This is a genomic window from Rhodococcus olei, assembly GCF_039540555.1.
GTDB lineage: Bacteria > Actinomycetota > Actinomycetes > Mycobacteriales > Mycobacteriaceae > Rhodococcus_G > Rhodococcus_G olei.
Genome location: NZ_BAABFB010000050.1, coordinates 227248 through 284536 on the forward strand (window position 1 = coordinate 227248; position 57289 = coordinate 284536).

General features: G+C 70.0%; 52 protein-coding genes and 1 pseudogene (2 of these 53 running past the window's edge). 29 read left to right on the forward strand and 24 right to left on the reverse strand.

Features of this window, described 5'->3' with window-relative positions; translation table 11 throughout:
• Positions 1 to 88, forward strand: partial view of an HNH endonuclease signature motif containing protein gene (locus ABD951_RS16635; protein ID WP_345347103.1) — the 3' end only. It extends 1445 nt beyond the left edge of the window; 88 of the gene's 1533 nt are visible here — the last part of the coding sequence; its start codon lies off the left edge, out of view; the stop codon is at positions 86 to 88.
• A gap of 116 nt (positions 89 to 204) precedes the next feature.
• Here ABD951_RS16635 and ABD951_RS16640 read toward each other — a convergent pair whose 3' ends face one another.
• Positions 205 to 861 carry a M50 family metallopeptidase gene (locus ABD951_RS16640; protein WP_345347106.1) on the reverse strand — a complete coding sequence of 219 codons (657 nt, stop codon included), beginning with the start codon at positions 859 to 861 and terminating at the stop codon, positions 205 to 207.
• Between the two features lie 239 nt (positions 862 to 1100).
• Between ABD951_RS16640 and ABD951_RS16645 the strand changes: the two genes are divergently transcribed.
• The gene (locus tag ABD951_RS16645) at positions 1101 to 2465 is read left to right on the forward strand and encodes an MFS transporter (protein ID WP_345347109.1); all 1365 of its coding nucleotides are present in this window, start codon (positions 1101 to 1103) and stop codon (positions 2463 to 2465) included.
• A 129-nt stretch (positions 2466 to 2594) separates the two neighbouring features.
• Here the strand turns inward: ABD951_RS16645 and ABD951_RS16650 are convergent, their stop codons facing one another.
• Together ABD951_RS16650 and ABD951_RS16655 are read right to left on the reverse strand one after the other, a co-directional pair.
• Positions 2595 to 3983, reverse strand: coding sequence for an L-serine ammonia-lyase (locus ABD951_RS16650; RefSeq protein WP_345347112.1), 1389 nt, complete (start codon positions 3981 to 3983; stop codon positions 2595 to 2597).
• 52 nt (positions 3984 to 4035) lie between these two features.
• Entirely contained in the window at positions 4036 to 4500 is a 465-nt protein-coding gene (locus tag ABD951_RS16655) for a hypothetical protein (protein ID WP_345347115.1), read from the reverse strand.
• A 188-nt stretch (positions 4501 to 4688) separates the two neighbouring features.
• Here ABD951_RS16655 and ABD951_RS16660 point away from each other — a divergent pair, with 188 nt between their 5' ends.
• The 8 genes from ABD951_RS16660 to ABD951_RS16695 all read left to right on the forward strand — a co-directional run bounded on the left by ABD951_RS16660 (position 4689) and on the right by ABD951_RS16695 (position 11537).
• Positions 4689 to 5228 carry a flavin reductase family protein gene (locus ABD951_RS16660; RefSeq protein WP_345347118.1) on the forward strand — a complete coding sequence of 180 codons (540 nt, stop codon included), beginning with the start codon at positions 4689 to 4691 and terminating at the stop codon, positions 5226 to 5228.
• Between the two features lie 48 nt (positions 5229 to 5276).
• Entirely contained in the window at positions 5277 to 5564 is a 288-nt protein-coding gene (locus ABD951_RS16665; protein ID WP_345347121.1) for a DUF3263 domain-containing protein, read from the forward strand.
• 369 nt (positions 5565 to 5933) lie between these two features.
• Positions 5934 to 7028 carry an LLM class flavin-dependent oxidoreductase gene (locus ABD951_RS16670; protein ID WP_345347124.1) on the forward strand — a complete coding sequence of 365 codons (1095 nt, stop codon included), beginning with the start codon at positions 5934 to 5936 and terminating at the stop codon, positions 7026 to 7028.
• Positions 7028 to 8428, forward strand: coding sequence for an amidase (locus tag ABD951_RS16675; RefSeq protein ID WP_345347127.1), 1401 nt, complete (start codon positions 7028 to 7030; stop codon positions 8426 to 8428). Before ABD951_RS16670 ends, ABD951_RS16675 begins: the two co-directional genes overlap by 1 nt.
• A 43-nt stretch (positions 8429 to 8471) precedes the next feature.
• A complete protein-coding gene (locus tag ABD951_RS16680) occupies positions 8472 to 9320 on the forward strand; it encodes an NAD(P)-dependent oxidoreductase (RefSeq protein WP_345347130.1) in 849 nt (282 codons plus the stop codon).
• Positions 9317 to 10192, forward strand: a complete 876-nt coding sequence (locus ABD951_RS16685; protein ID WP_345347133.1) for a dihydrodipicolinate synthase family protein — start codon at positions 9317 to 9319, stop codon at positions 10190 to 10192. Before ABD951_RS16680 ends, ABD951_RS16685 begins: the two co-directional genes overlap by 4 nt.
• Before the next feature lie 18 nt (positions 10193 to 10210).
• Positions 10211 to 11116, forward strand: a complete 906-nt coding sequence (locus ABD951_RS16690) for an IclR family transcriptional regulator (protein WP_345347136.1) — start codon at positions 10211 to 10213, stop codon at positions 11114 to 11116.
• 97 nt (positions 11117 to 11213) lie between these two features.
• Positions 11214 to 11537 carry a hypothetical protein gene (locus tag ABD951_RS16695; protein WP_345347139.1) on the forward strand — a complete coding sequence of 108 codons (324 nt, stop codon included), beginning with the start codon at positions 11214 to 11216 and terminating at the stop codon, positions 11535 to 11537.
• A 37-nt stretch (positions 11538 to 11574) separates the two neighbouring features.
• On the opposite strand, the gene ABD951_RS16700 is transcribed toward ABD951_RS16695, so the two are convergent.
• The 3 genes from ABD951_RS16700 to ABD951_RS16710 all read right to left on the reverse strand — a co-directional run bounded on the left by ABD951_RS16700 (position 11575) and on the right by ABD951_RS16710 (position 15317).
• Positions 11575 to 12987, reverse strand: a complete 1413-nt coding sequence (locus ABD951_RS16700) for an amidase (RefSeq protein ID WP_345347142.1) — start codon at positions 12985 to 12987, stop codon at positions 11575 to 11577.
• Between the two features lie 11 nt (positions 12988 to 12998).
• Entirely contained in the window at positions 12999 to 14579 is a 1581-nt protein-coding gene (locus ABD951_RS16705; RefSeq protein WP_345347145.1) for an ABC-F family ATP-binding cassette domain-containing protein, read from the reverse strand.
• 186 nt (positions 14580 to 14765) lie between these two features.
• Complete coding sequence (locus tag ABD951_RS16710) at positions 14766 to 15317, reverse strand: hypothetical protein (RefSeq protein WP_345347148.1); 552 nt, start codon at positions 15315 to 15317, stop codon at positions 14766 to 14768.
• Between the two features lie 149 nt (positions 15318 to 15466).
• Between ABD951_RS16710 and ABD951_RS16715 the strand changes: the two genes are divergently transcribed.
• Complete coding sequence (locus ABD951_RS16715) at positions 15467 to 17320, forward strand: penicillin-binding transpeptidase domain-containing protein (protein WP_345347151.1); 1854 nt, start codon at positions 15467 to 15469, stop codon at positions 17318 to 17320.
• A 220-nt stretch (positions 17321 to 17540) separates the two neighbouring features.
• On the opposite strand, the gene ABD951_RS16720 is transcribed toward ABD951_RS16715, so the two are convergent.
• The 3 genes from ABD951_RS16720 to ABD951_RS16730 form a co-directional block, all read right to left on the reverse strand.
• Positions 17541 to 17726, reverse strand: coding sequence for a hypothetical protein (locus tag ABD951_RS16720; protein ID WP_345347418.1), 186 nt, complete (start codon positions 17724 to 17726; stop codon positions 17541 to 17543).
• Between the two features lie 87 nt (positions 17727 to 17813).
• Positions 17814 to 19283 carry a peptide MFS transporter gene (locus tag ABD951_RS16725; RefSeq protein ID WP_345347154.1) on the reverse strand — a complete coding sequence of 490 codons (1470 nt, stop codon included), beginning with the start codon at positions 19281 to 19283 and terminating at the stop codon, positions 17814 to 17816.
• A 53-nt stretch (positions 19284 to 19336) separates the two neighbouring features.
• On the reverse strand, positions 19337 to 19714 hold the full coding sequence (locus tag ABD951_RS16730) for a DUF3054 domain-containing protein (protein ID WP_345347157.1): 378 nt from the start codon (positions 19712 to 19714) through the stop codon (positions 19337 to 19339).
• A gap of 125 nt (positions 19715 to 19839) precedes the next feature.
• Between ABD951_RS16730 and ABD951_RS16735 the strand changes: the two genes are divergently transcribed.
• On the forward strand, positions 19840 to 21384 hold the full coding sequence (locus tag ABD951_RS16735) for an FAD-binding protein (protein WP_345347160.1): 1545 nt from the start codon (positions 19840 to 19842) through the stop codon (positions 21382 to 21384).
• Between the two features lie 75 nt (positions 21385 to 21459).
• On the opposite strand, the gene ABD951_RS16740 is transcribed toward ABD951_RS16735, so the two are convergent.
• Both ABD951_RS16740 and ABD951_RS16745 read right to left on the reverse strand, forming a co-directional pair.
• On the reverse strand, positions 21460 to 22011 hold the full coding sequence (locus ABD951_RS16740) for a YceI family protein (protein ID WP_345347163.1): 552 nt from the start codon (positions 22009 to 22011) through the stop codon (positions 21460 to 21462).
• Between the two features lie 165 nt (positions 22012 to 22176).
• Positions 22177 to 23883: a 2-isopropylmalate synthase gene (locus ABD951_RS16745; RefSeq protein ID WP_345347166.1), complete on the reverse strand. Its 1707-nt coding sequence runs from the start codon at positions 23881 to 23883 to the stop codon at positions 22177 to 22179.
• Positions 23884 to 24046: 163 nt separating this feature from the next.
• Here ABD951_RS16745 and ABD951_RS16750 point away from each other — a divergent pair, with 163 nt between their 5' ends.
• A complete protein-coding gene (locus ABD951_RS16750) occupies positions 24047 to 24736 on the forward strand; it encodes a FadR/GntR family transcriptional regulator (protein ID WP_345347169.1) in 690 nt (229 codons plus the stop codon).
• A 57-nt stretch (positions 24737 to 24793) separates the two neighbouring features.
• Here the strand turns inward: ABD951_RS16750 and ABD951_RS16755 are convergent, their stop codons facing one another.
• Together ABD951_RS16755 and ABD951_RS16760 are read right to left on the reverse strand one after the other, a co-directional pair.
• On the reverse strand, positions 24794 to 25942 hold the full coding sequence (locus ABD951_RS16755; protein WP_345347171.1) for a lysylphosphatidylglycerol synthase transmembrane domain-containing protein: 1149 nt from the start codon (positions 25940 to 25942) through the stop codon (positions 24794 to 24796).
• Between the two features lie 53 nt (positions 25943 to 25995).
• Positions 25996 to 27450 (reverse strand): adenylate/guanylate cyclase domain-containing protein, encoded by a 1455-nt coding sequence (locus tag ABD951_RS16760; RefSeq protein WP_345347394.1) that lies wholly within the window; start codon positions 27448 to 27450, stop codon positions 25996 to 25998.
• 330 nt (positions 27451 to 27780) lie between these two features.
• On the opposite strand from ABD951_RS16760, the gene ABD951_RS16765 reads away from it, so the two are divergent.
• Entirely contained in the window at positions 27781 to 28887 is a 1107-nt protein-coding gene (locus ABD951_RS16765; RefSeq protein ID WP_345347397.1) for an AI-2E family transporter, read from the forward strand.
• 14 nt (positions 28888 to 28901) lie between these two features.
• Positions 28902 to 29501: a DUF1707 SHOCT-like domain-containing protein gene (locus ABD951_RS16770; protein ID WP_345347174.1), complete on the forward strand. Its 600-nt coding sequence runs from the start codon at positions 28902 to 28904 to the stop codon at positions 29499 to 29501.
• A 21-nt stretch (positions 29502 to 29522) separates the two neighbouring features.
• Here the strand turns inward: ABD951_RS16770 and ABD951_RS16775 are convergent, their stop codons facing one another.
• Genes ABD951_RS16775 through trmB form a run of 3 tightly spaced genes read right to left on the reverse strand, consistent with a single transcriptional unit; the run spans position 29523 to position 33924 of the window.
• Positions 29523 to 32450, reverse strand: coding sequence for an MMPL family transporter (locus tag ABD951_RS16775; RefSeq protein ID WP_345347177.1), 2928 nt, complete (start codon positions 32448 to 32450; stop codon positions 29523 to 29525).
• Positions 32450 to 33148, reverse strand: a complete 699-nt coding sequence (locus ABD951_RS16780; RefSeq protein ID WP_345347180.1) for an NYN domain-containing protein — start codon at positions 33146 to 33148, stop codon at positions 32450 to 32452. Before ABD951_RS16780 ends, ABD951_RS16775 begins: the two co-directional genes overlap by 1 nt.
• Positions 33145 to 33924, reverse strand: a complete 780-nt coding sequence (gene trmB / locus ABD951_RS16785) for a tRNA (guanosine(46)-N7)-methyltransferase TrmB (RefSeq protein WP_345347400.1) — start codon at positions 33922 to 33924, stop codon at positions 33145 to 33147. The genes ABD951_RS16780 and trmB overlap by 4 nt, the downstream gene beginning before the upstream one ends.
• A gap of 213 nt (positions 33925 to 34137) precedes the next feature.
• Between trmB and ABD951_RS16790 the strand changes: the two genes are divergently transcribed.
• The 7 genes from ABD951_RS16790 (at position 34138) to epsC (ending at position 41585) form a co-directional block, all read left to right on the forward strand.
• Complete coding sequence (locus ABD951_RS16790; RefSeq protein WP_345347183.1) at positions 34138 to 34890, forward strand: hypothetical protein; 753 nt, start codon at positions 34138 to 34140, stop codon at positions 34888 to 34890.
• Positions 34883 to 36337: a hypothetical protein gene (locus ABD951_RS16795; protein ID WP_345347186.1), complete on the forward strand. Its 1455-nt coding sequence runs from the start codon at positions 34883 to 34885 to the stop codon at positions 36335 to 36337. Before ABD951_RS16790 ends, ABD951_RS16795 begins: the two co-directional genes overlap by 8 nt.
• An 18-nt stretch (positions 36338 to 36355) precedes the next feature.
• Positions 36356 to 36664: a DUF6802 family protein gene (locus ABD951_RS16800; protein WP_345347403.1), complete on the forward strand. Its 309-nt coding sequence runs from the start codon at positions 36356 to 36358 to the stop codon at positions 36662 to 36664.
• A 94-nt stretch (positions 36665 to 36758) separates the two neighbouring features.
• Entirely contained in the window at positions 36759 to 37583 is an 825-nt protein-coding gene (locus ABD951_RS16805) for a hypothetical protein (protein ID WP_345347189.1), read from the forward strand.
• A gap of 486 nt (positions 37584 to 38069) precedes the next feature.
• Positions 38070 to 39896: a phosphoenolpyruvate carboxykinase (GTP) gene (locus tag ABD951_RS16810; protein ID WP_345347192.1), complete on the forward strand. Its 1827-nt coding sequence runs from the start codon at positions 38070 to 38072 to the stop codon at positions 39894 to 39896.
• Between the two features lie 163 nt (positions 39897 to 40059).
• Positions 40060 to 40995, forward strand: coding sequence for a cysteine synthase A (cysK, locus tag ABD951_RS16815; RefSeq protein ID WP_345347195.1), 936 nt, complete (start codon positions 40060 to 40062; stop codon positions 40993 to 40995).
• Positions 40996 to 41000: 5 nt separating this feature from the next.
• Entirely contained in the window at positions 41001 to 41585 is a 585-nt protein-coding gene (gene epsC / locus ABD951_RS16820; RefSeq protein ID WP_345347198.1) for a serine O-acetyltransferase EpsC, read from the forward strand.
• Between the two features lie 17 nt (positions 41586 to 41602).
• Here the strand turns inward: epsC and ABD951_RS16825 are convergent, their stop codons facing one another.
• From ABD951_RS16825 to ABD951_RS16835, 3 genes are all read right to left on the reverse strand, one after another.
• Positions 41603 to 42268, reverse strand: a complete 666-nt coding sequence (locus ABD951_RS16825; protein WP_345347201.1) for an ArsR/SmtB family transcription factor — start codon at positions 42266 to 42268, stop codon at positions 41603 to 41605.
• A gap of 15 nt (positions 42269 to 42283) precedes the next feature.
• Positions 42284 to 43564, reverse strand: coding sequence for an MFS transporter (locus ABD951_RS16830; RefSeq protein ID WP_425569865.1), 1281 nt, complete (start codon positions 43562 to 43564; stop codon positions 42284 to 42286).
• Between the two features lie 80 nt (positions 43565 to 43644).
• On the reverse strand, positions 43645 to 44619 hold the full coding sequence (locus ABD951_RS16835; RefSeq protein WP_345347207.1) for a cation diffusion facilitator family transporter: 975 nt from the start codon (positions 44617 to 44619) through the stop codon (positions 43645 to 43647).
• 159 nt (positions 44620 to 44778) lie between these two features.
• Between ABD951_RS16835 and ABD951_RS16840 the strand changes: the two genes are divergently transcribed.
• Positions 44779 to 45291: a hypothetical protein gene (locus tag ABD951_RS16840; protein ID WP_345347210.1), complete on the forward strand. Its 513-nt coding sequence runs from the start codon at positions 44779 to 44781 to the stop codon at positions 45289 to 45291.
• Positions 45292 to 45378: 87 nt separating this feature from the next.
• On the opposite strand, the gene ABD951_RS16845 is transcribed toward ABD951_RS16840, so the two are convergent.
• The 4 genes from ABD951_RS16845 to ABD951_RS16860 all read right to left on the reverse strand — a co-directional run bounded on the left by ABD951_RS16845 (position 45379) and on the right by ABD951_RS16860 (position 49031).
• On the reverse strand, positions 45379 to 45828 hold the full coding sequence (locus ABD951_RS16845) for a nuclear transport factor 2 family protein (RefSeq protein WP_345347213.1): 450 nt from the start codon (positions 45826 to 45828) through the stop codon (positions 45379 to 45381).
• 83 nt (positions 45829 to 45911) lie between these two features.
• The gene (locus ABD951_RS16850; protein WP_345347216.1) at positions 45912 to 47063 is read right to left on the reverse strand and encodes a sulfotransferase family protein; all 1152 of its coding nucleotides are present in this window, start codon (positions 47061 to 47063) and stop codon (positions 45912 to 45914) included.
• Between the two features lie 13 nt (positions 47064 to 47076).
• Positions 47077 to 47859 (reverse strand): SDR family oxidoreductase, encoded by a 783-nt coding sequence (locus ABD951_RS16855; RefSeq protein ID WP_345347219.1) that lies wholly within the window; start codon positions 47857 to 47859, stop codon positions 47077 to 47079.
• 5 nt (positions 47860 to 47864) lie between these two features.
• Positions 47865 to 49031, reverse strand: a complete 1167-nt coding sequence (locus tag ABD951_RS16860; protein WP_345347222.1) for a hypothetical protein — start codon at positions 49029 to 49031, stop codon at positions 47865 to 47867.
• Positions 49032 to 49401: 370 nt separating this feature from the next.
• On the opposite strand from ABD951_RS16860, the gene ABD951_RS16865 reads away from it, so the two are divergent.
• From ABD951_RS16865 to ABD951_RS16890, 6 genes and pseudogenes are all read left to right on the forward strand, one after another.
• A complete protein-coding gene (locus tag ABD951_RS16865) occupies positions 49402 to 50346 on the forward strand; it encodes an IclR family transcriptional regulator (protein WP_345347225.1) in 945 nt (314 codons plus the stop codon).
• A 108-nt stretch (positions 50347 to 50454) separates the two neighbouring features.
• Positions 50455 to 51378 (forward strand): sulfate adenylyltransferase subunit CysD, encoded by a 924-nt coding sequence (cysD, locus tag ABD951_RS16870; RefSeq protein ID WP_345347228.1) that lies wholly within the window; start codon positions 50455 to 50457, stop codon positions 51376 to 51378.
• Positions 51378 to 53222: an adenylyl-sulfate kinase gene (gene cysC, locus ABD951_RS16875; RefSeq protein WP_345347232.1), complete on the forward strand. Its 1845-nt coding sequence runs from the start codon at positions 51378 to 51380 to the stop codon at positions 53220 to 53222. The genes cysD and cysC overlap by 1 nt, the downstream gene beginning before the upstream one ends.
• Before the next feature lie 3 nt (positions 53223 to 53225).
• Positions 53226 to 54363 (forward strand): annotated as a pseudogene (locus ABD951_RS16880) (3'(2'),5'-bisphosphate nucleotidase CysQ).
• 160 nt (positions 54364 to 54523) lie between these two features.
• Positions 54524 to 55990 carry an MFS transporter gene (locus ABD951_RS16885; RefSeq protein WP_345347235.1) on the forward strand — a complete coding sequence of 489 codons (1467 nt, stop codon included), beginning with the start codon at positions 54524 to 54526 and terminating at the stop codon, positions 55988 to 55990.
• A gap of 68 nt (positions 55991 to 56058) precedes the next feature.
• A complete protein-coding gene (locus tag ABD951_RS16890) occupies positions 56059 to 56871 on the forward strand; it encodes a mycofactocin-coupled SDR family oxidoreductase (protein WP_345347238.1) in 813 nt (270 codons plus the stop codon).
• Between the two features lie 64 nt (positions 56872 to 56935).
• Here ABD951_RS16890 and ABD951_RS16895 read toward each other — a convergent pair whose 3' ends face one another.
• On the reverse strand, positions 56936 to 57289 hold the 3' end of the coding sequence (locus ABD951_RS16895) for an NAD(P)H-dependent flavin oxidoreductase (protein WP_345347406.1). It continues 630 nt past the right edge of the window; only the last 354 of its 984 coding nucleotides appear in the window; the start codon falls outside the window, past its right edge; it ends in the stop codon at positions 56936 to 56938.

Below are 57289 nucleotides of genomic sequence, written 5' to 3' on the forward strand. Positions count from 1 at the left end.
CGAGCTGCGCCGGTGGCAAGAGCAGTATGAACGAGACAACCGCAGGCATGCTGACGCGGCAGGCGAAGGCGACGATGAGGGTCCCTGACCGGAGCAGCGAAAGGCAGTGAACCGCGACAGCGTTGACAAGGTCGGTTCTCGGGGACGGCGGCGCAATGACGCCGGTCGTGGGGGCATCCGGTCGATCAACGACGCCGTGGGTGCCTAGGCCGCGTACTGCGCTCGCCACGCCAGGACCCCGGTGCCGACCGTGACGGCGATGAACAGCAGTGTCCACAGGGTGCGCGGCAGATGGCTGAGTGCGCGGAGCTGGTCGAGATCCGAACGGCCCGAGCGGCTTCGGGCCGACTCCGTGACGGTGCGCAGGTTCCCCGCGAGCAGCACCCAGATCGCGGTGTAGCCGAAATGCAGCTGCAGTGTGAGTGATCCGTAGTACGCGACGGCGCCGACCGCGACACCGACGACGAGGAGGACGACGAACCCGAAGGCGTTGCGGATGAACGGGACCATCACGACGATCAGCGCCACCGCACCCCACAACAGGACCGGCAGCCGGCCCACCGAGATCAGTGCGGCGCCGAGGAGGCCCAGTAGGGCAGGCGCGAGAAATCCGGCCGCCGCCGTCACGATCATCCCGGGCCCGCGCGCCCTGCCCCGGGACAGGGTCAGCCCGGATGTGTCGGAGTGCAGGCGGATACCGGTCAGGCGCCGCCCTGTGGCGACCGCCGCCAGCGCGTGCCCGGCCTCGTGCGCCAACGTCACGACGTGCCGGGTCGGGTTCCACAGCGGGCGCCACAGCACGAGCGCTGCGGCGAGCGCGAGCGGAAGGTACGCCGACCGGTCGGTCCAGTCCGAGTTCACCCGACCATGCTCGCAACCGCGGTCGCCGCGACACCCGGTGGGGCGCCGGTACGTCCCATCCGGCCCGGAGTGATCATGCGGACGTGGTTGCACCGCAACCGTTTTCCGCTCTCCGTGTGGCGACCCCGGGTCGCCCCGGGGGGTCAGATGCGAATACCGCAACTCGGCTGTGTGCGGTGTGGCGCATGCCACACACTTGCCTACGCATGAGAGTTTCCGAGTACCGGAATCGGAGTAACATGAACAACCAACCCACAGAGCAGTACCGTCACGCAGACGATGCCGGCGCCGTCAATCGACGACGCGCGCTATGGGGAAGTTCGCTCGGCACCACGTTGGAGTGGTACGACTTCTTCCTCTACGGCTCGATGGCCGTCATCGTGTTTCCTCATCTCTTCTTCTCGCAACAGAGCGGATACGTCGCAACCCTCCTGTCGGTGTCGACGTTCGGTGCCGCATTCGTGGTGCGGCCGATCGGGGCTGCACTCTTCGGCGCACTGGGCGATCGACGTGGCCGCAGGGAGGTGCTGGTCACCACCATGGTCCTGATGGGCGTGTCGACGGCCCTGATCGGGCTGCTCCCGACGGATCAGAAGGTCGGGCTCTGGGCGCCCTTCCTCCTGGTCCTCCTGCGCCTGCTGCAGGGGCTGTCCACAGGCGGGGAATGGGGCGGCGCCACCCTGATGGCCGTCGAGAACGCCAAACACACCGCGACGAGGGCGGAGTCCCGACGCGGGTTCTACGGCAGCCTCGTGATGGCGGCCTCGCCGGCCGGACTGGTTCTCTCGAATGCCGCCATCCTGATCCTCACCCGGATCGACAAGGCCGCATTCATGGAGTGGGGCTGGCGAATTCCGTTCCTCGCGGGCGGTGTGATCGCGGTGCTCGGCCTGGTGATCCGGCTCGGTGTCACCGAGACCGAGGAGTTCACGAAGCTCGCCGACCGCGGCGAGGTCAGCTCGTCGCCCGTGCGGACGGTGCTGCGGAGGTTCCCGCTGCGCATGCTGCGCATCGCGTGCATCTACATGGGCCCGGGCGCGGCGTTCTACGCCGTCATCATCTTCGGCCAGAAGTACGCGGTGCAGAACGGCGGATTGACGGCGATGCAGATGTCCGCGGTCGTCGTCCTGTACGGCATCACGATGTTCGCCGGCACGGTCTGGAGCGGACACCACGTCGACCGGTTCGGTGCCGCGCGCATGGGCTTCTACGGCATCGTCGCGATGGGCGTGATGACGCCGATCGTGATGGCGGTGATGAGTTCGGGGAACTTCGGTCTCGTCGTCGTCGTGTACCTGGTCATGGCTGTCGTGCAGGCGATCGTGAATGCGCCGCTGGCCGTGGTGTTCACCGACATGTTCGCACCGGATGTCCGGTACACCGGTGTGTCGCTCGGATACCAGCTCGGCACGATCTTCGGTGGCGCGCTTCCTCCGATCATCGCGCTCTGGCTGCTCGAGCGAACCGGATCCGTCTGGTCCGTCGTCGCCTATCTGGTTGCACTGTTGGTTGTTTCGGCGCTGTGCATCGTCGGACTGATGAACCGTTCGGACGAATCCGAGGTGGAACCGGCGGGCGCGGTCTCCAACGCGATGACGTCCTGACGAGAGTGCTCGCCGACTTCTGACGCCCGGCAACGACGAGGGCGGGTGCGCGCCGAGACCGGTGGAACGACCACCGGCGACTCGGGACGTACCCGCCCTCCGCCGTCCCGATATGGGGGCATCGCTGGATCAGCACTCGACGTGGCCGACGGACACGGTGACCGCGAGGCCGCCCGTCGAGGTCTCCTTGTACTTCGTGCTCATGTCGGCTCCGGTCGCCCGCATGGTCTCGAGGACCTGGTCGAGGCTCACCCGGTGAGTGCCGTCGCCGCGCAACGCCATTCGGGCGGCGTTGATCGCCTTGCCGGCGGAGATCGCGTTGCGCTCGATGCAGGGAATCTGCACCAGCCCGCCGATCGGGTCGCAGGTGAGGCCGAGGCTGTGCTCCATCGCGATCTCGGCCGCGTTCGCGACCTGGGCGGGGGACCCGCCGAGCACCTCGGCGAGGCCCGCCGCGGCCATCGACGCGGCCGAGCCGACCTCGCCCTGGCAGCCGACCTCGGCTCCCGAGATCGACGCCCTCTCCTTGCAGAGCGAGCCGATGGCCCCGGCCGCGAGCAGGAACCGGATGGTGGTGGCGTCGGCGTCGGCGCGGCCCGCGGGGGTGTAGTGGACGGCGTAGTGGAGGACGGCGGGGATGATGCCGGCCGCACCGTTGGTCGGGGCGGTCACCACCCGCCCGCCGGACGCGTTCTCCTCGTTCACCGCGAGCGCGACGAGATTGACCCAGTCCTCTGCGAAGGCCGGGTCCCGGTCGGGATCCTCGACCCGTAGCCGCTCGTACCATCCCTTGGCCCGCCGCCGGACCCGCAGGCCCCCGGGCAGGTACCCGTTGCGGGACACGCCGTGCTCCTGGCACGCCACCATGACGTCTCGAATGTGGAGCAGGTGTTCGCGGAGTTCGCGTTCGGATCGGGACCCGAGCTCGTACCGCGTCATCACCTCGCTGATCGACAGCCCGTGACGCACGGTCAACGTGTGCAGTTCGGCGGCGGAGCCGAACGACAGCGGGCCGCCCGCGTCCCGCGGTGCGGCGGCCGACGCCGCATCCGATGCGGTGACGACGAATCCGCCCCCGATCGAGTAGTACGTCCGGGCAGACAGTTCCGAGCCGTCGGCCGCGAGCGCGGTCAGCGTCATCGCGTTCGGGTGGACGTCCAGGACGGTTGCCGGATGCAGCAGCATCCCGTCCTCGGTGAGGGGAACCTCGACCACCCCCGCGAGGCGGATCCGTCCGCTCGACCGTGCCGACGCGAGTCGCGTCTCCATCTCCTCGGTTTCGACGGTCTCGGGACGCAGTCCCTCGAGACCGAGCAGAATCGCCGACATCGTGCCGTGTCCGGCGCCGGTCGCGGCGAGCGAGCCGTACAGGTCCACCCGAATGTCGCACACCCGTTGCAGCACACCAGCGGTGGCGAGGTGCCCGGTGAACAGCGCGGCCGCCCGCATGGGGCCGACCGTGTGTGAACTCGACGGCCCGATGCCCACCGAGTACAGGTCGAACACGCTGATCGTCATGCGCTGGTGGTCTCACTTCCCGTGAGTGGTGTCGAGGTCGCGGGGACGGCGGTCACTGCCGAGCACGGATGAGGTCGACCAGTGCGTCGACGTCGTTGTGCCCGGCCAGCGGTGTGATCGTGACGCCGTCGGCGACCCCCGCCGCCTGGATGTCGTCGAGGAGCCCCCGCAGCCCGGACTCCGTCCCGACGTAGCTCAGTGAACCCGGGGCGATCGCCCGCTCGTGGGAGCCCAGCGCGTCGAATGCGCGGCGGGCGTCTCGTGCCCGAGGTTCGACGAGCACCGCGATGTCGACGATGACCGAGATGCTGTCCGGCTCCTTGCCGCTGCGCTCGAGGTCGCCGCGATAGGACTCCCTGATCGACTGGGCGTGGCCCAGGTCCGCGGCGCTGATCCGAACCGGGACGCGGTCGCTGCGGGTCAGCTCGTGCCATTCGGGCGCGGACGGAGCCGGCAGGGGCCGGTCGACGAACAACCGCAACAGGTCTCGGGGGCGAACTCGGGTGTCGGTAGTCATCAGGATGGCCTCCAGTCCGGTGTCGTGGTCATGCCATGGTCCGATGCCGGGCGGAAGTTCGACACGATCGTTGCACATGCGGCCACCACGGTCGGCGCGCGCGGGGTGCGGCCCTACCGTCGTCCGCAACAGGACCCGACTCGGAATCCCGACCGCCGTCGCCTCAGCGCTCTCGAAGGGACAGTGTCATGACGATCGCCACCACGACGAAGTTCGATCCCCACCCGCCCGCGCTGCCCCTCGAACCCGTTCGCCCGGACGGGCTCCGGGGGCTCTACGCGAGCGTGCCGTCCGGAGTCGCCGCCGTCTGTGCGCTCGTCGACGGCAGGCCGGACGGCATGGCGGCGAGTTCGCTCGTCCCGGTCTCCCTCGACCCACCGCTGGTGTCCTTCTGCGTGCAGAACGACTCCCGGACGTGGCCCCGGGTCCGCGCGGCGGACCGCATCGGCGTGTCCGTCCTCGCGGGGGATCAACGCGACGCCTGCACCGCGCTGGCGGCGCGCGAGGGCGACCGGTTCGCCGATCTCGACTGGCAGGCGCACGACGGCGGTGGAGTGTTCGTCACCGGTGCGTCCGCGCACCTGGAGTGTGTGCTCGAGGCGGAGCTGGCCGGCGGCGACCACCGCATCGTCCTCCTGCGGGTCCTCGCGGGCGCGCGGGGCGCCGCCTCGCCGATCATCTTCCACAACAGCGGATTCGGATCGATCGCGGAGAGCGTCTCGCCGTGACCCGGCCGTCGAGGTAGCCGATTCCCACGACCGGAGGACGGAGGACACGTGGACACCCACACCCGAGCCATGGTGCGTTTCGTGCAGATGTGGCATCCGTACGGTGGCTGCGACGAGCAGATCATGCCCGAATTCGGCGTCACCGTACCCACGTTCTACGGCCGCATCCTCACGATTCTCGAGCACTGGAAGAACCTTCCGCTCGACGACGGTGAACGCAAGGCCCTCACGTCCTTCTGCGTCGCCAAGCTCCAGGAACACCGGCAGTCCGACCGGGCGGGACTCGCCGGTGCGCGGAGGCGACCCACACCCGCGCCGGGGACGTCCGGCACCTGACGCGCCACCCGCGGACGCCGCAACCACCCCGACCGTCCATGCCGTCCCGAACGGTGCCGACGGCCCCCGCCCGCACCGTCGAGTTCGCGCGTCCGTCGTCGGGTGCGGCCGAGGGCGGACCCTCGCCGATGCGGCGACCCCGCGCGCCGACGACCGTCGACGCGGCGTCGGATCCTCGTGTGCACAACGAGCTTCGGCGTCCGGCGGTCCCTGGCCGGCCGGCGCCGGGACGGTCGACCGCACCGTGGCCGTGCGTGCCTGATCTGCCCAGTTGTAGTGGTGTCCACACCGCTGGACCGGCACCGGATCGATTCCTAGCGTCGACGCTCAGAAAGCGCCCGGACGAGAAACACGAAAGGACCCGGTTCCATGAAATTCGGAATTGTGACGCAGGGCTACGTCCGCAAGGACGCGGACGAGTTGACGCGCATCAAGCAGGTGGTGCTCGAAGGCCAAGCGACGGAACGCTACGGGCTCGACTCGTTCGGCGTCGCCGAGCAGCACTTCAAGTTCCCGACCAACACGACCAGCGCCATCGACGTGGTGTTGTCCTGGGTCGCGGCGACGACCGAACGCATCCGGATCAAGCCGGGCGCGGTGATTCCGGCTCTGCACCACCCGCTCGCCGTCGCCGAGAACTGGGCGACCCTGGACACCCTGTCCGGCGGGCGCGTCGACTTCGCGGTCGGTCGCGGCAACACCCCCAAGACCGCCAACGCCTTCGAGGTGCCGATCACCGAGACCAACGCCCGGACGTTGGAGGCACTGGAGATCATCGTCAAGGCGTGGACCGGTGACGAGTTCGACCACCACGGCGAATTCTGGAACTTCGACGAGGTGCGCGTCACCCCGCACCCGGTGCAGAGCCCGCATCCGCCGCTGTCCATGGCCGCGGTCAGTGTCGGCGCCTGCGCGCTCGCAGGCAGCAACCGGCTCGGGCTGATGGGAGCGACCAACAACCTCGAGTGGACCCAGGTAGAGGACCGGCTGCGCGCGTACCGGGAGAGCTGGGAGACCGGCACCACCATCGCCGGCGCGACCCCGAACGCCGACGTGACGATGTACGTCCCGCTGCACGTCGCCGCCACGACGCGCGCGGCGCGGGATCAGGTGGAATTCGGGATCGTCGAGTACACCAATCGTGCGATGAAGCAGGACCTCCGCAACCACGAACTCACCTACGGCACAACGAAAGGCATGGACACCACCGGCAAGTTCTACGACAACTTCGACGGTCTGCTCGAGCTCACGCCGCTGTGCGTCGGTACCCCCGACTACGCGATCGAGAAGATCCTGCGGCTCGCGGAGTACGGCATCGACGAGATGGTGTTCCACGTCGACTACGCCACGCACGACGAGATCGTCGAGTGCATCCGACTCGTCGGCACCGAGGTCGTGCCCGCCGTGCGTCAGGAGCTGGCGGCTCGCGCCGGACGCCGGTCCGTCGTGAACGCGGTGTCCTGATGAACGTCGCCGATCTGCACTCACCGGGGCTGGGAGGCATCCTCGACCGAGTGCGATCCGGGGAGATCTCGCCCGTCGAGGCGGTCACCGCGACCGCCTCGGCGGTCGAGGGTCTGCCACCGGAGCTCAACCCGTTCATGTGCGTCGACTTCGATCTCGCCGTGGACCGGGCCCGGGAGCTGACTCCCGCCAGGGCGTCCGAGCTTCCGCTGTTCGGGCTGCCGATGGCGATGAAGGACCTGGAACCGACCGCGGACCTCCCGACCACGTTCGGTGCCGGTTTCGTCGACTCCCGCGCCGAGCGCACCGACGGATCGCTCGTCGCCCGGCTGCGGGCGGCCGGCTGTGTGATCTTCGGCAAGACGAGCACGCCGGCGTTCGGGCACAAGGACGTCACCGACAACGTGATCACCGGGGTGACCCGGAATCCGTGGGATCCGTCGTTGACGCCGGGCGGTTCGAGCGGGGGCGCGGCGGTGCTGGTCGCGACCGGGGTGAGCCCGGTGGCGCACGGCACCGATGCGGCCGGTTCGGTGCGGATGCCTGCCGCGCTGTGCGGTGTCGCCGGATTCAAGCCGTCCTTCGGTCGCCTGCCGCGAGTTCCGTCCGTGGATCTGTGGGCCGCACGCGGTCATCACGGGTTCCTGGCACGCCGCGTCGAGGACATCCGCACCTGCATGGACGCGGTCGCGGGCGGGGATCCCCGCGACCCCATCTCGCCGTCCGATCCGGTGTGGGACCAGGCCCCGCCACGCGCGCAGCGTGGTCGGATCACGTTGGTGGACAGTCTTTTCGGTCAAGAGGTCGACCGCGGCGTGTCCGCGCTGCTGCGTCGCGTGGGTGATCTGCTCTCCGACGCCGGTATCGCCGTCGAGTCGCCCGCGGTCCGGTGGCCGGACCCGGTGGCGTGGGCCAACGTCTGGCACGGTGCGCACGAGCACCACCACTTCGGCGAGGTGTACCGGCGTACCCCGGAACTGTTCTCCCCGTCCCACGCGGCGCTGGTCGAGGCCGGCGCCGAGGTCGGCGCGTCGGAGCTCTTCGCGGTGCAGGAGCGGCGCTCGGCCCTCTACCAGCAGGCGACCGAGTTCTTCGACGGCTACGACTTCGTGCTCACACCGACCCTCCCGCGGGTCGCCTGGGCCTGCGACGACGATCGGCCGGCGATCAACGGGACACCGGTCGAGTACGGGCCGGGTGGGCGCTGGGCAGATGTGTTGCTGGCCAACATGACCGGCTGGCCGGCCGCGTCGATTCCGTGTGGGTTCGTCGACGGGCTGCCGGTGGGACTGCAGATCATGGCCCCCTGGCGTGCGGACGGGCCGTGCCTGGACTTCGCGCAGCGTCTCGAACGAATCCTGGCCCCGCTGACGTCGACGCCGCCGAACCGAGCCCGGTGACACGAACCCGCATCAGAACTCTGAGCAGATGAAAGGACCGAGAATGGTTGACAAGCAAGCCGACCCCCGTCGCGACACGGTCGCGTGGGTGGGTTTCGGCGCGATGGGCCGGCCCATGGCCGACCGCCTGACCGCCGCCGGACACAGGGTGATCCCGCTCGACCCCCGGACCGATCGGGATCCGGCCGCGGTGCTCGCCGAGGCCGACGTCGCCGTGACCTGCCTGCCCGGACCGGACGAGGTCCGTGCCGTGTGGACCGGGCCGGGTGGGCTGGTCGAGGCGATGCGTCCCGGTTCGGTTCTCGTCGACGTGTCGACGATCGGACCGGCAACCGCGGTCGACCTCGCCGAAGCGGCGGCCGCCCGGGGGATGGTCGCCCTCGACTGCCCGGTCAGCGGCGGACCGCAGGGCGCGGTCGCCGGGACCCTGGCGGTGATGGCGGGCGGCGACCCGGACGCCGTCGACCGGGTGCGGCCGATGCTCGAGACGTTCGGCACCGTCCACGAGTGCGGGAAGCCCGGATCCGGGCAGGCGGTGAAGCTGATCAACCAGTCCGTCCTGGCCGGCATGCTCGGCGGGCTCGGGCTCGGGTTCGCACTGGCGACGCGCAGCGGCATCGATCCCGAACTGATGCACGGGGTGCTGTCGGGAGGTGTGGTCCGCGGCTTCCTCACCGACGCGCTGTGGCCGTTGATGGCCGCCGACGACCTCGCGGCCGGGTTCGCGGCCAAGCACATGGTCAAGGACATCGGTCTGTGCCGGGAGTACGCCCGCGACGCGGCGGTGTCCGAGGCGCTGCTGGACACCGTCGACAGCTGGTTGCGGACGGCGATGGAGGTCCGCGGCGGCGGCGTCGCCACGCAGGCGATCGGGCAGGGGGTGCTGGCATGAGAGCGTCGACGACCGGCGAGGTGGAGCTCGTCGCGTTCATGCCGACACCGTTCGGCGAAACCGGTATCGACGAGGACGCCGTCGCGCTGCAGATGCGGCACTACGGCGCGACCGGAACCACGGTCGGACTGTTGGGTGGCATGGGGGAGTTCTACGCCGTGTCCCACGACGAGGCCGACCGGCTGATCCGTGCGTCGGTCGACGGCATCGGCACGGACGGCAGGGTGCTGGCTGCGGTCGGATTCGCGACCAGGGAAGCGGTCCGGCTCGCCGAGACCGCGTCGGACGCCGGGTGCCGCGGACTCGTGGTGAACCCGCCCTACTACGTCCACCCCTCGCCGCGGGCGTACGCGGAGCACGTCCGCGCCGTCACCGAGGCATCCGGGCTGGACGCGGTCGTCTACAGCAGCAGCCACCTCGCGATCGACGACTCCTACCTGGACGCGCTCGTCACCGTGGACGGCTTCCGCGGCGTCAAGGACGAGCTGTCGTCCCCGGACGAGTTCGCGCAGCGGGTGCTGCGGTGGGGCGACCGGGTCGACTTCTGGGCTGTCGGCGAGCACACCGCCGCGCCCTACGTCGCCGCCGGTGCGACGGCGGTGACCTCGGCACTGGCGAACGTCTGCCCCGAGGCCAGCCGCGAGCACCTCGCCGGCGGCGACACCACCGGTGACCTCGCCCGATTGGTCCACGACAGCGTTCGGCTGCTCGGTGCGGAACCCGGCACGTCGGCCTCGGTGGCCAAGGAGATGATCGCCGCCGTCCGGCCCTGGCCGACGAGCGTGCGCGGACCCCAGGCGGTGGCGTCCGATTCGCTACGCTCGGAGGTGAGGGAACTTGTCCGGACGGTGACGGACAGGTACCGGCGATGACGAGCGGCGGGTGAACCGATGACCGACCGGGCCGAACGCACGACGAACGGTGCGTGGTCGGGGGACGACCGGACCCCGGCCGCCCAACCCCGGTCCGGGCAGCGGAGCAGCGAGCTCACCACGCTGCGCCGCGGGCTCGAGATCCTCGCCGTCCTGCGCCAGTGGACGTGGGGGACCGACGCCCGCGGATGGGGAAACAACCGCATCGCCGAACATCTCGGCGCCGACAAGTCGCAGGTGTCGCGGACCCTGAAAGTCCTCGTCGAGTCCGGTCTGGTCGTGCGCGACGAGGAGACCCGAACCTATCGACTCGGGTGGGCGGCGTACGGCCTCGGCATGCGCGCGGCGGACCAGCACCTGATGCGGGTCGGGTCCGTCGTGGTGCGCAAGGTGGTGGGCCTGACCGGGAGCCGGGTGTTCCTGGTCGTCCGCGACGGCGCCGGGGCCGTGACGATCTGGTCCGATGCGCCGCTGCACGTGCGGCCGATCGTGGACAGCATCGGCATGGTCTACCCGGTCGAGTCGACCGAGACCGGTCGGGCACTGCTCTACGGCAGCGATCCCGTCGCCATCCGGCAGATCCTCGGCACCGACACCGACGACGACCCACGCGTCGAGGAACTGATCCGGCGCGTCGCGCGGGACCGTGGGCAGGGCTTCTCCTACGGCGTGGTCCCGGGCAACACCGCCGGTGTGGTCGCCGTCCCGGTCTGGACGACGGGCCGCAAGGTCATCGCGGCACTGGGTGCCGCGAACGCGGACCTCGCGGACAAGGGGAACGTGACACCGGTCGCCCGGGTACTCCTCGCCGCCGCCGCCGAACTCACCCAACACCTGACCGCGGATCTGCGCGCCGACGTCGCGGTGAGCGCGGTGCCCTACCAGGGCTGGCCCGACCGCCCGGAGTTCACCAGCGCGCAGTGAGTCGCGTTTCGTACCACCGGTGTCCCACCGACCGACGAGGGCACCGGTATCAGCACGCGGCTTCGGCCGCACCACACTCGTGAGGAAGGAACACCTCGTGATCATCAACGTGAGCAGGTCCGGCGACGTCAGCGTCTCGAACCCGGACGACTTCCGGGCTTTCGCCGTCGCCGTCGAGGACAGCACCGCCGCCGCCACCTTCAGCGCGGCCGCCGCGAGCATCGGTGGTGCCACCGAGGACGGGGGCCACGTCTACGTCGCCCCGGACCGGCTGGTGGCACTCGTCGACGCGCAGCGGGGCGTCGACCCGGACTGGACGTCCGGATTCCACGGCATGGTGGCGTACGCCGAGTCCCACGGCTGGGTCGACGACCGCGGCTGGATTCGGGCCCACGTCGAGCCGTCGGCCCCGAACCCGTAGGGCGGCACCCGACGCCCCTGGGTGGTGCGGCGGGCGGTCAGTCCTGAATGCGCCGCCACGGGCGTGCCTGCTCGAGCTCGAACGCCAGCTCCAGCAGGGTCCGCTCGTCACCGTGCGCGGCCGAGAAGTGCACGCCCAGTGGCACACCGGCCGCGGTGGTGTGCAGCGGCAACGAGATCGCCGGCGTTCCCGCCGCGTTGTTCAGCGGGGTGAATGCGGTGTAGGTGATCAGTTTCTCGAACAGGTCGTCGAAAGATTGCGCGGGAGACAGGAACCCGAGTTTCGGGGTGGTGTGCCCGAGGACCGGGGAGAGGATCACGTCGTAGGTCCCGAACAGCTGCGCGGCCCGGTGCGCGGTGCGCTGCAGCCGGTACAGCACCCGCGGGGTCTTGGCGACGTTGCGGCGGTACAGGGCATCCAGCCCGCGCGTCAGGTTGTCCGTGCGGGCCTTGTCGAAGTCCGGGCCCAGCATCTTCTTTCCGCCCGCGCAGAGCGCGAACGACAGGAATCCCCAGTAGATGCTGAAGTCCTCGACGAACTCCGGTCCCACCGGCAACGGCCCCTCCTCGACGTGGTGGCCGAGGTCGGAGAGCAGGTCCGCCGTCGCCCGCACCGCGGTCCGGGTCTCGTCGTCGGTGGCCGTTCCGTTCACGGAGTCGACGACCACCCCGATCCGCAGCCGGGTCGAGCTCGGGCCCCGCACCAGCCGGATCGGCGGCAATTTCGGGTTGCGGTAGTGGGTTTCGGCGGCGGCATAGTAGCCGGCGGCGTCCCGGACCGTCCGGGTCAGCACGCCCTGGGTGACCAGGCGGACCGGCATCGACCGATCCTGTGGATCGGCGAGCATCCGGCCCCGCGTCGGTTTGAGCCCGACCAGGCCGCACGCCGCGGAGGGAATCCGGATGGATCCGCCGCCGTCGTTGCCGTGCGCGATCGGCACCACCCCCGACGCCACCAATGCCGCCGCACCGCCCGAGGACGCCCCCGACGAGTACAGCGGATTCCACGGGTTGCGCACCGGCTCCGCGTCGGCGAACTCGGTGGTCGGGCTGAACCCGAACTCCGGCAGCCGGGACTTGCCGAGGGAGACCAGGCCGGCCGACACCAGCTGCGTCACCGCCGGGCTGTCCGACCGGGCCGGCCGCGGCGTGAACGCGGCGCTGCCCTGGCCCGTCGGCAGCCCGGCGACGTCGACGTTGTCCTTGACGAAGGTCGGCACCCCGGCGAACGGCCCGCCCCGGGGTGCGTCCGCCGCGTCGAGCGCCCGTTCGAAGTCGGCGGTTTCGACCGCGGCGAGTTCGGAGACGGCCTCGGCGCGGTCGATCGCGGCCGCGACCGCCTCCCGTGTGGTGATCTCGCCGGACGCGATGCGGGCCGCGACGCCGGTGGCGTCCAGGTCGCCGAGCGCGTCGTCACGGAACGCGTGGACGGTGGTGGCGCTGGTGGTCATACCGTCCGACTCTAGATCGGGTCGACCTCGTCGACACCTGACTCCGTCAACTCCAGCCAGCGGGTGATGCCGAGGTCGCGCAGGAACGGCACATCGTGGCTGACGACGAGCAGCGCGCCCCGGAACTGCGTCAGCGCCTCCGTCAGGTGCCGCAGGCTCGGCAGGTCCAGATTGTTCGTCGGCTCGTCGAGCAGCAGCAGGCGCGGCGCCGGCTCCGCGAGCAGGATCATCGCGAGCGCCGCCCGCAGCCGCTCGCCGCCGGACAACGCCGCCGCAGGCACGTCCGCGTCGCGGCCGCGGAACAGGAAGCGCGCCAGCCGACCCCGGATCTGCTCGTCGGTCGCGTGCGGCGCCGCGTCCGCGACGTTCTGCGCGAGCGTGCGGGCCTCGTCGAAGAGGTCGAGACGTTGCGGCAGCACCCGCCACGGCACCGCCGGCGGCGCCGCGCAGACGGCGCGCATCAGCGTCGTCTTCCCGATTCCGTTGCGGCCGACCAGCGCGATGCGTTCCGGGCCGGTGACGGCCAGCCGCACGGGCTGGCCGGTGGGCAGCGTCGTGTCGAGGTCGAGTACCCGCTGCCCGGCGTGGACCACGCTGTCGGGCAGGTCGATCCGGATCTCCTTGTCGTCGCGGACCGCGTCCTGCGCCTCGGTCAGGACGCGGCGGGCGTCGTCGAGCCGGTCCTGGTGGGTGGCGCGCAGTTTGCCCGCCGACGCCTGGGCCTGCCGTTTGCGTTCACCCGCCAGGATGCGCGGCAGACTCGATTCCATCTTCTTGCCGTAGCGCTGCCGGCGGTCGATCTTCGTTTGCGCGTCGACGAGTTCGCGGCCCTGCCTGCGGACGTCGGCGCGGGCGTCGCGAACCGCGGCCAGCGCCGCGTCCTGCTCCGCGGCGACAGCCTGCTCGTAGTGCGTGAAATCGCCTCCGAAGAAGCGCAGTTCGCCCTCTCGGAGCTCGGCGATCGTCTCCATCCGGTCGAGCAGGGCACGGTCGTGGCTGACCACCACCACGATGCCGGGAAACTGGTCGACGGCCGCGTACAGCCGTGACTTCGCGTGCAGGTCGAGGTTGTTGGTCGGCTCGTCGAGGAGCAGCACGTCGGGGTCGGTGAGCAGTGCGGCGGTCAGCCCGAGCAGCATCGTCTCCCCGCCCGACAGCGTGCCGACGGTACGGCCCAGGCCGGCGGCATCGGCGGCGACGTGCGCCAGGCCGAGCCGGTCCAGGGTCGCGACGGCACGCTCCTCGACGTCCCAGTGGGTGCCGACGGTGGTGTAATCCTCCTCGGTGCCCTCGCCGGATTCGATGCGGTGCAGAGCCTTTCGCTGTGCGTCGATGCCGAGCACGGCATCGACGGTGCGGCCCGGGTCGAGCGTGAGGTCCTGGCGCAGGTACGCCAGCGTCCCGCCGACGGTCACCGAACCGCGGTCGGGGCCGAGGCGTCCGGCGATCAGCCGCAGCAGCGTCGACTTGCCGGCGCCGTTGCGCCCGACCAGACCGGTGCGTCCGGGCGGGAACACGGCGTCGACGCCGACGAACACCGGGTCGCCGTCGGGCCAGGAGAACGAGAGGTCGGACAGGACGAGAGAGGACATGGGTCTCCTTCGAAGGGTGGGTGCGGTGCGCACGCGAGACACGCGGCGCGCGGTCACTACCTCCGAATGAGCAATGTTCGTCCGATCGTCGACAACAAGACGTCCACCAGGCTAAGGGCCGTCCCGGTGCGCAGGCAAGGGAATTTGTCCGGGGTCACTGCGCAGCGGGAATCCGGCGGGGACCGGCTACAGCTGTGGCCCCTCGGCACGCAGGTCGTCGACCTTGCGCATCGCCTCGCGCAGTTCGGCGAGCCACTCGTCGGCGTGCTGGCCGGCCAGGCGCACCGTCCACGCGAGCGCGTCGGCGCGCGACCGGGCGACCCCGGCGTCGACGAGCGTGTCGAGCACCTTGCGTTCGGGTTGCCGCAGCCGCGTCATCACCGGAACCGCCAGGTGCGTGAACAGTTCGCGGTGGTCGCCGACCGTCACGCCCCACGCCACCTTGCGGCCGTACCGGGCCTCGGCCTCGTCGGCGATCTGCATGCGCTGCGACCGGGTGGACTCGCGGAATCGGGACACGCGACCGTCGACGGCGGCCGAACTGGTGTCCTCGGGCGGCGGGAGTTCGCCGACCACCACGATCTCCTCGCGGTCCACCTCGATCGTCGGGGGTCCGGTGAACCAGTCGTCCGGCAGCCGACCGGAGAACCACTCGGCGACGTCGCGCGTGTCGGGGGCCTGGGCCTGCTGCCAGCCGCCGCTGCGGCCGAATCGACGCGCGTGCGATGAGTATCCCATTGCTCTCACCTCGGATCTTGCAATGATTACTTGATTACAGTTCTACGCCTCCTTCCCTCCGAGCGCCACCGTGCGGAGGCCCGTCCGGGGCGCCGGACCGGCCGTGCCCGCATCAGGGCGGCGGAGCCGCCTAGGGTCGGGGAATGCGGATGAGACCGGTGGTTGCGGTGGTGTCGGTGTCGGTACTGGCGTTCGGCGGTGTCGCATGCAGTAGCGGACCGACGCCGACCGAGACGGCCGCGCGGGACTTCGCCGACGCGCTGACCCGACGCGACGCGCAGGCCGCCGCCGACCTCACCTCCGACCCCGTCGCCGCGGCGGCGGCGATCCGGCAGATGTTCGACGGGCTCGACCCGACGGACGCGCGCTTCGCGGTCGCCGGCACCGACAGCGACGCCGGGACGTTCACCCTCGCCGCCGACTGGACCTTCGGCGACACCGCGCCGGCGGCCTCGGGAACGGCCACCACCACCCCCACCGCGTCCGCGACCGCGTCACCGGCGCCGGCCGCCGAGACCTGGACGTACGACACCACCGGGGGCGGGCAGCCCGTCGCCGACGGCGGGAAGATCCCGTGGAATCCGGCGCTTCTCGCGCCGGGACTGAGCGCCGACACCACGCTCCGCTACACGACGCTGTCCGGTGGCTCCCCGAAGGTCCTCGCCGACAACGGTTCCCCGCTGATGGCCGAGCAGACCGTCACGCTCGTCAATCTCGACCCCGCCCCCGACCCGGCCGCCGCGGCCGCGGCCCTTGCGCCGCTGCTCGCCCCCTACGCGCCCGGCATCTCGGCGGCCGGCCTGACCGCGGATCTGGCTGCCGCGCAGGGGCGTCCGCTGACCGTGATCACCCTCCGCGACGCCGACGTCGCCCCGATCGCGTCACGGCTCGCCGCGATCCCCGGGGTCGAGCTGGTCAAGCAGACGCGACTGCTCACCGTCGACAAGGGGGCCCAGTCGCCGGCGTTCGACGGTCTGCGGCAGATGTGGGAGCAGAAGCAGGCCGACACCGCAGGCTGGGCCGTGCAACTCGTCCACCCGGACGGCAGCGCGGACCGGCTCGCCGGACGCGACGGCACCGTCGCCCCCGACATCCCGACCACCCTCGACCCGGCGATGCAGGCCGCCGCCCAGGCCGCGATCGCGAACCTGCCCCAGCAGGCGGCGATCGTCGCGATCCGGCCGTCCACCGGCGGGGTGCTCGCGGTCGCGCAGAACGCTCCGGCCAGCGCGCAGGGCCCGATCGCGCTCACCGGCCTCTATCCGCCGGGGTCGACGTTCAAGACCGTCACGACTTCGGCTGCGCTGCAACAGGGATCGGTCACCGCAGACACCGTCCTGCCGTGCCCGGGCAGCGCGAACATCGAGGGCCGCACGATCCCCAACGACGACAACTTCGATCTCGGTTCGGTACCGCTGCACACCGCTTTCGCCCGCTCCTGCAACACCACCATGGGTCGGCTGGCGGTGTCGATGACGCCGCTGGCCCTCCACGACGCGGCCCAGCAGTTCGGGCTCGGCGTCGACTACGTGACCCCCGCCCTGACCACCGTCACCGGCAGCGTCCCGCCCGCCGACACCCCCGCCGAGCGGGTGGAATCGGCGATCGGTCAGGGGCAGGTGACCGCGTCCCCGTTCGGGATGGCGCTGGTCGCGGCGTCCATCGCCCGCGGGTCGACGCCCGCGCCGATGCTCGTGACCGGTCAGCCCGGGGTCGGCGACGCGAGCCCCGCGCCGGCACCGGTCCCGGTCACCGACGCGCTGAAGACGATGATGCGCGAGACCGTCACCGCCGGGACCGCGACCCAGCTCGCCGACATCGCCGACCTGCGCGGCAAGACCGGCACCGCGGAGGTCGCCGGCCAGCCCGCGCACGGGTGGTTCGTCGGCGTCGATCAGGACGTCGCGTTCGCGGTGTTCATCGCCGGGGCCGACAGTTCCGCCCCGGCCGTGGACGCGGCGGGGCGCTTCCTGCGTCCCGTTCAGGCACAGATTCCGCGCTGACGTCGCGTCGCGCGCGGGTCACCCACGGCCGGCGAAACCGAGTGCGACTGCACGGCCGCGGCGAAGCGCCGGGGATGTCTCCCAACCCTTCTCGGATGCACCCGGCGAAACGATCGTCGTTCGGGCACGGCCGAGCAGGAGTCGACGCCGGGTCTGTGTCGGCGACGACACTGCAGCCGAACGGCGAGCGGGCGCAACGCCGAGGGCGGGGAGAAATGCGTCAGATGCACCAGACGAGTGCGGCGGAACCCACCGGGACGCTGAAGCAGAGACTGACCGAGCCCCAGACGGGGGTGATCGGTACGGCCTGGTCGGCCGAGGCGACCGGAGCGGCGAAGACGCCGAGACCGGCGGTCAGAACGGATGCGGCAAGGATTCTCGTGAACGTGCGGGACATGATGCTCAACTTCTCACTGGAACGAGGTACGAGCCGACCCCCCGTGGCTCCAGTCCATCGTCCGCCCCGCGGTATGCGGCGCACAAGGTCGAGGTTCTAGTGCACGCCGCGCATCATCCGGCTGATCCACGGCGAGAGCAGCACCATCACGAGCCCGACCGCGATCGAGGCCAGTCCCACCCACAGGAAGTACGGCGTCTGGTTGGCGGTGTCGTAGTACTTGGCGAGGGTGCCGGACATCGACGACCCCAACGCCACCGACAGGAAGAACAGCGCCACCATCTGGGTGTGGAACGCCTTGGGCGCGAGCTTCGTCGACAACGACAGCCCGACCGGGGACAGGAACAGTTCGGCGAACGTGAAGAGCAGCAGGATGAACACCAGCGCCAGCAGTGGGGTTCCGTTCGGCCGGCCGTCGGCGAACGGGAGGAACGCCAGGAACGCCAACCCCATGATCGTGGTACCCGCCGCGAACTTCAGGGGCGACGACGGCTGCCGCGGGCCGAGCTTCGTCCACATCGCCGCGAACACACCGGCGAAGACGATGATGAACACCGGGTTGATCGACTGCACCCACGAGGCGGGGAAGTCCCAGCCGAACAGGTTGCGGTCGAGGAACTTGTCGGCGTAGATCGCGACCACGGTGAACTGCTGCTGGAACAGCGACCAGAACGCGGCACTCGCCAGGAACATCGGGACGAACGCGATCACCCGGCTCCGCTCGGTGCTCGTGATGTGGCGGCTCGACAGGATGACCGCGAAGTACCCGATCGCCGCGACGATCGTCAGCCCGACCACGACGTCCGACAGGTTGTCGGTGGTGATCACCCCGACCACGCACATCACGAGCGCCACGGCCACCGCGGCGAGCGCGCCGGCGCCGTATTTCCACAGCAGCGTTCTCGGCAGCGGATTCGAGGGCGTCGTTCCGATGTCGCCGAGGCGCTTGCGGCCCAGGGTGTACTGGATCAGGCCCAGCGCCATGCCGACGGCGGCCAGGCCGAATCCGGCGTGAAAGCCCCAGTTGCGCTGCGCCCACCCGGTGAGCAGCGGGCCGAGGAACGCGCCGAGGTTGATGCCCATGTAGAAGATCGAGAAGCCCGCGTCGCGGCGTTCGTCGCCCTCCGCGTACAGGTCGCCGACGAGGGATGTGGCGTTCGCCTTCAGGCCACCGCTGCCGACCGCGATCAGGATCAGCCCGACCCCGACCCCCGCCAGCCCCGGGATCAGCGCCAGCGCGATGTGCCCGCACATCACCAGCACCGCGGAGTAGAACAGTGTCCGCTCGGAGCCGAGCACCCGGTCCGCGATCCAGGCACCGAGGATCGTCGACAGGTAGACGGTGCCGCCGTATGCGCCGACGATCGAGACCGCCGCGGCCTCCGAGATCCCCAGGCCGCCGTCGGCGGCCGAGTAGTAGAGGTAGTAGATCAGGATGCCCTGCATCCCGTAGAAGGAGAACCTCTCCCACATCTCGACGCCGAACAGGTTGGCCAGCGCGAACGGCTGGCCGAAGAACCCGCGGTCGGAGTGGGAACTCCGGGGTGGCGACTCGAGTTCGCTCATGGGAAAACTGTCCCACGCTCCGCGCAGGTCGGTGCGGCGATGACGCAAAGTTGTCAGCGGGCCGCGGAGCGCCTCGCGACGGCGGCGTAGATCGCCCGCCAACCCAGGAGGAACACCGCCAGCACGATGCCGGCGACGAGGATGAAGCTCAACGCCGTGCCCTGCCCGGAGACCACCCGCAGCAGCATGCCGCCGACCAGGGTGCAGAACCAGATCACGATTCCGGCAGGCACCACCGACGCGGGCCGCGCCTTGTCGCGGTACAGCGCCTCGTTCGCGATCCAGCCCAACGCGAGGCCGCCGAGGAACGGCCACGCCGTCGTCAGCAACCCGGTCACGGCGTTCGCCTCGTCGTGGCTGCGGCGCCCGATCGCGCAGAACACGACCACCAGGACAACGTCGACGAGCAGAATCGGCAGCACTTTCTTCACGCCGTCCAGGGTAGGCGGAGCAAACTCGTTTCCCTCTGGCCGGGACAGCGGGCGGGCGGATCGGCACCGCGACCCTAGCGTGGGCGGGAAACTGTGATCGACCTGACATTCAGGAGGCAATCAATATGACCCAGTGGAACACCGAGTGCGATGTCCTGGTGGTCGGCTCCGGTGGCGGCGGTGTGACCGGCGCCTACACGGCAGCCCGGGAGGGCCTCGACGTGATCCTCGTCGAGGCGACCGACAAGTTCGGTGGCACCACCGCGTACTCCGGCGGCGGCGGCGTGTGGTTCCCGGTCAACCCGGTGCTCGTGCGTGCCGGCACGGACGACACCATCGAGGATGCGCTCGAGTACTACCACGCGGTCGTCGGCGATCGGACCCCTCGCGAGCTGCAGGACACCTACGTCCGCGGCGGCGCTCCGCTGATCGAGTACCTCGAGCAGGACGAGAACCTGAAGTTCGAGATGCTGCCGTGGCCCGACTACTTCGGCAAGGCGCCCAAGGCGCGTCTGGACGGCCAGCGGCACATCATGCCCTCGGTGCTGCCGGTGGCCGATGCCCCCGAACTGCGCGACGTCGTCCGCGGTCCGCTGGACGTCGACCGGCTCGGCGCGCCTGCGCCCGACGACTACTTCATCGGCGGCCGTGCGCTGATCGCCCGCTTCCTCAAGGCGATCGAGAAGTACCCGAACGCCACGCTGAACCTGAACACGGCGCTGGTTGAGCTGGTGGTCGAGGACGGCGCCGTCGTGGGTGCGATCGTCGAGCGGGACGACGAGCGGATCGCGATCCGTGCCCGCAAGGGTGTCGTGCTCGCGGCCGGTGGCTTCGAGGGCAACGACGAGCTGCGGCAGAAGTTCGGGGTGCCGGGCGAGGCCCGCGACACGATGGGCCCGTGGGCCAACCTCGGCAAGGCGCACGAGGCCGGTATCGCGGCAGGCGCCGACACCGACCTGATGGGTGAGGCCTGGTGGTCCCCGGGCATGACCCACCCGGACGGCCGTTCCGCGTTCGCGCTGTGGTTCACCGGCGGCATCTTCGTCAACCAGGACGGCAAGCGGTTCGTCAACGAGTCCGCGCCGTACGACCGGATGGGCCGCGACATCATCGCCCAGATGGAGGACGGCAAGGCGACGCTGCCGTACTGGATGGTCTTCGACAACAAGGAGGGCGAGGTGCCGCCGGTCAAGGCCACCAACGTCTCCATGGTGGAGGCCGAGAAGTACCAGGCCGCCGGCCTGTGGCACACCGCCGACACCCTCGAGGAGCTCGCCGAGAAGATCGGTGTGCCTGCCGAGAACCTGGTCGCCACCGTCGCCCGTTTCAACGGGTTCGTCGCCGACGGCGTCGACCCCGACTTCGGTCGCGGCGACGAGGCGTACGACCGGGCGTTCTCGGGCGGTGAGCCGCCGCTGGTCACCATCGACCAGGGCCCGTTCCACGCGGCCGCGTTCGGCATCTCGGACCTGGGCACCAAGGGCGGTCTGCGCACCGACACCGCCGCCCGCGTCCTCGACACCGCCGGCAACCCGATCCCCGGCCTGTACGCGGCCGGCAACACGATGGCGGCACCGTCCGGCACCGTCTACCCGGGTGGCGGCAACCCGATCGGCACCAGCATGCTCTTCAGCCACCTGGCCGTGAAGGACATCGTCGCCGGGCGCTGACGCACGACAAAATGCGCACCCGGCGTGGCCCCAGAGGGAGGGGTCGCGCCGGGTGCGCCGTGTTTGTGGGGCGGATCAGGCCTGCAGGCCGGCCTCGATCTCGAGGGTGATCGTGATCTTGTCGCCGACGACGGCGCCGCCGCCCTCGAGCGGCATGTCGATGGAGATGCCGAAGTCCTTGCGGTTGATGACGGTGGAGGCCTCGAAGCCGGCGACCGGGCCGTGGCCCATGCCCGGGTTCACGCCGTTGAACTCCATGGCCAGTTCGACCTGCTTGGTGACGCCGTGGAGGGTGAAGTCGCCGACGACGACGAAGTCGTCGCCCTTGCCGCGGACGCCGGTGGAGACGAACGTGGCGGTCGGGAACTGCTCGGCGTCGAAGAAGTCGGCGGTCTTGAGGTGGCCGTCGCGCTGCTCGTTGTCGGTGGTGATCGACGCGACCTGGATCTGTGCCTCGACGGACGGGGTGCCGTCCTCGGCGACGGTGATCGCGCCGGTGAACTCCTGGAAGCGGCCGCGCACCTTGCTGACCATCAGGTGCCGGACGCTGAAGCCGACGGTCGAGTGCGTCGGGTCGATGGCCCAGGTGCCGGCGGTCAGGGTGGGGAGGGCGGTGGCGGTGGTCATGCGGCGAACTCCTTGGCGAGTAGTTGAATGTTCAAGCACTGGCAGGTGTAACGGTGCCACCGCGGCGACGCTTCCCGCAAGCCGATGTGACGCTGGTCACTGCTGGCGGGTTGCACGGCTTCCCGAATGGGCCAATTCAGGAGCCCGGGGGCCCGGTGAGTCGGATCAGGCCGGGGCGGGGGAGGGGGCGCGGGAGACCGCCGCGAGGACCGCGCGCAGTGTCGATGCCGTCACCGAGCGGTCCAGGCCCACGCCCCAGGTCGGGTGTTCGCCGACACGGCAGTGCGCGAACGTCACGGCCTCGGCGTCGCGCCCGGTGCCGACCGACTGCTGGGACAGGTCGATCACCTCCACCTCGGTGCCGGATTCGCCGAGCGCCCGGGTCAGCGCTTCGACGGGTCCGCCGGCTGTGACGTCGCAGTCGAGCGCACGGTCGCCGAGCGTCGCGCGGACCCGCAGCCGGTCGCCGCCCTCGACGTGCTCGACCGCCCACCAGTCCAGGTCACCCCGGTGGGAGTAGTTGTCGTGCAGCAACTTCCAGAGCTGTGCCGCGGTCATCTCGGTGCCCCCGTCGTCGGTGGCGCGCTGGACGCGACGGGCGAAATCGATCTGCAGTGCCCGCGGCAACTCCACGCCGTACCGCTCCTGCAGCAGGTAGGCGACGCCGCCCTTGCCGGACTGGCTGTTCACCCGGATCACGGCCTCGTAGTCGCGGCCCACATCGTGCGGGTCGATCGGCAGGTACGGAACGTCCCAGGGCGCGACGTCCGGGTCGACCCCCGCCGCGGCGGCAGCGGCACGATGATGTGCGAACCCCTTCTTGATCGCGTCCTGGTGGGTGCCCGAGAAAGCGGTGTACACCAGGTCGCCGCCGTACGGGTGTCGGGGGTGAACGTCGATCCTGTTGCAGTACTGCACGGTTCGTCGCACGGTGTCGATGTCGGAGAAGTCGATCATCGGATCGACACCCTGCACGTGCAGGTTCAGTGCCAGGGTCACCAGATCCACGTTCCCGGTGCGTTCGCCGTTGCCGAACAGGCAGCCCTCGACGCGTTGCGCACCCGCCAGTACGGCCAGCTCGCCGCAGGCCACGCCGGTGCCGCGGTCGTTGTGCGGGTGCACCGACAGGATCACCGACTCCCGGCGCGACAGGTTCCGGTGCATGTACTCGATCTGGTCGGCATACACGTTCGGCGTCGAGATCTCCACGGTCGCAGGGAGATTGTGGATCACCGGCCGGTCCGGGCTCGCGTCCCACAGCTCGGTGAGGCTGTCGCACACCTGCAGGACGTAGTCCGGCTCGGTCAGGTTGAAGACCTCGGGGGAGAACTCGAACCGCACCCCGTCCCGCCCCTCCGCGCCGCGCGCGACGTCGGCGGCAGCGTCGAGGATCAAGCGGTGCAACGACTTCCGGTCGTGCCCGAGGACCACCGACCGCCACGTGGGCGCCGTCGCCGTGTACATGTGCAGCACGACGTTCGGCAGCCCCCGAACCGACTCGTGGGTGCGCTCGACGAGGTCGGTACGGGCGGCGGTGAAGACGACGATCGTCACGTCGTCGGGCACGAGGTCCCCGGTGGCCAGGTCGCGGACGAAGTCGAAGTCGGTCCGGCTGGCCGACGGGTACCCGACCTCGATCTCCTTGTAGCCCATCGCGACCAGCTGCTCGAAGAGGCGGCGCTTGCGGGCGGGGTCCATCGGTTCGGCAAGGGCCTGGTTCCCGTCCCTCAGGTCGACCGGAACCCACAGCGGTGCCTCGGTGAGTTGTCGGGTGGGCCAGCGTCGTTCGGTGATCGGGACCGGCACCCGCTCGGTGTGCGGGCGGTAGCGATGCGACGGCATCGGGGACGGGCTCTGGCGGTTCCAGTTCATGGCGGATGCTCCGGGGTCGGATCGGGCGACCGGCACGATCGAACCCCGCGGCGGGGTGCCGGCCCGGTCAGGCCCCGCCGCGGCGGCCGAGGAGCAGTCCACGCGCGGTCATGACCGGTAGACTACGAATCCTCAGCTTGTCTGACAACCCGAGGAGTCAATCGTGATCGCGCCGCTGCGCCGCAACCTGCTGGCCGACCAGGCCGCCGACCTGCTGGCCCGCCGACTCGAGGACGGGGAATGGGCGGTCGGCACGAAACTGCCCGGCGAGACGACGCTCGCCGCCGAGCTGGGCGTCGGACGCTCCACGATCCGCGAGGCGCTGCGCCTGCTCGCCGGGCGGGGACTGCTTCGGGCCCGGCAGGGTGTCGGTGTCCACGTCGAGCGGACCACTCCCGCCGTCACCTGGGAGTCGGTCCTGCGCGGGCGGGAGATCGCCGATGTCGTCGAGGTCCGCAACGCGATCGAGGTCGAGGCCGCCCGACTCGCCGCAGGCCGCGTCACCCGCGACGACGTCGCGGACATGCGACGCGCTCTCGCCCGCCGCGACGAGGCGTTTCCGGTGGGGGACCGGGAGTTCGTCGAGGCCGACATCGCGGTCCACCGCGCCGTCGTCGCGGCCGCGCACAACCCGGTCCTGAGCGAGCTGTTCGAGACCTTCGTCCCGCGTCTGACCGATGCGATGACCGACATGGTCGCGCTGCTCGGGATCCGCGATCGCGACCCCGAACCGGACGCCGACGACCACCGCGCTCTCGTCGACGCCGTCGCGGCCGGCGACGCCGACGCCGCGGCCCGGATCAGCCGGGCACACCTCGACGCGATGCTCGCCGCGGTCCGGAGTCCGCGCTGACAGCGACCCGGCGACGCGCCGGTGCGGGTGCACCGAACCGGCGTGCCGGCCGGGAGCTCACGGGTTCGGGTCGGGGGGAGTGCCGTCGTCGCGGGCGGACAGGCGTCGCTCGAACTGATGGAACTGCTCGCGTTGCTCGCGGCGTTCGAGTTCGACGTCGAACTCCAGGTCCTCGTGCTGGTGGCCGCGGAACAGGAACGCGAAGACGATCCACCCGACGATCGCGACCAGGATGAAGCTCACCGCGCGGTAGACGAACGCGGCGGCGACGGCCTGCGACGCGCTGATGCTCGCCGCGGTCGTCAGCGTCGCGATCAGGGTCGCGTCGACGAACACCAGGCCGCCCGGCGCCAGCGGGATGGTCCCGACCGTCTTGCCCGCCGCGAACGCGATCAGCAGCCCGGACAGCCGCGGATCGGCACCGATGGCCCAGCACGCGAACCCCAGGCACGCGACATCCGCGACCCGGTGCACCGCGGACCAGCCCGCGGTGATCGCCCAGTCCCGCTTGCCCATCTGCACCGACTCGAGCTGCGCCAGCGTCTCCCGCACGATGGACATCCCGGTGTTCGGTGGCTTCGACCGCATCCGGTTCACCCGGGTCAGGACCCACAGCGCGACCGACTCGATGGTGTTCGGGTGGGCGGACACGTACCGGATCGCGAGCACCAGCGCCACCAGCGCGGCGACCGACAGGAGCAACGTCAGCGGGCTGAACGAGCCGCCGACCATCATCGCGCCGCCCAACCCGAGCAATGCGAGGCCGATGCCCGCGATCACCCCGGAGATCGCCAGCTGCCACGACGCCACCACCGGACTGGCGCCCCAGCGACGCGTCTCCCGGTACGTGAACGCCGTCGAGAACACCTGGCCCGCGGGAAGCGTGACGGCCATCGCGGTCGACGCATACACGACCGCGACGGATTTGCGTTGGCTCACGTCGACGGCGCCGGCGTGCAGCAGCTGCTTCTGCACCCGGCCGTACCCGCTGAGCGAGACGGCCTGGGCCAGGATGCACGCGGCGACCCAGCCCCAGTGGATCTCGGTGAGCGCCTGCCACGAGTCGTGCAGTCGCGGCCACAGGTAGACACCCTCGGCGACCAGCAGCGCGACCACCGCGATCCCGGCCACCCATTTGAGCCACCACCAGCGACCCCGCGGGCGGGCGGGGGCACCCCCGGTCGGGGCTGGCTGCGGCGCTACCACCAGGCCAGCCTAGCGGGCGATGCCCGGCACCCCCGTCATCCGTGCACCACGAGTCACGGATACCGCACCGGCGACGCCAGGTGCGTCACGCGGTTGCGGCCGCGTAGCTGGACCTGGTCGCCCAGCTCCCACGCCGACTGTTCCTCCTCGTCGGCGAAGTACAACGCGCTGGTGGACGCCAGCACCCGGCTCGGATGGATCTTCGCCAGCTCGGTCAGCCGCGACGCCTCGTTCACCGGATCGCCGATCACCGTGTACTCGAACCGCTCCGCGGCACCGATGTTCCCGGCGACCGCCAGACCGGCCGACACGCCGATCCCGATGTCGAGGCCGGTGATCCCGTCGAGCGCGAAGCGCAGCTCGCGGGCCGCCGCCAGCGCCGCGGTCGGCGCATCCGGACGGTCCAGCGGCGCCCCGAAGATCGCGAGCGCGGCGTCGCCCATGAACTTGTTGACGAAACCGTGATGGCGGTCGACCACGTCGACGACCACCCGGAAGAACTCGTTGAGCAGGCTGACCACCTCACCCGGCGGCCGCTCGGCCGCGGCCCCGGTCGACCCGACCATGTCCACGAACAACACCGCCACGAACCGCGTCTCGCCGCCCAGCTCGGTACCGAACTGCAGCGCCCGCCGCGCCACGTCCTCGCCGACGTGCTGACCGAACAGTTCCCGCAGCACCCGGCGCTCGGCCGAGTCCTGCATCATCCGGTTGAACCCGACCTGCAGCCGACCGATCTCGCTGCCGTCGAACACCTCCACCTGGACGTCCGTCGCGCCGCGCTGCACCCGCTCGATCGCCCGCCGCAGCTGCCTGATCGGATCGGACACCTGGCTGGCGGTCAGCATCGACAACACGAATGCCGTCGTGATCGTCATCACCGACAGCAACAACACCGCGATCGCCAGCGAGTCCGTCGAGAACTGCAGTTCGGTGCTCAGCTGCGTCGCGCACAGCAGGATGATGCCGATCACCGGCATCAGCGTGCCCAGGCCCCACGTCATCGCCATCCGGGTGCCGACCCCCGGTGCGAGGGTGCGGTCGAAACGCCCCTCCGACAGCGCCCGCGCCGCGACCGGTCGCAGAATGCGCTCCCCGAGCATGTACGTGAACCCGAAAGTGGTGGTCGCGGCCATGCACACCGTCACGATCACCGCGACCGCCAGCTCCGGCATGTCGCTCATCGTCAGGATCACGAACAGGATCCCGCCGATGATCCACAGGATCAGGTGCACGATCGCCTGCCGCAGCGGGGCGTGCAGGGCCGCCATCTGCTCGCTGCGTGTCGGTGGTCCACCGCGCAGCTGCCAGCGGATCACCGATCGCAGCATCAGCGCCGCCGCACCGAGGCTGACGACTCCGGCGAGCGCCAGGTAGATCCCGAAGATGACGACGTTGCGAACCCGGTCCTCGATGATCGCCTCGGACTCGCTGATCGGCAGGCCGTACCGGATGAACGCGAGCACGAGCACCGCACCGATGAAGTTGGCCAGAATCATCGACCCCATGTAGAGCGGCCAACGACTGCGCATGGTCAGCGCGACCGCTCGGTAGGAGGATGCCAGCACAGCGACCAATTTAGCGGTGCGGTACCGACCCGAGCAGAGTCGGAGGGCCCGTAGGGCGTCTCGTCCGACTCCCGGCGCGGAGCCCGACGACATGCCGTACGCGCCGTCCCGCGAAACCCGGCCCGGGGTCGTAGTGTCGGCGAGGTGACCGCGAACGAGCCGCCGCGGACCGTCCCGGCGCCCGGCGAGGGCGGATCCGCGGCGCCCGGCGAGGGCGGAAGCTCGGCGCCCCGCAACGATCGCACCACCGCGCGCGGTGACGCCGACGCGGTGCACCCCCTGGTCCGCGTGGCCGCTGCATGGACGTGGCGGCTGCTGGTTCTGCTCGCCGGTCTGGTGGCGCTGGGCTGGGTGATTGCCAAGCTCGACACCGTCGTGATCCCGGTCGCGCTCGCGCTGCTGGCCGCCGCTCTGCTCGTCCCGCTCGTCGACTGGATGGGGCACCAGGGCGTGCCCCGGGCCGGCGCCGTCGTCGTCGTGCTCGTCGCCGCGATCGGGATCGTCGCCGGGATCATGACCTTCGTGGTCGAACAGTTCGTCGCCGGCCTGCCCGAGCTGGCCGAACAGGTCACCGAGTCCGTCCACCAGGTCCAGGGCTGGCTCACCGACGGCCCGTTCCATTTCTCCGAGGACCAGATCCGCCACATCGGTGACTCGATCGTCCAGACCATCCAGGACAACAAGGAGGCCGTCACCAGCGGCGCCGTCACCACCGGTCGCGTGATCGGGGAGATGTTGACCGGCGCGGCGCTGACCCTGTTCACCCTCGTCTTCTTCCTGTACGGCGGCGCCCAGATCTGGCAGTTCGTCACCCGCATCGTGCCGGGCGGCGCGCGGGAGCGGGTGCGGCTCGCAGGCAGTCAGGGATTCGGCTCGCTCGTCGGGTACGTCCGCGCGACGGTCGCGGTCGCGGCCGTCGACGCCATCGGCATCGGTGCCGGTCTCGCGATCCTCGGGGTCCCGTTGGCGCTGCCGCTCGCCTCGCTGGTGTTCATCGGCGCGTTCATCCCGATCGTCGGCGCGTTCGTCACCGGGTTCATCGCCGTCCTGATCGCGCTCGTGACGAAGGGCATGGTCACCGCGCTGATCACGCTCGGCATCATCATCGGCATCATGCAGCTCGAAGGGCACGTCCTGCAGCCGTTGTTCCTCGGCCGCGCGGTCCGGCTGCATCCGCTGGCGGTCGTGCTGGCCATCACGACCGGCATCGTGCTCGCCGGCATCGTCGGTGGCCTGCTGGCCGTGCCGATCGTCGCGGTCCTCAACACCGCCGTCCGATCCCTCCTCGCCGAGCACCCCGAGGACGTCCCGGACGAGGTCGAGATCGACGACCCGTCGCTCCCGCTGTTTCCGGCCGACCCCGATCGCGCGCCGTAACTATTGTTGGCGGCATGGAGGCGAGGGATCTGCGGGTGTCGGATGCGGAACGTGAGTACGTGGGGCAGTTGCTTCAGCGTGCGGTCGGGCAGGGGATGCTCTCGCTGGGCGAGTTCACCGAACGGATGGACACGGCGCTGGCCGCCCGCACCCGCGGCGAACTGAACGTCGTGCTGCACGACCTGCCCGGCATCCGCGTCGTCGGCGACGACGCGCCCACCCCGCGCCCGGTCCCGCCTCCCACCGATGTCCAGACCGTCATCCGCGCCCGGATGTCGGGTGTCACTCGCAAGGGTGCGTGGCAGGTGCCGCCGACCCTCCACGTCGAGAACTGGCTTGCGGGGGTCACGCTCGACTTCACCTCGGCGGTCATGCAGACGCAGGTCGTCGAGGTGGTCGTCAGCGGGTTCTGTGGGTCCCTCACCCTGATCGTCCCGCCGGAGGCAACCGTCGACCTCGACCGGGTGGAGAGCGTCGCGGGCAGCACCTCCAACAAGGTCCGCAGCGGACCGCCGATCGGCCCCCTCCACCTCGTGGTGCGAGGGCAGGTCAGCTTCGGCTCGGTCACCGCCAAGCACCCGTTCGGCACCGGCCTCAAGCGGCTCCTGGGCTGACGCGTCCCGGTCCGGCGGCGGTCAGTCCCGGCGCTGCCGTGCCAGCAGTTCGCTGACGCTGACCGTCGGCGCGCCCTCGGTGTGCCGGTGCCGCCCGGCATTCGACTCGTCGTCGGCCGTCGTCGTCGGTGTCGGTGCCGGTGGGGGTGTGGGTGCCGGCGGTGGGGGAGTCGGCGCGCCGGCGAACTGCTGCGGCGGGACGGGTCGCGGGGGCGGTGCGACCTGCTGCGTCACCGGTGCGACCTGCGGCGTCACCAGTGCGTTCTGCGGGGCGGCACCGTTGACCGGAGCGGCACCGTTGACCGGAGCGGCACCGTTGACCGGAGCGGCACCGTTCACCGGAGCGGCACCGTTGACCGGGGACGCGCCGTTCACCGGGGCCGTACCCGGAACGCGACCCGGCGCGTTCGTCGGGACCCGCAGGCTCGACAGCCAGCTCTCGAGCGGACGCTCCTCGCCGGACGACGCGGTGCGCGGTTCGGGCGCCGGACGTACCGGTGCGGCGGGCGCGTCGGAAGAGCGCTGCTCGGTTCGGGGAACCGGGTTCGGCGCGGCAGTCGGCTTCGGCGCGGCTGTCGGCTTCGGCGCGGCTGTCGGCTTCGGCGCGATCGTCGGGATCGGCTCGGTCATCGGCTCGCCGACCAGCGGCTCCGCCGTCGCCGCGGCCCGCGACGCCGCTGCCGTCCTCGGCGGCAGCACCCGCTCGATCGCGTCCCGGGTGAGCGGTGTCGATCGCCGGGTCGTCACCGGGACGGTCGGCGGACCGGGCACGGCCACCGTCTCGATCTCCGGGACGTCCTCGGGCATCCGTTCGTCGTCGAGGACCGGCTCGCCCAGGCCCAGACGCTCCTGGATGCGCTTCATCCACGCCGGTGCCCACCAGCAGTCGTCGCCGAGCAACTTCATCACGGCCGGCACCAGGAACATGCGGATCAGCGTCGCGTCGATGATCAGCGCGGCGATCATGCCGTAGGCGATGTACTTCATCATCACCAGGTCGGAGAACGCGAACGCGCCGGTCACGACGATCAGGATCGCCGCCGCCGCGGTGATGATGCGACCGGTGTGCGCGGTTCCGACCCGGACGGACTCGGTGGTGCTGGCGCCCTGCGACCGGGCCTCCACCATCCGCGACAGGAGGAACACCTCGTAGTCGGTGGACAGGCCGTAGATGATCGCCATGATCAGCACCAGCACCGGCGACATGATCGGGCCGGGCGTGAAGTTCATGACGCCTGCGCCGTGTCCGTCGATGAAGATCCACGTCAGGATGCCGAGGGTCGCGCCGAGGCCCAGCGCGGTCATCAGCACCGCCTTGATCGGCAGCACCAGCGACCCGAACGCCAGGAACATCAACAGGGTCGTCAGCAGCACCACCATCGTCACCATCAACGGCATGCTGCCGAGCAGCGCCGCGATGGAGTCCTGCTCGATCGCGGGGGTACCGCCGACGAGCATCGTGACCCCGTCGGGGAGGTCGATCGAGCGCAGGTAGTCGATGGTCGGCTTCGCGTCGTTGCGGTCGACGAGACCGGCCTTGAAGACGGTCACCCCGTCCTTCGTCGGGTTGTTGATCGTGAACTTCTCGACCAGCCCGGGAGCTTCGCTGGCCTCCTTGATCAGACCGGTGAGCTGTGCGCCCTGGGCGCCCTCGACGACCAGCTTGATCGGCTCGGTGCGGCTGTTCGGGAACAGTTCGTCGAACTGCTCCTGCGCCACCCGGGTCGGGTTGTCCGGCGGCAGGTAGGTCTCGTTGATGCCGCCGAACTTGATGCCGGAGATCGGAATCGTCAGCAGCAGCAGACCGATCACGATCGGGATCGCGACCTTGAGCGGATGTTTCATCACCCACTGGGTCAGCCGGCCCCAGTAACTGTTCTCGATCTCCTCGGTGGTCTTGGTCTTGCGCATGAACTTCAGGCCCAGCGCGTCGACCCGGCGTCCGAGGATGCCCAGGATCGCGGGCAGCACCGTCACCGAGATCAGCGCGGCCAGCAGCACCGCGGCGATCGCGCCGTACGCGACCGACTTGAGGAAGCCCTGCGGGAAGATCAGCAGACCGCCGAGGCTGGCGGTGACCATCGTCGCCGAGAACACGACGGTTCGGCCGGCGGTCATCACGGTGCGCCGGACCGCGTCACCGGTGCTGTAGCCCTCGGCGATCTCCTCCCGGAACCGGCTCACCATGAACAGGCCGTAGTCGATCGCCAGACCCAGGCCGATCAGCGAGACCACCGGGACGACGAACGCGTTGACATCGGTGAACTCGGTGAACAGCTTGACGATGCCGTTCGCGGCGATGATCGTCAGGCCGCCGACGATCAGCGGGAGTGCGGCGGCCACGATGCCGCCGAAGACGAAGAACAGCAGGATTCCGACCGCGGGGATGGCGAGGAGCTCCATCCGGTGCACGTCGTTGGCCATCGTGTCGTTCAGGGTGCCGGTGACCGGCTGCAGTCCGGCCAGCTGCACGTCGACGCCGTCGACGTAGAACTGGTCCCGGATCTCGCGGAAGTTCGCCGCGACCTCGGTGTCGTTGTCGCCGGCGATGGCCACGCTGGCGATCGCGTGCTGTTTCGTCGGATCCGCCATCGCGGCGAGTTTCGTCGACCAGTAGCTGCCGTTGAGCTTGAGAATCCGGTCCGGATGGTTCGCGACGACCTCTTCGAGGTTCTTCGTGACCTTCGCCGCGAACGCCGGGTCGTCGACGGTCTTGCCCTCCGGGGCGGTGTACAGCAGCACCACGTCCGCGAGGGTGTCGCGGCCGAACGTGCCGTCGGCCAGTTTCGCCGCGGCCACCGACTCCGACCCGGGGTCGTCCCATCCGCTCTGGCTCAGGCTCTTCTCGAGGCCCAGGCCGTACGCGCCGAGGGCGAGCATGAGCGCGACCATCGCCCCGATCACCGTGAATCGGAGTCGATAGACGAGACGCCCCCAGGTCGCGAACACTACTGCGCCCCTTGTCGCCCGAGCAGCAGGGCGGACAGCGGACGGAACGGTTGCAGCCAGGCACCCTCGTCGGGCAGCGAGTCCAGGCTCACCCGCGGCAGCGGCTCGCGGAAGACGCCGGGAATGTCCTCGAGGTCGACGAACTCGAGGACCTCCGACGACACCGCCCAGCTGGCGTGTTCCCGGAAGCCCAGCACCTGAACGGGGACGCCGGTGGCGGCGAGGTCCTCGAGCGGTTCGCGGAACGCCTGGCCGTCGGCGGAAGCGACCATGATGCCGGCCAGACCGCCGTCGCGAGCACGCAGCGCGATGTGCTCGAGCATGTCGGAGTCGACGTCGCTGTCCTCGTCGATCTTCGGCTTCGCGAACACCGCGAAGCCGACGTTGCGCAGCGCCTCGACCCAGGGGCGGACTACGTCGGCGCTGCCCGGCGCGATGTTCGTGAACACCGTCGCCTCCGGTTCCAGGCGAACCGGGCTGGTGCCGGACAGTTCCGCCGTGCGGCCGAGCAGCCAACGGCCGAGGGCGTCGAAGCGGGGCCGGTAGGCCGCGGTCGGGCGGCCACCGAGGATCGCGCCGAGACCCATGTCCAGGTTCGGTGCGTCCCAGACCAGAAGCACCCGACGCGGCTGCCGGCTCTGCTGGCTGTCCGCGTCGAGTGCTGCCACCGTCTCCGGTAATCGTTCGCTGACGCTCATCCGTTGACCTTTCCCCAGATCATTTCCGCGATCGGACGGCCGACACGATGCGCCTTGCCCTCGAACTTGGTGACAGGGCGTTCGTGGGTCATCGGCGAGTCGATCGCGCCGCTGGCCAGCTCGTCCCAGTCGAGGCGGCGCAGCCGCGGTTCGGCGTCGCCGGTCTCGGAGATCCATTCTGCGTACTCGGCGTGGTCGGTCGCCACGTGCAACACGCCACCCGGCCCCAACCGGTCCGCGATCAGCGCGAACGTCGGCGGCTGCAACAGCCGGCGCTTGTGGTGGCGAGCCTTCGGCCACGGGTCCGGGAAGAAGACGCGAACGCCGACCAGGGACTCGGGCGCGAGCATGTTCTCCAGCACGTCCATGGCGTCGCCGCGCAGGATCCGGATGTTCGGGATCGACTCGCGTTCGACGACCTGGAGCAGCTGAGCCAGACCGGGCCGGTACACCTCGACGGCCAGCAGGTTCACGTGCGGCTCGGCCTTCGCCATCGCGGTGGTCGCGGTGCCGGTACCGCACCCGATCTCGATGATGGTCGGAGCCTGGCGCCCGAACCACCCGTCGACGTCGAGAGGGGTGTCCGACACGTCGGCGCCTATCGTCGGCCACATCCGGTCCCACGATTGTTGCTGGGAGTCGGTCAGGGCGCCGCGGCGGGAACGGAAACTGGTCACCCGGGGATACAGGCGGGAGCCCCGTTCGGGAGCACCCTCCACCCGGGGTTCGGCGTCATTCACCGGACCATTGTCACGCATGACCCGCGATTCCGGCAGCAGGGTCTTAAGGGGAAGTTGAGAGTTCCGTCGCGCGGTGGCACCGCCCCGGGCGCGAACACAAACCTCGGAAATGCCGTGGACCTGCGGATTCGTCGGGAACCTCCGGATTCGGTGCGCGGTTCGGTTCCCTCGGCGTTCGCTGGCTGCGATCATCACCACGCGCGCCGGGGGAGGCGTGCACGACGAGATTTCACCACGGGGGGTGGCGAGATGGCGCCGACGAGCACGACCCTGGACAGGCTGCGGCGGGCGGTCCGGGCACACGACGACCCGGCCGCGGCCGGGCTCGACGACCTCGTCGCCGGCCGTCGGGCGAGCGTGCGGATCGAGGTGACCGGACGCGCGGGAGTCGGCCGGACCGCGCTCGTCGCGGCGCTCGGCCCGTTTGCCGGCGCCGGCGTCGTCGAGACGGACGCCTGGGACCGGCCCGGCGCCCGTGACCCCGAACTCGTCGGCGACGTCGTCGTCCTGGCACTGCTGGATCCACCGCGGACCGCGGACCGGGCCGCCGCGACCGCCGCCGGTGACCGGCTGGTGCCGGTTCTCGTCCGGGCGGACACGCTCGCCGACCCGTCTCGGGCCGCCGAACGGGTGACCGCGGTGCTCGGCGTCCCGTGCGTCCCGGTGACCGCGGTCGGCGCGGTCACCGGACTCGCCGCCGCCCGCGCCGCGATCGCCGCCCGGGTCGACGCGGTCCGATCCCGCCGGGCGGCACTGCTGCTGGCCCGGGTACACGCCCTCGCGCGGATCCCGGCGCTGCGTGACCCGGTCGAGGAGTTCGTCGCCTCCGACGACGGGGTGTGGCTCGCGGCGGACGCCGCCGTTCCGGACGTCGCCGGCGACGCGGTCGCCCGCGCCCGGTACTGGCGGGCGGCCGTTTCCACGGCCACCGACGCGGCCGCAGCACGGGACGCTCTCGCCCGGCAGCGCGCCGCCGTCCGCGAGTGGGCGCGTCGTGGCTGACCGGGAGCCTGCGGACGGTGAGCTCGACCGGGTCCTGGCCCGATGGCTGCCACCCGACCCGCAGGTCCCGGCGGTCGCGGTCGCGGGCCCTCCCGGCTGCGGTCGCAGCGCCCTGACCGCCCGCTTGCGTGCCGCGATGCCCGGGACCCGGTTCACCGACGGCCCCGAGCCGACCGCCGACCTGGTGCTGATGGTCTTCGACGCGGCCGCGCCGATCGGGCGGGAGGAACTCGGACTGCTCGACGCCGCGACGACCCGGGGCGCTGACGTGGTGCTCGTGCTCGCCCGGATCGACGCGCACCGCGGTTGGCGGACGGTCCTGGGCCGTGACGCGGCACTGTTGGCCGAGTACGCGCCCGCGGCGGCGGGCAGGCCGATCCTGCCGGTGTCCGCGGTGACCGGTGCGGGCCTGTCCGACCTGTGCATCGCGGTCGGGGAGACGGTGGCCCGGCCGGCCTCGAACCCACTCGGGGCCGCCGCGCCGGCCCGTGCGCTCGCCGCGGCCCGCGCGCACGTGCTGGTCGCCATCGCGGAGCTGCGCCGCGACGACGGCACCGCCCGGCTCCGGGAGCGGCGGGCCGCGCTGATCGCGGACCGCGACGGACCTCGCACCGAGGCGGCCGCGACGTTGCGGCGGGTGACCGCGCACGCCCGGGTGGACCTGACCCACCTGATCGGGGAGCGGGTGCGACTGAGTGCCGCGGCGGTGCGCAGCGCACTCGACCGCGCGGACCGCGGCGCGGTGGCGGAGTTCCCGCAGTGGCTGCGGGAGGAGGTCGCGGCGCTGACCGTCGACGTCGACGCCGCGACCTCGGCTCTGCTGAACGGGATCGGCGACCAGGTCCTCGGTGCGGCGGGCCCGGTGGCCGGACCGAACCGGCCGCCACCGACCGTGGTCGGGCCCCCGCCGCGGCCCCGCGGGGTCGAGGACCGGATGGTGGCCCTGGTCGGGGCCTCGGCCGGGCTGGGCGCGGGCCGGCTGGTGATGGCGCCGATGTCGGGTGTCGCCGCGCTCGACCTGGTCGCGGTTCCGCTGACGTTGTTGATCGGCGGCGGCGCGGCGTGGTGGCTGACCAGGATGCGCGGTCACGTCGCCGACCGGGCGCACCTTCGGCACTGGGTGACCGACACGATGGCGCAGGTTCGGTCCGACCTCGAACAGCGGGCACTGAGCCGGCTCGTCGACGTCGAGGCGGAGGTCACCGAGTCGGTCCGGAGGGCCCACCGGGCCCGCGCCGCGGCCGTCGAGGAGTCGCTGGCCGGCCTGGACCGGGAGTTGCGGGAGAGCGTCGGCCGCAACGCCGCCCGGTTGTCGGCGGTCGAACGGGACCTCGCGGTGCTGGACAGGGCGCTTGCGGACGTGCGGTCGGGCGCTGCCGGAACCGATCGACTCGGCGGCGCGTCCAATCTCGTGACCGGTCACCGTGATCCGGCCGGTCGGGTCTGACGGGAGGGCGGCGTGGAGATGCAGGACGACCTGACGATGGTGAACACCCACGACCTCGGCGAACCGTCGGTGTCGGTGGCGTGGGGGCCGGCCGGTGGCGAGTTCGCGGTCACCGACCCGGTCGTGGATCTCGACGGTGACGGTGTCCTCGACACGCGCAGCTGGTCGGACGCCGACGGCGTCACGGTCGCGTCGGATCTCGACGGCGACGGATGGGCGGACCACGTGACCAGGGTCGACGGTGACGGGGAGTTCGGGTCGTGGGAGCCGCACCGGGAGGTCGACGGGAGCGTGCGGTGGGAACGGGTCGATGCGGGACAGCTGTGACCGCAGTGACCGGAGTGTCCGGAATCCCCGCGACAACCCAACCGATATTCCGAAAACGACCAGTTAACTGGACGATCGTCCGTATAAAGGTCGGGTGCGCGAGGCCGATCTCGCACATGCCACACCGTCACAAGGGCTGCCGCGGACCGCTGCGCGGGGCCTGCACCTGATCGAAACGGAGATCTACATGTCCCGATCCTCGATGCGCCGCCTCACCGCCGTTGCCGCTTCCGGTGCCCTCGTCGCGGCCGGCGCGGTCGTCGGCCTCGGCCTCGGAACCGGTGTCGCCTCCGCGGCCGACACCTGCAGCCAGTCCAGCCACGCAGAAAAGAACGACATCAGCACCTGGGGCATCACCCACACGTACGACCGCTCGGTCAACACCGCGGAGGCCGCCGGCGGCACCCAGGTCACCTACAAGACCGTCATCGGCACCACCGGCATCGGCAACCCGTACGTCAACACGATCACCGAGTTCCCCCCGGCCGGCTTCGGTGCGCCGGTCAAGTCGACGATCACCGCCTACACCGTGAGCATCCCCACCGGCCAGCACACCGAGGACGTCACCGGCGTCCCGAACGGGAACGGCTGGAAGTTCACCAGCACCGGCTGGTTCGTCAACTCCGGCAACCCGGTCACGCTCGAGACCACCTACCTGGTCCCGAAGAACGCCACCCCCGGCTCGGCGATCACCAGCGGCGGCGTCGGTGTCGCCGGCACCGTCGGCGTCGGCACCGAGCTCCCGAACCTGACCGCGTGCTTCAAGGTCCGCATCCCCAACGCCGGTGAGTCGGTGCTCAGCGTTGCGAACGAGACCGGTCTCGGTTCCGCGGACGGCCAGCTCAGCTCGACCGGCTCCGTCAGCGACATCCTCGGCGACACCATCCTCAAGGTGCTCTCGGAGGGCAACCTCAGCTGATTCGACAGCTCCATCCGACACCGGCGGTGACGATCCTTTCGTCGCCGCCGGTGTCGTGTCCGGCCGGATGCGCCCTCCGCGGCGCACGAGGCCGCTCTCTCGGCCCGGCGGTGTCGAGGGACTCGGCGCCGTCGAAGGCGAGGAGCGCCACCCGTTTCAGGGGCATGACCCGATCGGCGGGCCACCCCCGGATGCCGTCAATGACACGGAACCCACGTTTTCTGCCATCTCCGGGAGTTCGGTACAGATCACTGAATCGGTCCTGTGACGGAGAGGACGAAGACCCGGTTCCCGCATCGCGGACCAGCGGCGCTAACCTCTTACCAGGACACCCGGCGCCCGTGTCGCCACCGACCGTGTGAAACCACTCGCACATGGAGGTGGAACAGCGGGTGGTGCCCCGCCGAGAGGGGTAATCGCGCTACACCGTGCTCCGCCCGCAGGCGGGCGCGGTGAATCGATTCCGGATCACCCAGGGAGAGTTTGATGACCTCAGCGACCATTCCAGGTCTGAATGGCACCGACCCCGCGCCCACCTCGCACGGCGAACTGCTCGCCTGGGTTCGTGAGGTGGCGGAGCTGACGCAGCCCGACCGCGTCGTCTTCGCCGACGGTTCGGACGAGGAGTGGGACCGCCTGACCACCAAGCTGGTCGAGGCAGGCACCTTCACCCGTCTCAACGACGAGAAGAAGCCCAACTCCTTCCTCGGCAACTCCGACCCGTCCGACGTGGCGCGAGTCGAGTCCCGCACCTACATCTGCTCGCGTGAAGAGATCGACGCCGGTCCCACCAACAACTGGATGGACCCGGTCGAGATGCGCGGTCTGATGACCGACCTGTACCGCGGCTGCATGCGCGGTCGCACGATGTACGTGGTTCCGTTCTGCATGGGCCCGCTCGGCGCCGACGACCCGAAGCTGGGTGTCGAGATCACCGACTCCGAGTACGTCGTCGTCTCGATGCGCATCATGACGCGCATGGGCCGGGCCGCCCTGGACAAGCTGGGCTCCGACAAGCCGTTCGTGAAGGCGCTGCACTCGGTGGGCGCGCCGCTGGCCGAGGGACAGGCCGACGTGCCGTGGCCCTGCAACGACACGAAGTACATCACCCACTTCCCCGAGGACCGGGAGATCTGGTCCTACGGTTCCGGCTACGGCGGCAACGCCCTGCTCGGCAAGAAGTGCTACTCGCTCCGCATCGCGTCGGCGATGGCCCACGACGAGGGCTGGCTGGCCGAGCACATGCTGATCCTCAAGCTGATCTCGCCGGAGAACAAGAACTACTACGTCGCGGCCGCGTTCCCGTCCGCCTGCGGCAAGACCAACCTCGCGATGATCCAGCCGACCATCCCGGGCTGGCGCGCCGAGACCCTCGGTGACGACATCGCGTGGATGCGGTTCGGCGAGGACGGCCGTCTGTACGCCGTGAACCCGGAGTTCGGTTTCTTCGGCGTCGCGCCGGGCACCAACCACGGGTCGAACCCGAACGCGATGAAGACGGTCGAGGCAGGCAACACGCTGTACACCAACGTCGCGCTCACCGACGACGGCGACGTCTGGTGGGAGGGCCTCGAAGGCGACCCGCAGCACCTGGTCGACTGGAAGGGCAACGACTGGACCCCCGAGTCCGGCGACAAGGCCGCCCACCCGAACTCGCGGTACTGCACCCCGATGTCGCAGTGCCCGATCCTGGCCCCCGAGTGGGACGACCCGCAGGGTGTGCCGATCTCGGCGATCCTGTTCGGCGGTCGCCGCAAGACGACGGTGCCGTTGGTCGCGGAGTCCTTCGACTGGCAGCACGGCACCTTCCTCGGTGCGACGCTGTCGTCCGAGCAGACCGCGGCCGCCGAGGGCGCGGTCGGTACCGTCCGTCGCGACCCGATGGCGATGATCCCGTTCATCGGCTACAACGCCGGCGACTACATCAACCACTGGATCACGCTCGGCAAGAACGCCGACTCGGAGAAGCTGCCGAAGATCTTCTACGTGAACTGGTTCCGTCGCGGCGACGACGGCCGGTTCCTGTGGCCCGGCTTCGGTGAGAACTCCCGCGTGCTCAAGTGGATCGTCGACCGCATCGAGCACAAGGCGGGCGCCCAGACCACCCCGATCGGCTTCGTGCCGACCGCCGCGGACCTGGAGCTGAACGGTCTCGACGTGGACGCCGCCGACGTGGACGAGGCACTGGCCGTGAACATCGAGGAGTGGAAGCAGGAGCTGCCGCTCATCACCGAGTGGTTCGAGTTCCTCGGTGAGAAGGTGCCGTCCGGCGTCCGCGACGAGTTCGAGGCACTCAAGCAGCGTCTCGGCTGAGTTTCCCGCCTCACGGTGAAGGGGACCTGCGATCGGTGAAGACCGGTCGCAGGTCCCCTTCCCCCGTTTCAGGGGGTGCGGTGTCGGGCGGTTCGTGTGGCAGTGGTGGAATACATACAACGAACAGCGACGCCCGGCGTATACGCAGGGGAGAGGATCCGCCATGAGCCAGATCTACAACAACGTCACCGAGCTGGTCGGGCGTACCCCGCTGGTTCGCCTGAACCGCCTCACCGACGGTGCGGAGGCACAGGTCGTCGCCAAGCTCGAGTTCTACAACCCGGCCAACAGCGTCAAGGACCGGATCGGTGTGGCGATCATCGACGCCGCCGAGCAGTCCGGTGAGCTGAAGCCGGGCGGCACCATCGTCGAGGGCACCTCCGGCAACACCGGCATCGCCCTGGCGATGGTCGCTGCGGCCCGCGGCTACAAGGTGATCCTGACGATGCCGGAGACGATGTCCACCGAGCGTCGCGTGATGCTGCGCGCGTACGGCGCCGAGATCGTGCTCACCCCCGGTGCGGAGGGCATGGCCGGGGCCGTGAAGAAGGCCGAGGAGATCGTCGGGCAGACCGACAACGCGATCCTCGCCCGCCAGTTCGCGAACCCGGCGAACCCGGCCATCCACCAGGCCACCACCGGTGAGGAGGTGTGGGCGGACACCGACGGTGAGGTCGACATCTTCGTCGCCGGCATCGGCACCGGCGGCACCCTGACCGGCGTCGGTCGCACCCTGCGTGCACGCAAGCCCGGCGTGAAGATCGTCGGTGTCGAACCGGCGGACTCGCCGATCCTGACCGGCGGCCAGCCCGGCCCGCACAAGATCCAGGGCCTCGGCGCGAACTTCGTGCCCGAGATCCTCGACCGCGAGATCTACGACGAGATCATCGACGTCAAGCTCGACGACGCGATCACGACCGCCCGCGACCTCGGCACCGACGAGGGCATCCTCGGCGGCATCTCGGCCGGCGCCAACGTCTGGGGTGCGCTGCAGCTCGCGAAGCGTCCCGAGAACGCAGGCAAGCTGATCGTCGTCGTCGTGCCGGACTTCGGCGAGCGGTACATCTCGACGCCGCTCTTCGAGCACATCCGGGACTGACCGCCATGGGAGTGCTGCGCACGGTTCGGGAGGACCTGCAGGCCGCGCGCGGCCAGGACCCGGCCGCGCGCAGCAACGTCGAGAACGCGATCGTCTACTCGGGTCTGCACGCGATCTGGTCGCACCGGGTCGCGCATCGCATGTGGGCGGTGCCCGCGCTGCGGGGTCCGGCGCGGATGCTGTCCCAGTTCACCCGGTTCCTGACCGGCATCGAGATCCATCCCGGGGCGACGATCGGGCGGCGGTTCTTCATCGACCACGGCATGGGTGTGGTGATCGGGGAGACCACCGAGATCGGTGACGACGTCATGCTCTACCACGGGGTGACGCTCGGTGGTCGGTCGCTGGCGCGGACCAAACGGCACCCGACGATCGGAAACCGGGTCACGATCGGCGCCGGCGCGAAGGTGCTCGGGCCGGTGGTGATCGGGGACGACAGCGCGATCGGCGCGAACGCCGTCGTCACCCGCGACGTCCCGGTCGACTCGATCGCGACCGGCATCCCGGCGACGGTCCGGCACCGCAGTGGTCGTCAGCACGAGCAGTTGGTCGATCCGAACAGCTACATCGATCCGGCGATGTACATCTGACACGGTCGGCGGACCGGTCAGCCGGTGGTGCCGTCGACCGGGAGGCCGGCGAGTCGCCATTCGAGCATGCCCTCGTCGAGGCGCTTGACGGCCCGGCCGGCGGCCCTGGCGATCCGGACGGCGTCCGGCGCCATCACGCAGAACGCGCCGCGGCAGTAGGCGACGATCTCGTGCCCGGAGGGCAGGTCGTCGAGCCGGTCGGCGAGTTCGGCGACCGGGACGTTGACGGCGCCGGGGATGTGTCCGGCCTCGAACTCGTCGCGCGGGCGCACGTCGACGAGGACCACGTCGCCGGTGTCGAGCCGGCGGACGAGTTCGTCGCGGGTCATCGCGTCGTCGGGTGACCCGAGGACGGCCGCGGCTTCGACCGCGACATCCGAAAGGTGCGCCTCCGCGACCGCCTGGACGAGCGCGAAGAGCCGGGCGACGTCGGGGCCTGCCAGGCGATAGTGCCGGCGGGTTCCTTCTCTGCGGGCCAGGACGAGTCCACCGGCCTTGAGGGTCTGCAGGTTCGCGGAGGCGGTCGTGAGGTTCAATCCGGTCGCCGTCGCGATGGATTCGACGGTGCGCTCGCCCTGCGCGAGCAGGTCCAGGATCTCGAGTCGGCGGCCGTGGGCGATCGCCTTTCCGACCCTGGCGATCTGGTCGAAGAGAGCAGCTTTGCGGTCGGGAACACCGGTCAACGGATTCTCCAGTGCTCAGTCGACCCGGGCCGGTGCGTCGCTGCGGTCGCGGTGGACCGCGAACAGCACCGGGATCAGCAGGAGTGCGAGCACTCCTCCACCGAGCGCGAGGGTTCGGTAGTCGGTCGCGGACATCACCACGCCGGACATCGCGCCGCCCGCGGCGCCGGCGAGCGCGATCAGGACGTCGATCGTGCCCTGCGTGCGCGGGCGGTTCTCGGGAACGGTGGCGTCGACGACCAGGGCGGTGCCGGAGATGAGGCCGAAGTTCCAGCCCAGTCCGAGCAGGGCGAGGGCCACGATCAGAAGACCGAGCGAGTCCGCGGGGGCCACCGCGGCGGTGCTCCCGGCGAGCAGCAGGGTGACTCCGGCCGCGGCGGCCATCGGGACACGACCGACCCGGTCGACGAGCACGCCGGTGACCAGCGACGGCAGGTACATCGCACCGACGTGGATGCCGATCACCAGGCCGACGTCGCCGAGGCCGTGATGGTGCGCCCGCATGTGCACCGGGGTCATCGTCATGATCGCGATCATCGCGACCTGGGTGAGCACCATCACGGTGGCGCCGACGTAGGCGCCCGTCCCGGGCCGGGGGGCGGCGCCGGGGTGGGAGGCCGGCGTCGACGACCCCGAATCGAGGTGCCGTGCAACGAGAAACGGGTCGGGTCGGAGCAGGGCGAACAGCGTCGCACCCGCGGCGAGATACGCGACGGCGGCGAGAAGGAACGGACCGGACAGGGCGGGCAGGCCGAGCGTGGTCGCGAACGTGCCGAGCGGCTCGACGAGATTCGGTCCCGCGACGGCTCCGATGGTGGTGGCGACCATCGCGACGCTGATCGCGGTGCCGCGCTGCGCCGCAGGCGCGAGATCGGTGCCGGCGTACCGGGCCTGGAGGTTCGTCGCGGTTCCGGCGCCGTACACGAACAGCGACACGAACAGCAGGGGCACACTCTCGCTGGTCGCGGCGAGCACCACACCGAGCGCGCCGACCCCACCGGCACCGAACCCGAGCCCGAGTCCGGTGCGGCGACCGCGCGACTGCGTGATCCGGCCGATCAGGAAGGCGGCGAACGCGGAGCCGAGGGTGAACAGGGCGATCGGGGCCCCGGCCAGGCCGTCCGATCCGAGCATCTGCTGGGCGAGCAGCGCTCCGACGGTGATCCCGGCGGCGAGCCCGGCACCGCCGAGCACCTGACTGACGACGACCACGGCCAGCGTGCGCTTCTGCAGCCGCCGGCGTTCCGTGTCGTCGTCCGCGTTCGACGCGGCGACCTGTGCGTCGTTCTGCGACACCGGGGTCGACCTCCCACCTCTGACGCCTATATTCCAATGATCCATGGAATAGTAGCGCGCACGGCGGGTGACGGTTCCGGTCACCCGGCGCCGGGCGTGAGCGCGGGTTCGTCGGCCGTGGCGAGTGACAGCACCGCCTTGCGGATGTGAGAGCGCTGCTCGAGCCGTCGCGCGCAGCGGTCGAGGATCTCCGCGACGGTGTGCTCGGCGGCGTCCCCGGCCAGGTCGACGGCGGCGACGAGGTACACCTGCCGCGGGCCGAGGTACTCCATCCGCAGCATCGTGACGCGGTCGACCTCCGGCAGATCGAGCAGCGCCTGCAGCCCGGCGTCGCGGAGCTGCGGGGACGCCTCCTCCCCCACGAGGAAGCGGCGGTTGCGGTCGATCAGGACGACCGCGATGACGCCGAGGAGGACGCCGACGAGGATCGAGCCGATCGCGTCCGGGACCGGCGACCCGGTCAGCTGGTGGGCCAGGACGCCGGTGAACGCGATCACCAGGCCGATCAGCGCGGCCGCGTCCTCGGCGAACACCGCACGGACCGTCGGGTCGGAGGTCTTCAGTGCGTGTTCGAGCAGGTCGCGGTCCGCGGACGCCGCTTCGCTGCGCACCTGCCGGTACGCCTGCCGGAACGAGATCGCCTCCAGCACGAACGAGATGCCGAGCACCGCGTACGCGACGCCGTAGTCGCTCGCGGGTTCGGGGTGGATCAGCTCCTGGACCCCGTGCGTGATCGACACTCCCGCGCCGAGCGCGAACAGGCCGAGGGCCGCGAACATCGACCAGATGTACGCCTCGCGGCCGAAACCGAGCGGGTGGGCGCGGTCCGCCGGGTGCCGGGACCGCCGGTTCGCGATCAGCAGCAGCACCTCGTTGCCGGTGTCCGCCCACGAGTGGGTGGCTTCCGCGACCATCGACGCCGATCCGGTCAGCGCGGCGGCGACCGACTTGGCCACCGCGATCGCGAGATTCGCCGCGAACGCCAGTACCACCGTGACGGTGCTCTCCTGATCGGCCGCGTCGGTCGCCGGTGCGGCACGGGTTCCCGAGCTCATGCTCGACAACGATAGGCTCTCGCGCGGCAACGGAATGATCTTGAAACGCTAACGATCCGCGATTTGCGGACCGGTTGCAGGCCGTCGCCCCTAGGGTTTTCTCCGATCTCGCCCCGACCGGCCGCACGGTGCGCCGGATTCCCGAACGAAAGGTTCAGCATGCCGAGTACCACCCTGAAGAGGCTCGTCGGTGGCGCCGCGGTCGCGGTCGCGACGACCGCCGCCGCGGCCGCCGCGATGCCGGCCACGGCATCGGCCGCACCCGCGGTCCAGCCGCCGACGGTGGTGGCGTCGTCGTCCGCCAACAGCCTCACGATGAAGCTGACCAACCCGAACACGCTGCTCAGTTTCACCGGGTGTCAGGCGTTCGTGGTCAACGCCAAGGACGTGCCGGCGGTGATCGACGACCCGACCAAGCTGCTCGACCCGGGTGTCGTCGTCTACCCGAACGTGTCGAACCCGCTGACCCTGTTCGGCGCCCTGCCCGGACAGACGGTGACGAACACGGTCAACGACATCCCGACCGGGGTGTACGGGGTCGTCGGCGGTTGCGTGAGCCTGCTCGACATCACCCACCCGGTGATCGACAAGCCGCAGATCATGCAGGTCGGGCTGATCCCCGGCGGCAGCAGTGACGGGAGCTCGGCGATCTCCCTCCCGTTCGGCAGCTGAGTCACCGCGCCGCGCCGCGCGCCGCGCATCTTCGGATGTGCGGCGCGCGTGGTGGTTTCGTGGCCGACCGGTGACGAGCGCGGGTGGTCAGTTCGCGATCGGCTGCATCAGGTGGTGGGAGAGATCGCCCACGTGGTCGGTGATCATGTGTCGGTGAGCGAATCGCCAGATCCCCTCGGTGCGTTCGAATCGGTCGTGGTAGCGCCCGGCGAAGATCGGCTGGAGCCGCAGCGCGTCGGTGGCCTGGAAGACGGTCACGTAGCTGCGGCACGAGCCGGTGCCCGCATCGTCGTCGGCGTCGATCACGAGGTTGGTCGTGACGTGCTTGGTGTGCGGGGTGCCGTTGTCGTCGTAGCGGCGGGTCCACGCCTCGTACATGCCGCGCACCTCGTCGGCCCCGGCGTAGACCTGGTCGGTGCCCTCGGAAGTGATGCGGGCGTGCGCGAAAAGCTCGGCCACCCCGGCGAAGTCGCCGGTGTCGATACGTTCGGCGTAGACCCCGATCAGGTTGGCAATGGCGCAATGGCTCGTGGTCACGGTAGGACTCCTCAGGCCGCGAAATGTGTGGTGTCGAGAGGGCGGATCGGCGCCCCGGGGACCGATCCCCGGGGCGCCGGGTGTCAGGCTCGCTGGAGGCCGGCGAACCGTTCGTCCACCGCGGACTCGGTGAGCCCGAAGTCGGCGAGTGCGTAGGTGTGTTCGGGACGCCGGGCGCCGGACAGGCTTTGGCGGTGCATGTCCTGCATCGCCAGGCGCGCCTCGTCGGTGAACGGCAGCGAGAAGTGGGTGTAGACCGTCTCCACGGTGCCGAGCGGATCCGCGACGAAGTCGTGGTAGTCGACGTCGATGAACTGGGCCGGGTTGTACCGCGCGCGGGCCTTCTCGAAGTGGTCGAGCCCGCGGGCCCAGAGGTCGAGCTGGGTGCGGCCGATGGTCTCGTTGTCGAAGGCCTCGGACCACCCGCGGCTGGCGTGCTCGTTGACACTGCAGATGGACGCCATCACCGTGCGCGGCGACCGGTGCGTCTGGATGATCAGCGCGTCCGGATACACACTCATGATCTCGTCCACGGCGAACATGTGGCTGGGATTCTTGAGTACCCACCGCTTGCCGGTGTCGTTCAGCCCGATCAGTTGCAGATTCTTCTTGTGGCGCGCGTACGCACTGGTCCAGTCCTGTCCGGCCAGCCAGTTCGAGTACGCGGGCACGTGGAAGATGCACTCGAACGACACCGACAGCATCGACTGCTGCAGCAGGCGCCAGCATTCCTCGACCACGAGGGCGTCCATGTAGTGCAGGCCGGCCATGTCCGGATTCGCCTCGTGCTGGGCCGCGTAGATGGCCTGCACCTGCTGGAAGTCCGGGTTGCCCTCCCAGCTGTCGCGGTGCGGTCGCGGTTGCGGCCGCTCGGCCAGCCACATCTCGAGTCCCTGATGCCCCGGATCCGCGGTCAGCAGGCGGTGCAGGGCCGTGGTCCCGGTACGCGGCAGACCCGTGACGAAGACGGGGCGTTCGATCGGCACCCCCGCGTGTTCCGGGTACCGGGCGAATCCGGCCTCGCTCAGCGCCCGGGCCCCCAGGGCACCGCGCACGGTCTCCCGCGCGACCATCTGGCCGAGCGGGGTCAGCTGCGCCTCGCGGTCGAACGAGTCGAGCAGGACTCGCAGTCCCTCGACATGGCTGTCGTCACCGAAATCCCGCAGGCCGGTCGATTCGGTCGCGAGAGCGTGCAGTTCCTCGGTCGTTCCGACAGCGTTGTGGTGGTTGCTCATTCTCGTCTCCGATTCAGTGGTGGTACTCGCCGCAGTTGACATCGAGGCACTGGCCGGTGATGGCGGCAGCCATGTCGGAGGCCAGGAAGACGACGGCGTCGGCGATCTGGTCGGGCTCGGGCAGGCGGCGCAGGTCCATGTTGGCGGCGGTCTGCTCGTACACCTGCTCCGCCGTGCAGCCCTGCTCCGCGGCGACGCCCTCGAAGTACTCCCTCACCGCATCGGCCCAGATGTATCCCGGTGCAACGGAATTGACGCGGATTCCCCGAGGGCCGATCTCGCTCGCCAGGCTCTGCGACATCGAGAGCAACGCGGCCTTGCTCAGCTTGTAGCTGCCGTAGATCGGGTCGGAGTGCCGCAGCACCATCGAATTGATCATCACGATCGAGCCCTTGGATTCCGCGAGAGCGGGCGTGAACAGCTGGCTCATCCGCAGCGATCCGACCACCGACAGTTCCACGCTCTCGCGGATGTGCCCGTAGTCGGTGTGCGCGAGATCGACCATGGACGGAAGCTTGTAGGCGTTGTTGACGAGAACGTCGACGCGGCCGTAGGCCTCCATCGACCGCCGGACGAGGTTCTCGGCCGAGGCCTGATCGGTGATGTCCGTCGGAACGGTGATCGCACGCCGACCGGTGGCGATGACCTCCTTCGCCACGTCCTCCAGGGTGGATTCGGTGCGGGCGGCGAGCACGAGATCGGCTCCTGCCGCCGCACTGCGCAGGGCGATCGACCGGCCGAGTCCTGCCCCGACACCGGAGACCACGACGACCTTGTCCGTCAGGATTCCGTTCATCGTGCTCACCCCAGCATCCGGTTGGTGACCGCGCGCTGGCGTTCCGCGATTCGGGACCTGAAATCCTCGGCCGTGATCCGGTTCTGTTCGTGGTACGGGAGTTTCGAGGCGACCTCGTCGATCTTCACGATCTCGACGGTCGGGCCGTCCGCGGCGGTCAGCTCCCGGGACAGGCGCTGCCACCGGAACTGCAGGTACCCGCGGGCGTGGCCGACGGTCTCGATCCAGTTGGTGACCTCGGGGTTCCGTTCGCTCACCACGAGCCGGATCTTGCCGTCCGGGTCGACCTGGGACTGGGCGGAGTTCAACGACGTCTGGTGGTTGAGGTAGTCCAGGGACAGATACCACATGCTGCCGAGCTGGAATCCCTGGTAGGGCGCCTCGGATTTCGGGACGGTGATGATCATGGCCTCGTCCTCACCGAGTTCGTAGTGGCCGACCGAGGAGTACTGGGTGGCCAGGCCGCCGGGCGTCAGTCGCGGTTCGGTCAACGTGTTCAACGGCAGGTTGAGGTAGAACCATTCGGGGAACTGCAGCCAGGTGCGGATTCGCGTCACCAACGCCTTCCCGGCGTCGGCGTAGTGCCCCTCGGCGGCCACCCGGGTCAGCGGTGCGATCGGGTGCCCGGCGGTGTCCGTCCGGGCGATCGTGATCGTGCCACGTTCGGCGCCCCAGTCGCTGTACACCTCCCGGACGAGGAGCTGCGAGGCACCCGGGGCGAGGGCGACGTAGTTGCGCCGGTCGCCGGCCGGCTCGGGACCGAGGCGGATCTCGAACGAGCCGTCCGGTTCGATGTCGATGTCGCGGTCGTCGAAGGCCGCCACGCTCGCAGGGACGTTGGTGTCGGTGTACTCGCCGGCGAGTACCTGGAAGCTGAGATCTGCTGTGGTTCCGCGCTTTCCGGTCACAACGTACTCGGCATCGTCGGTGATGTGCGCGCCGAAGTACAGCGTGTCCGGGTTGTCGAGTCCCTGCTTGGTGAACGGGCCGGTGCCGGAGATGAACATCGGCTGTGCCTGCTCCGGGGCCCAGGCGTTGTGGACCGTCGCGATGACGCTGGCCGCGAGGTATTGGTAACCCTCCAGCAGATCCTGCTCGGTCCGCACGTGCGGGGCCGTCTCGATGAGTTTCTCGGCCTCGGCGAGCGCCGTGGCGAATGAGTCTGTCAGCACGTGTGCGGGTCCTTCCGAAGGAAGACGCGTTCGAAATATGGAATGCGCCGGTAGATTTGTGATTTGGCCGACACTAGAACACGGTTTGCGAATTGGTCAATGGGTCGCACGCGGTCAGCGGGAAGGACGTGGCGGACTTCCGAATCGACTCGCGTGCAGTTGTCCCGCTGGGTGCGGTGGGGTGCCGAAGGTGATGCGGGCGAACGTGATTGGTCCGGCGGGGACGATCCGGACATGTCGGGTGGAAGCGGGTCGCCGCGCCCGGCACCGACGTCCGAGCGCACCGGACCTCTCCAGTGTTCGAAATATGGAACGCAATGGTAGGATTTGTGTCCTTCACGAGGCCGGGTTGCGGCGAAGGGATGGGTCAATGGACGACGCACGGCGGGCCGGTGCCCGTGAGGGACTCGAACGCACGTCACCGCCCACGGCGCGTGTCGTCCGGCTGCTCGATTTCATGGTCGCCCACCCCGGGGAGCGTTTCGGGCTGGCGGAGTTGTCCCGGCGGTGCGACGTGAGCAAACCGACGTGCCTCGGAATCGTCACCGAACTGGTGGCCGGCGGCTATCTGACCCGCGAAGCCAGGGGCAAGACCTACGGTCTCGGGCCGGCGTTGATCCCGGCCGGCCGCGCCGCGCAGCACGCCCTCTCGGCGGGCCCGACGGTGCGGCCGCACCTCGAAGAGCTCAGTCGACGGTTCGGTGCCATCTGCACGGCGTCGACCGTGGTCGACGACAAGATCGTGGTCGTCGAGATCGTGACCCCACCGGGGATGCGTGCACCGGCGAAGGTGGGACAGATGTACCCGTTCGCCCCGCCGGTGGGCCTGATGTACCTGGTGTGGGAGCCGGACGAGGAACTCGACCGCTGGCTCGCACGGGAGCCGGTGCTCCCGGTCGAACTCGATCGCGAGCATCTGCGTCGCGTGGCGGCCGACTGCCGGGCCAGCGGCTACCTCGTCGAGGGCATGAGCCCGGAGATGATGCGGCTGCACTCGCTGATGGCCGGCGCGGTGGCCCGTGATCTGCCGGCGGACGTGCGCTACCTGCTCGGCGAGATGGTCGCCACGCTGGGCGAGCGCATGTATCACGGTGAGATGCTTCGCGACTCGGCTCAGTCGCACCGGGTCAGCCTGATCGCCGCGCCCACGTTCGACGCGGACGCTCGCCAGGTGTTGGTGCTCAACATGTACGTCGAACGTGAAATCACCAACGCCGAGATCGTGACTCTCGGATCCGCGCTCGGCGAGGTCGGGGAGCGGATCACCGCGGAGTCCGGCGGCCGCGACCCGTTTGTCTCACTGAGAGGGAAATGAACATTGACCCGGCGGTGACGTAGGTCATACGGTCCCCTCCATTCCCCATTCCGAACGCGGTATTCCAAATATGGAACCGCCTGGTGGGTTGAAGGCGAGGAGACGTCAGTGAAATCCCCAACTCTTCCGGTTTACGAGCTGTCGCATCTGCGCGCACTCGAGGCCGAGGCCGTGCACATATTCCGTGAGGTGGCAGCAACTTTCGAGCGTCCCGTCCTGTTGTTCTCGGGCGGCAAGGACTCGGTGGTGATGCTGCACCTGGCGACGCGGGCGTTCTGGCCCGCGCCCTTGCCGTTCCCGGTGATGCACGTCGACACCGGCCACAACTTCGACGAGGTCATCGAGTTCCGGGATCGGATGGTCGCCGAGCACGGGCTGCGGCTGGTGGTGGCCAGCGTGCAGGACGAGATCGACGCGGGTCGCGTCGTCGAGGAAACCGGACCGCGGGCCAGCCGCAACCGTTTGCAGACCGCCGCGCTGCTGCGGGGCATCAGCGAGGGCGGGTTCGACGCGGCGTTCGGTGGCGCGCGCCGAGACGAGGAGAAGGCGCGGGCGAAGGAACGGATCTTCAGCTTCCGTGACGAGTTCGGGCAGTGGGATCCGAAGAACCAGCGGCCCGAGCTGTGGAGCCTCTACAACGGCCGGCACCGCCGCGGCGAGCACATCCGGGTGTTCCCGTTGTCGAACTGGACCGAGCTCGACATCTGGCAGTACATCGCCGAAGAGGGCATCGACCTTCCGGAGATCTACTACGCGCATCGTCGCCCGGTGGTTCCGCGGGACGGGATGCTGTTGGCGCACACCAGGTTCCTGACCCTGTTGCCGGGTGAGGAGCCGTACGAGGAGCTGGTGCGGTTCCGCACCGTCGGTGATGCGACGTGCACCGGGTGCGTCGAGTCCGCCGCCGTGACGGTGGACGAGGTGATCGCCGAGGTCGCCGCGACCCGGGTCACCGAACGCGGCGCGACCCGCGCCGACGACCGGATCTCCGAGGCCGGCATGGAAGACCGGAAGAAGGAAGGGTACTTCTGATGTCCCAGCTACTGCGGCTCGCGACGGCGGGCAGTGTCGACGACGGCAAGTCCACCCTGATCGGGCGGCTGCTCTACGACTCCAAGGCGATCTTCGAGGACCAGCTCGAGGCGGTCGAGCGCACCAGCGCGGCCCGCGGCGACGAGCACGCCAACCTCGCGCTGCTCACCGACGGCCTGCGGGCGGAACGCGAACAGGGCATCACGATCGACGTGGCGCATCGCTACTTCGCCACGCCGAAGCGCAAGTTCATCATCGCCGACACTCCCGGTCACGCGCAGTACACCCGCAACATGGTCACCGGGGCCTCGACCGCGGACGTCGCGTTGATCCTCGTCGACGCCCGCAACGGCATCGTCGAGCAGACCCGCCGGCACGCCTTCCTGTCCACGCTGCTCGGGATCCCGCACCTGGTGGTGTGTGTGAACAAGATGGACCTGGTCGGCTGGTCGAAGGACCGGTTCGACGAGATCCGTGAGGAGTTCCGCCAGTTCGCGATGAAGCTGAACGTCGGGGACCTGACGTTCATCCCGGTCTCGGCGTTGTTGGGCGACAACATCGTCGACCGCAGCACGAACATGGCGTGGTACGAGGGCAGTGCGCTGCTGCACCACCTCGAGCAACTCCACATCGCCTCCGACCACAACCTGATCGACGCGCGGCTGGCGGTCCAGTACGTGATCCGCCCGCAGCGGCAGACCGACGCCGACCTGCACGACTTCCGCGGCTACGCCGGCACCGTCGCCAGCGGCGTGTTCGCACCGGGCGACGACGTGGTGGTCCTGCCGTCGGGGTTCGCCAGCACGGTCAAGGCGATCTGGGGTCCGGGTGGTCGGCCACTCGACGAGGCGTTCGCGCCGAGCGCGGTCACCGTCGAACTCGCCGACGACATCGACGTCAGCCGCGGGGACATGCTGTGCCGGCCGAACAACCGTCCGCACGTCGGGCACGAGCTCGATGCGCTGGTGTGCTGGTTCACCGACCAGTCCACGCTCGCCGCCGGGTCGCGGTACATCCTGCGGCACTCCACCCGCGAGTCGAAGGCGGTCGTCGCGTCGCTGGACTACCGCCTCGACGTCAACACCCTGCACCGCGACGAGGCCGCACCGTCGCTGGGGCTCAACGAGATCGGGCGAGTCCAGCTGCGTACGCAGCAGCCGATGCTGTTCGACCCGTACCGGCACAACCGCACCACGGGAAGCTTCATCCTCGTCGACGAGGCCACCAACAACACTGTCGCCGCAGGCATGATCACCGCCCCCACCCAGAAGGCGACGAACGTCGTCTGGCACGAGGCGGCGGTGCGGCGGGAGGACCGCGCCACTCAGGGCAGGACGGTGTGGCTGACGGGGCTGTCCGGCTCCGGGAAGTCCACGGTCGCGGTCGAACTCGAACGACGGCTCGTCGCGTCCGGGACCGCCGCGTACCTGCTCGACGGAGACAACCTGCGGCACGGACTCAACGCCGACCTCGGGTTCAGCGCCGAGGACCGCGCCGAGAACGTCCGCCGCGTCGGCCAGGTCGCCCGACTGCTCGCCGACGCCGGCCTCGTCGCGATCGTGTCCGTGATCAGCCCCTACCAGGCCGAACGCGACCGGATCCGGGACCTCCACGTCGAGGCCGGCCTGCCGTTCACCGAGGTGTTCGTCGACACCCCCCTCGAGGTGTGCGAGTCCCGCGACCCGAAACACCTCTACGCCAAGGCCAGGGCCGGCGAGATCACCGACTTCACCGGAATCGACGCCCCCTACGAGAAACCGACGAACCCGGATCTGGTGTTGCGACCCGAGGACGGCGACCCCAGGGCGCTCGCCCAGGCCATCCTCGACAGTCTGCAGGGGTGAGCCGTGAGTTCGGATGCACGACTGGCCGCCGAACTCGCCGCGGCCGCAGGTCGGCTGCTGCTCGAAATCCGCACCCGCGACGCGGGGGAGTGCGACCCCAGGGAGCTCGGACGCCGCGGGGACGCGGAGTCGAACACCTACCTGCTCGAGCGCTTGGCCGCGGAACGCCCCGCCGACGAAGTCCTGTCCGAGGAATCCGCCGACAGCCCGGCCCGGCTGGGCGTCGACCGGGTGTGGATCATCGACCCCCTCGACGGCACGCGGGAATTCGGCCTTCCCGGCCGCACCGACTGGGCCGTGCACGTCGCGCTCTGGGAGGCGGGACGTGGTGTCACCGCAGCCGCCGTGGCCCAGCCGGCGATCGGGGTCGTGCATGCGAGCGATGCCCCCGTGAAACGGGTTGCGCCGGAGCGTGACCGGCTTCGGATTCTGGTCAGCGACTCGCGCCCACCCGCGTTCGCGCCGTACCTGGCGGAGGCGGTCCCGGCAGAGCTCGTCCCGATGGGCTCCGCCGGTGCCAAGGCGATGGCGGTGGTCCGCGGCGACGCCGACGCGTACGTCCACGCCGGTGGGCAGTGGGAGTGGGACTCCGCCGCTCCCGTCGGCGTCGCCCTCGCATCCGGCCTGCACTGCTCCCGAATCGACGGGTCACCACTGACCTACAACCAACCCCACCCCTACCTGCCCGACCTGCTGATCTGCCACCCAGACCTCGCGGACCGGCTGCTCACCGAGATCGACGCGGCCGCCGCCCCGACCCACTGAGGAGTACAACGTGAACCACACCGACAGCGCGCGCGTCGCAGCCGCGCGGGCCTACCTCGAGTCCCTGATCACCCACGACGTCAGCGCCGTTCGCCTCGAACCGGCCGCCCTGCGGTTCGAGAACGGTGAGCCCTGCGGCTCGTCCGGAGCCGAGATCCTCCACGAGCTCGCCACCGGCGAGCAGTACAAGCCGCTGCGGCAGATCCGGGAACTGGAGTTCCGTGAGTGGGACTCGAACGTGATCGCGCGATACCTGCTCGATCTGGAGATCGGCGAGGCGACCACCACCGTGCGGATCACCGAGCACTTCGTGATCAAGACGGACGAGATCGGTTCCATCACCGCGATTTTCGAACCGTGGGAGAACGCCGGATAGGTCGGCTCGCCCCGACCCCGCGTGGCCCGGGAGTGCCTCGGGTCACGCGGTGGACACGTCCCGCGATCGAAGGCACACCGGCTGGCGCAGCGAACGTGGCAGCGCGTCCGCACGCCGGCCGGTCGGTGCCCGTCACCCTCCGGAAAGGGGGAGAACAGCAGTGGTCCAGCCGGAACAGGTGACCGAGCACGCCGGCACGGTACGGATGACCCCGGACACCTCACGTCGGCGGGCGATCGTGCTGGTGATCGTCATTGCGTTGATCACCGAGATCGTCACGTTCGAATACACACTGGTGAGTCCGGCCCTGCCGAACATCGCCGCCGCGTTTCACACCACCCAGCCGGGCCTGGTGATCACCACGACCATGCTCGTCGCCGGTGTCACCGCGCCCGTGCTCGCGAAATTGGCCGACATCCACGGGAAGAAGAAGCTGTTGCTCTGCGGAGCGGCGAGTTTCATGGTCGGGTCGCTCGCCTGTGCGATCGCCCCCACCTTCCCCGTGCTGCTCGTCGGTCGCGGTCTGCAGGGAGTCGCGGTCGTCGGGGTCGTGGTCAGCATCGGGCTGATCCGGGATCTGCTCCCGCCCCGTTACGTCCCGGTGGCGATCGGCGCGATCGGCGTCGGCACGGGGACGGGCTCGATCCTGGGGCCGCTGCTCGGCGGATGGTTCATCGACAACCTCGGTTTCCGCGCGTGCTTCTGGTTCCTGCTGGCCTACATGGCCGTCGCCGCCGCGATCGTCGCCACGATCGTCCCGGAGACCCCGGTGCGGATCAGGCACCGCCTCGATCTGCTCGGCGCGGTGCTGTTGGGATTGGGCGTCGGGGCATTGATCGTCGCGGCCGTCCGACCCGACCTGCGGGTGCCGTCGGCCGTGGTCGGGGTCGTGATGCTGGTCGCCTTCGTGCAGGCCGAGCGGCGCACGTCCGAACCGCTGATGTCGATGACGCTGCTGGCCCGGCCGGCGGTGTGGACGACCCTGGTGGCGGCGCTGTTCATCGGCGTGATCTCCGGCGCCACCTCGGTGCTGTTTCCACAGTTGCTGAGATCGCCCGCACAGCCCGGTGAGTCCGGATCCGGCATGGGGTTCGACGCCGTCGAGTTCGCGCTGTATTACGGCCTGCCGCAGGGCATTGCCGGGTGCGCCTGCGGCTTCGTCGCCGGCTGGATCAGCCGACGGCATGCGCCCCGTACCGCGTTGATCGTGGCGGCCGGTCTGCTGACCTGCGCGGTCTCGCTGACCGCCGCGGGCCTGGCGGACACCCACGGCATGGTCGTTCTGGTCGGTGCACTGATGGGTGCGGGCATCGGAATGTACTACTCCGGGTCGGCAAATCTCATCGTGGAGGCGGTCCCGGCGAACACGCAGAGCGTCAGCCAGTCGATGAAGAACACCGCCGAGGCGGTCGCGGGTTCCTTCGCGTCCGCGGCGGTCGGTGCGATCCTCGCCGCGCACGTGCTCACGGTCGATCCGACGACCCATCAGACGGTGTTCCCGACGAGCGGGTTCCACACCGCGTTCCTGCTGTGCAGTGCTTCCGGTGTGCTCGCCCTGCTCGTCGCGGTGGCGATGCGGACGGGTCGCACCCCGGCGACCGGGGGCGTGGCCCCCGGGACCGAATGACAATCGGAATCCGCGCGTCGCGTGCGGATTTCGGGAAACCGGCAACACACTCACACGGAGGTACGGACATGGCATCCCGTCGGTTCGAGGGCAAGGTCGCATTCATCACGGGCGCGGCGCGGGGACAGGGTCGGGCGGAGGCCGTCCGTTTCGCGGAGGAGGGCGCGAACATCATCGCGGTCGACGCCTGCACCCAGTTCGCGAGCACACCCTATTCGGGGGCGACGGACGACGACCTGGCCGAGACGGTCCGCCTGGTCGAGGCGACGGGTCAGAAGATCGCGTCGTACCGGGTCGACGTGCGCGACTTCGAGGGACTGTCGGCGGCCCTCGCCGACGGCATCGCCCGGCTGGGCCGGCTCGACGTCGTGGTCGCCAACGCCGGAATCTGCTCGTCGGCGCTGTCGTGGGAGATCACCGCGGAGCAGTGGCAGGAGACCATCGACGTCAACCTGACCGGCACCTTCAACACCGCGAAGGCGGCGATCCCGCACCTGATCGAGCAGGGCACCGGTGGTGCGATGGTGTTCACCAGCTCGATGTCGGGTCTCAAGGGCACCCCGCTCACGAGTCACTACGTCGCCAGCAAGCACGGCGTCACCGGGCTCGCCAAGGCGATCGCCAACGAGCTCGGCGAGTACGAGATCCGTGTCAACACGGTGCATCCCGCCGGTGTCGAGACCGGCATGGACATGAGCTCGATGCTCCCGGTGCTGGAGAAGTACGCGACGACCCTGGCCCCGATCTACATGAACACCCTCCCGCAGCCGATCACGCAGCCGGAGGACATCGCCGCGGCCGTCGCCTGGGTGTGCTCGGACGAGGCCAGGTACATCACCGGTGCGCAGATCCCGGTGGACCTGGGGAACCTCAACCGCTGAGGGGCCGGTGAGGTCGCCCCGGTCCGGGGTCGGTTGCCGCGCGCTTCTCCCGAAGGGAGCTGTTTCAGACGCTCACCGGTGCCAACATGCCCGCGAGCCGCCGGGAGATGAGACCCTCCGCCTCGGCGACGATGCGTTCCACGAGTTCACCGACCGTGGGGATGTCGTGGATGATTCCCTGGACCGTACCGACCGTCCAGATACCGGCCTCGGTGTCGCCGTTCTCGAAGACCAGCCGCCCGCGGCTGCCGGCGACGAGGGCCTGGACGTCCGGGAACCGGCCGCCGCGGTTCAAGATGTCGACGACCTCCCGGCTGACCGTGTTGCGGGCGACGCGCGCGGTGTTGCGGAGCGGCCGGAAGATCAGTTCGGTGTCGGTCTCCTTGCCGGCGACGATCGCCTCCTTGATGTTCCGGTG

Excerpts from the sequence above, each read along its gene's own strand:
- ABD951_RS16810 (WP_345347192.1), top strand. The coding sequence starts at position 38,070 with ATGACCTCAGCGACCATTCCAGGTCTGAATGGCACCGACCCCGCGCCC.
- ABD951_RS16690 (WP_345347136.1), top strand. The coding sequence starts at position 10,211 with ATGACCGACCGGGCCGAACGCACGACGAACGGTGCGTGGTCGGGGGAC.
- ABD951_RS16735 (WP_345347160.1), top strand. The coding sequence starts at position 19,840 with ATGACCCAGTGGAACACCGAGTGCGATGTCCTGGTGGTCGGCTCCGGT.
- ABD951_RS16890 (WP_345347238.1), top strand. The coding sequence starts at position 56,059 with ATGGCATCCCGTCGGTTCGAGGGCAAGGTCGCATTCATCACGGGCGCG.
- ABD951_RS16675 (WP_345347127.1), top strand. The coding sequence starts at position 7,028 with ATGAACGTCGCCGATCTGCACTCACCGGGGCTGGGAGGCATCCTCGAC.
- ABD951_RS16855 (WP_345347219.1), bottom strand. The coding sequence starts at position 47,859 with ATGAACGGAATCCTGACGGACAAGGTCGTCGTGGTCTCCGGTGTCGGG.
- ABD951_RS16705 (WP_345347145.1), bottom strand. The coding sequence starts at position 14,579 with ATGTCCTCTCTCGTCCTGTCCGACCTCTCGTTCTCCTGGCCCGACGGC.
- ABD951_RS16800 (WP_345347403.1), top strand. The coding sequence starts at position 36,356 with ATGCAGGACGACCTGACGATGGTGAACACCCACGACCTCGGCGAACCG.
- ABD951_RS16780 (WP_345347180.1), bottom strand. The coding sequence starts at position 33,148 with ATGAGCGTCAGCGAACGATTACCGGAGACGGTGGCAGCACTCGACGCG.
- ABD951_RS16740 (WP_345347163.1), bottom strand. The coding sequence starts at position 22,011 with ATGACCACCGCCACCGCCCTCCCCACCCTGACCGCCGGCACCTGGGCC.
- ABD951_RS16745 (WP_345347166.1), bottom strand. The coding sequence starts at position 23,883 with ATGAACTGGAACCGCCAGAGCCCGTCCCCGATGCCGTCGCATCGCTAC.
- ABD951_RS16770 (WP_345347174.1), top strand. The coding sequence starts at position 28,902 with ATGGAGGCGAGGGATCTGCGGGTGTCGGATGCGGAACGTGAGTACGTG.
- ABD951_RS16650 (WP_345347112.1), bottom strand. The coding sequence starts at position 3,983 with ATGACGATCAGCGTGTTCGACCTGTACTCGGTGGGCATCGGGCCGTCG.
- ABD951_RS16850 (WP_345347216.1), bottom strand. The coding sequence starts at position 47,063 with ATGAGCAACCACCACAACGCTGTCGGAACGACCGAGGAACTGCACGCT.
- cysC (WP_345347232.1), top strand. The coding sequence starts at position 51,378 with ATGTCCCAGCTACTGCGGCTCGCGACGGCGGGCAGTGTCGACGACGGC.
- epsC (WP_345347198.1), top strand. The coding sequence starts at position 41,001 with ATGGGAGTGCTGCGCACGGTTCGGGAGGACCTGCAGGCCGCGCGCGGC.
- ABD951_RS16725 (WP_345347154.1), bottom strand. The coding sequence starts at position 19,283 with ATGAGCGAACTCGAGTCGCCACCCCGGAGTTCCCACTCCGACCGCGGG.
- ABD951_RS16680 (WP_345347130.1), top strand. The coding sequence starts at position 8,472 with ATGGTTGACAAGCAAGCCGACCCCCGTCGCGACACGGTCGCGTGGGTG.
- ABD951_RS16670 (WP_345347124.1), top strand. The coding sequence starts at position 5,934 with ATGAAATTCGGAATTGTGACGCAGGGCTACGTCCGCAAGGACGCGGAC.
- ABD951_RS16710 (WP_345347148.1), bottom strand. The coding sequence starts at position 15,317 with ATGGGATACTCATCGCACGCGCGTCGATTCGGCCGCAGCGGCGGCTGG.
- ABD951_RS16685 (WP_345347133.1), top strand. The coding sequence starts at position 9,317 with ATGAGAGCGTCGACGACCGGCGAGGTGGAGCTCGTCGCGTTCATGCCG.
- ABD951_RS16660 (WP_345347118.1), top strand. The coding sequence starts at position 4,689 with ATGACGATCGCCACCACGACGAAGTTCGATCCCCACCCGCCCGCGCTG.
- ABD951_RS16835 (WP_345347207.1), bottom strand. The coding sequence starts at position 44,619 with ATGAGCTCGGGAACCCGTGCCGCACCGGCGACCGACGCGGCCGATCAG.
- ABD951_RS16840 (WP_345347210.1), top strand. The coding sequence starts at position 44,779 with ATGCCGAGTACCACCCTGAAGAGGCTCGTCGGTGGCGCCGCGGTCGCG.
- cysK (WP_345347195.1), top strand. The coding sequence starts at position 40,060 with ATGAGCCAGATCTACAACAACGTCACCGAGCTGGTCGGGCGTACCCCG.
- ABD951_RS16760 (WP_345347394.1), bottom strand. The coding sequence starts at position 27,450 with ATGGGGTCGATGATTCTGGCCAACTTCATCGGTGCGGTGCTCGTGCTC.
- ABD951_RS16700 (WP_345347142.1), bottom strand. The coding sequence starts at position 12,987 with ATGACCACCAGCGCCACCACCGTCCACGCGTTCCGTGACGACGCGCTC.
- ABD951_RS16790 (WP_345347183.1), top strand. The coding sequence starts at position 34,138 with ATGGCGCCGACGAGCACGACCCTGGACAGGCTGCGGCGGGCGGTCCGG.
- ABD951_RS16865 (WP_345347225.1), top strand. The coding sequence starts at position 49,402 with ATGGACGACGCACGGCGGGCCGGTGCCCGTGAGGGACTCGAACGCACG.
- ABD951_RS16715 (WP_345347151.1), top strand. The coding sequence starts at position 15,467 with ATGAGACCGGTGGTTGCGGTGGTGTCGGTGTCGGTACTGGCGTTCGGC.
- ABD951_RS16645 (WP_345347109.1), top strand. The coding sequence starts at position 1,101 with ATGAACAACCAACCCACAGAGCAGTACCGTCACGCAGACGATGCCGGC.
- ABD951_RS16655 (WP_345347115.1), bottom strand. The coding sequence starts at position 4,500 with ATGACTACCGACACCCGAGTTCGCCCCCGAGACCTGTTGCGGTTGTTC.